General features: G+C 51.1%; 44 protein-coding genes and 1 pseudogene (1 of these 45 running past the window's edge). 17 read left to right on the top strand and 28 right to left on the bottom strand.

The window, feature by feature from the left end; translation table 11 throughout:
- On the top strand, positions 1-887 hold the 3' portion of the coding sequence (locus NXT09_RS10665) for an NADH:flavin oxidoreductase/NADH oxidase (protein WP_109412233.1). 202 nt of this gene lie to the left of the window's left edge; only the last 887 of its 1,089 coding nucleotides appear in the window; its start codon lies beyond the left edge, outside the window; the stop codon is at positions 885-887.
- Positions 888-1,282: 395 nt separating this feature from the next.
- Here NXT09_RS10665 and NXT09_RS10660 read toward each other — a convergent pair whose 3' ends face one another.
- Positions 1,283-1,885 (bottom strand): helix-turn-helix domain-containing protein, encoded by a 603-nt coding sequence (locus tag NXT09_RS10660; protein WP_268579666.1) that lies wholly within the window; start codon positions 1,883-1,885, stop codon positions 1,283-1,285.
- A 43-nt stretch (positions 1,886-1,928) separates the two neighbouring features.
- Between NXT09_RS10660 and NXT09_RS10655 the strand changes: the two genes are divergently transcribed.
- The 3 genes from NXT09_RS10655 to NXT09_RS10645 all read left to right on the top strand — a co-directional run bounded on the left by NXT09_RS10655 (position 1,929) and on the right by NXT09_RS10645 (position 4,540).
- Entirely contained in the window at positions 1,929-2,624 is a 696-nt protein-coding gene (locus NXT09_RS10655) for a B3/B4 domain-containing protein (protein ID WP_268579665.1), read from the top strand.
- A gap of 20 nt (positions 2,625-2,644) precedes the next feature.
- Positions 2,645-3,538 carry a dihydrodipicolinate synthase family protein gene (locus tag NXT09_RS10650; protein ID WP_268579664.1) on the top strand — a complete coding sequence of 298 codons (894 nt, stop codon included), beginning with the start codon at positions 2,645-2,647 and terminating at the stop codon, positions 3,536-3,538.
- A gap of 582 nt (positions 3,539-4,120) precedes the next feature.
- Positions 4,121-4,540, top strand: coding sequence for a hypothetical protein (locus NXT09_RS10645; protein ID WP_205536943.1), 420 nt, complete (start codon positions 4,121-4,123; stop codon positions 4,538-4,540).
- 426 nt (positions 4,541-4,966) lie between these two features.
- Here the strand turns inward: NXT09_RS10645 and NXT09_RS10640 are convergent, their stop codons facing one another.
- Entirely contained in the window at positions 4,967-5,803 is an 837-nt protein-coding gene (locus NXT09_RS10640; RefSeq protein WP_268579663.1) for an arylamine N-acetyltransferase family protein, read from the bottom strand.
- A 608-nt stretch (positions 5,804-6,411) separates the two neighbouring features.
- Here NXT09_RS10640 and NXT09_RS10635 point away from each other — a divergent pair.
- From NXT09_RS10635 to NXT09_RS10625, 3 genes and pseudogenes are all read left to right on the top strand, one after another.
- Positions 6,412-6,981: a TetR/AcrR family transcriptional regulator gene (locus tag NXT09_RS10635; RefSeq protein WP_268579662.1), complete on the top strand. Its 570-nt coding sequence runs from the start codon at positions 6,412-6,414 to the stop codon at positions 6,979-6,981.
- Between the two features lie 60 nt (positions 6,982-7,041).
- Positions 7,042-7,518: a nuclear transport factor 2 family protein gene (locus NXT09_RS10630; RefSeq protein ID WP_095700008.1), complete on the top strand. Its 477-nt coding sequence runs from the start codon at positions 7,042-7,044 to the stop codon at positions 7,516-7,518.
- A 98-nt stretch (positions 7,519-7,616) separates the two neighbouring features.
- Positions 7,617-7,937: pseudogene (locus NXT09_RS10625) on the top strand (helix-turn-helix domain-containing protein); the annotation flags it as partial.
- A 449-nt stretch (positions 7,938-8,386) separates the two neighbouring features.
- On the opposite strand, the gene NXT09_RS10620 reads toward NXT09_RS10625, so the two are convergent.
- The 5 genes from NXT09_RS10620 to NXT09_RS10600 form a co-directional block, all read right to left on the bottom strand.
- Positions 8,387-8,968: an SLATT domain-containing protein gene (locus tag NXT09_RS10620; protein ID WP_268579661.1), complete on the bottom strand. Its 582-nt coding sequence runs from the start codon at positions 8,966-8,968 to the stop codon at positions 8,387-8,389.
- A 5-nt stretch (positions 8,969-8,973) separates the two neighbouring features.
- A complete protein-coding gene (locus NXT09_RS10615; protein WP_268579660.1) occupies positions 8,974-10,335 on the bottom strand; it encodes a nucleotide-binding domain-containing protein in 1,362 nt (453 codons plus the stop codon).
- 466 nt (positions 10,336-10,801) lie between these two features.
- Entirely contained in the window at positions 10,802-11,383 is a 582-nt protein-coding gene (locus tag NXT09_RS10610; protein WP_268579659.1) for an SLATT domain-containing protein, read from the bottom strand.
- Complete coding sequence (locus NXT09_RS10605) at positions 11,361-12,299, bottom strand: SMODS domain-containing nucleotidyltransferase (protein ID WP_268579658.1); 939 nt, start codon at positions 12,297-12,299, stop codon at positions 11,361-11,363. The genes NXT09_RS10610 and NXT09_RS10605 overlap by 23 nt, the downstream gene beginning before the upstream one ends.
- 408 nt (positions 12,300-12,707) lie before the next feature.
- The gene (locus tag NXT09_RS10600) at positions 12,708-12,959 is read right to left on the bottom strand and encodes a toxin-antitoxin system YwqK family antitoxin (protein ID WP_268579657.1); all 252 of its coding nucleotides are present in this window, start codon (positions 12,957-12,959) and stop codon (positions 12,708-12,710) included.
- 96 nt (positions 12,960-13,055) lie between these two features.
- Here NXT09_RS10600 and NXT09_RS10595 point away from each other — a divergent pair, with 96 nt between their 5' ends.
- On the top strand, positions 13,056-13,502 hold the full coding sequence (locus NXT09_RS10595) for a hypothetical protein (RefSeq protein ID WP_268579656.1): 447 nt from the start codon (positions 13,056-13,058) through the stop codon (positions 13,500-13,502).
- 234 nt (positions 13,503-13,736) lie between these two features.
- On the opposite strand, the gene NXT09_RS10590 is transcribed toward NXT09_RS10595, so the two are convergent.
- From NXT09_RS10590 to NXT09_RS10560, 7 genes are all read right to left on the bottom strand, one after another.
- Positions 13,737-14,372: a DUF421 domain-containing protein gene (locus tag NXT09_RS10590; protein ID WP_268579655.1), complete on the bottom strand. Its 636-nt coding sequence runs from the start codon at positions 14,370-14,372 to the stop codon at positions 13,737-13,739.
- Between the two features lie 9 nt (positions 14,373-14,381).
- Positions 14,382-14,828: a DUF3290 domain-containing protein gene (locus NXT09_RS10585; protein WP_268579654.1), complete on the bottom strand. Its 447-nt coding sequence runs from the start codon at positions 14,826-14,828 to the stop codon at positions 14,382-14,384.
- A 455-nt stretch (positions 14,829-15,283) separates the two neighbouring features.
- The gene (locus tag NXT09_RS10580) at positions 15,284-17,338 is read right to left on the bottom strand and encodes a toxin-antitoxin system YwqK family antitoxin (RefSeq protein ID WP_268579653.1); all 2,055 of its coding nucleotides are present in this window, start codon (positions 17,336-17,338) and stop codon (positions 15,284-15,286) included.
- 218 nt (positions 17,339-17,556) lie between these two features.
- Positions 17,557-18,474, bottom strand: coding sequence for an aminotransferase class IV (locus tag NXT09_RS10575; RefSeq protein ID WP_268579652.1), 918 nt, complete (start codon positions 18,472-18,474; stop codon positions 17,557-17,559).
- Between the two features lie 28 nt (positions 18,475-18,502).
- Positions 18,503-19,333, bottom strand: coding sequence for an amino acid ABC transporter ATP-binding protein (locus NXT09_RS10570; protein ID WP_268579651.1), 831 nt, complete (start codon positions 19,331-19,333; stop codon positions 18,503-18,505).
- Between the two features lie 23 nt (positions 19,334-19,356).
- Positions 19,357-20,022 carry an amino acid ABC transporter permease gene (locus tag NXT09_RS10565; RefSeq protein WP_268579650.1) on the bottom strand — a complete coding sequence of 222 codons (666 nt, stop codon included), beginning with the start codon at positions 20,020-20,022 and terminating at the stop codon, positions 19,357-19,359.
- Between the two features lie 8 nt (positions 20,023-20,030).
- On the bottom strand, positions 20,031-20,708 hold the full coding sequence (locus NXT09_RS10560) for an amino acid ABC transporter permease (protein WP_268579649.1): 678 nt from the start codon (positions 20,706-20,708) through the stop codon (positions 20,031-20,033).
- Between the two features lie 151 nt (positions 20,709-20,859).
- On the opposite strand from NXT09_RS10560, the gene NXT09_RS10555 reads away from it, so the two are divergent.
- Positions 20,860-22,269: an MmgE/PrpD family protein gene (locus tag NXT09_RS10555; RefSeq protein ID WP_268579648.1), complete on the top strand. Its 1,410-nt coding sequence runs from the start codon at positions 20,860-20,862 to the stop codon at positions 22,267-22,269.
- A 35-nt stretch (positions 22,270-22,304) separates the two neighbouring features.
- Here NXT09_RS10555 and NXT09_RS10550 read toward each other — a convergent pair whose 3' ends face one another.
- The 3 genes from NXT09_RS10550 to NXT09_RS10540 all read right to left on the bottom strand — a co-directional run bounded on the left by NXT09_RS10550 (position 22,305) and on the right by NXT09_RS10540 (position 25,368).
- Entirely contained in the window at positions 22,305-23,138 is an 834-nt protein-coding gene (locus NXT09_RS10550) for a transporter substrate-binding domain-containing protein (RefSeq protein WP_120358042.1), read from the bottom strand.
- A 317-nt stretch (positions 23,139-23,455) separates the two neighbouring features.
- On the bottom strand, positions 23,456-24,670 hold the full coding sequence (locus NXT09_RS10545) for a sensor histidine kinase (RefSeq protein ID WP_268579647.1): 1,215 nt from the start codon (positions 24,668-24,670) through the stop codon (positions 23,456-23,458).
- Between the two features lie 8 nt (positions 24,671-24,678).
- Positions 24,679-25,368, bottom strand: a complete 690-nt coding sequence (locus NXT09_RS10540; protein ID WP_095994978.1) for a response regulator transcription factor — start codon at positions 25,366-25,368, stop codon at positions 24,679-24,681.
- 153 nt (positions 25,369-25,521) lie between these two features.
- Between NXT09_RS10540 and NXT09_RS10535 the strand changes: the two genes are divergently transcribed.
- From NXT09_RS10535 to NXT09_RS10525, 3 genes are read left to right on the top strand one after another with little or no spacing between them, the layout of a single operon-like run.
- The gene (locus tag NXT09_RS10535; RefSeq protein WP_268579646.1) at positions 25,522-26,337 is read left to right on the top strand and encodes a MipA/OmpV family protein; all 816 of its coding nucleotides are present in this window, start codon (positions 25,522-25,524) and stop codon (positions 26,335-26,337) included.
- Positions 26,338-26,363: 26 nt separating this feature from the next.
- The gene (locus NXT09_RS10530) at positions 26,364-27,446 is read left to right on the top strand and encodes an efflux RND transporter periplasmic adaptor subunit (protein ID WP_268579645.1); all 1,083 of its coding nucleotides are present in this window, start codon (positions 26,364-26,366) and stop codon (positions 27,444-27,446) included.
- Positions 27,446-30,523: an efflux RND transporter permease subunit gene (locus NXT09_RS10525; RefSeq protein WP_268579644.1), complete on the top strand. Its 3,078-nt coding sequence runs from the start codon at positions 27,446-27,448 to the stop codon at positions 30,521-30,523. The genes NXT09_RS10530 and NXT09_RS10525 overlap by 1 nt, the downstream gene beginning before the upstream one ends.
- A 58-nt stretch (positions 30,524-30,581) precedes the next feature.
- Here NXT09_RS10525 and NXT09_RS10520 read toward each other — a convergent pair whose 3' ends face one another.
- The 4 genes from NXT09_RS10520 to NXT09_RS10505 form a co-directional block, all read right to left on the bottom strand.
- A complete protein-coding gene (locus NXT09_RS10520; RefSeq protein WP_205566248.1) occupies positions 30,582-31,763 on the bottom strand; it encodes a mandelate racemase/muconate lactonizing enzyme family protein in 1,182 nt (393 codons plus the stop codon).
- A 108-nt stretch (positions 31,764-31,871) separates the two neighbouring features.
- A complete protein-coding gene (locus NXT09_RS10515) occupies positions 31,872-33,371 on the bottom strand; it encodes a SulP family inorganic anion transporter (protein ID WP_268579643.1) in 1,500 nt (499 codons plus the stop codon).
- Positions 33,372-33,553: 182 nt separating this feature from the next.
- Positions 33,554-35,353, bottom strand: coding sequence for a translation elongation factor 4 (lepA, locus tag NXT09_RS10510; RefSeq protein ID WP_240583331.1), 1,800 nt, complete (start codon positions 35,351-35,353; stop codon positions 33,554-33,556).
- Between the two features lie 312 nt (positions 35,354-35,665).
- Positions 35,666-35,992: an EthD family reductase gene (locus NXT09_RS10505; protein ID WP_240583330.1), complete on the bottom strand. Its 327-nt coding sequence runs from the start codon at positions 35,990-35,992 to the stop codon at positions 35,666-35,668.
- A gap of 308 nt (positions 35,993-36,300) precedes the next feature.
- Here NXT09_RS10505 and NXT09_RS10500 point away from each other — a divergent pair, with 308 nt between their 5' ends.
- Positions 36,301-37,212: a LysR family transcriptional regulator gene (locus tag NXT09_RS10500; protein WP_268579642.1), complete on the top strand. Its 912-nt coding sequence runs from the start codon at positions 36,301-36,303 to the stop codon at positions 37,210-37,212.
- On the opposite strand, the gene NXT09_RS10495 is transcribed toward NXT09_RS10500, so the two are convergent.
- From NXT09_RS10495 to NXT09_RS10485, 3 genes are all read right to left on the bottom strand, one after another.
- Complete coding sequence (locus tag NXT09_RS10495; RefSeq protein WP_268579641.1) at positions 37,213-38,331, bottom strand: alkene reductase; 1,119 nt, start codon at positions 38,329-38,331, stop codon at positions 37,213-37,215.
- Between the two features lie 110 nt (positions 38,332-38,441).
- Complete coding sequence (locus tag NXT09_RS10490) at positions 38,442-39,746, bottom strand: lytic murein transglycosylase (RefSeq protein ID WP_268579640.1); 1,305 nt, start codon at positions 39,744-39,746, stop codon at positions 38,442-38,444.
- A 319-nt stretch (positions 39,747-40,065) separates the two neighbouring features.
- Entirely contained in the window at positions 40,066-41,538 is a 1,473-nt protein-coding gene (locus NXT09_RS10485; RefSeq protein ID WP_268579639.1) for an efflux transporter outer membrane subunit, read from the bottom strand.
- An 86-nt stretch (positions 41,539-41,624) separates the two neighbouring features.
- Here NXT09_RS10485 and NXT09_RS10480 point away from each other — a divergent pair, with 86 nt between their 5' ends.
- The 4 genes from NXT09_RS10480 to NXT09_RS10465 all read left to right on the top strand — a co-directional run bounded on the left by NXT09_RS10480 (position 41,625) and on the right by NXT09_RS10465 (position 47,886).
- Positions 41,625-42,239, top strand: a complete 615-nt coding sequence (locus NXT09_RS10480) for a TetR/AcrR family transcriptional regulator (RefSeq protein ID WP_226301486.1) — start codon at positions 41,625-41,627, stop codon at positions 42,237-42,239.
- Positions 42,240-42,331: 92 nt separating this feature from the next.
- Complete coding sequence (locus NXT09_RS10475) at positions 42,332-43,441, top strand: efflux RND transporter periplasmic adaptor subunit (RefSeq protein WP_268579638.1); 1,110 nt, start codon at positions 42,332-42,334, stop codon at positions 43,439-43,441.
- A complete protein-coding gene (locus tag NXT09_RS10470) occupies positions 43,438-46,527 on the top strand; it encodes an efflux RND transporter permease subunit (RefSeq protein ID WP_268579637.1) in 3,090 nt (1,029 codons plus the stop codon). The genes NXT09_RS10475 and NXT09_RS10470 overlap by 4 nt, the downstream gene beginning before the upstream one ends.
- Before the next feature lie 111 nt (positions 46,528-46,638).
- Positions 46,639-47,886: a multidrug effflux MFS transporter gene (locus tag NXT09_RS10465; protein ID WP_268579831.1), complete on the top strand. Its 1,248-nt coding sequence runs from the start codon at positions 46,639-46,641 to the stop codon at positions 47,884-47,886.
- A 70-nt stretch (positions 47,887-47,956) separates the two neighbouring features.
- Here the strand turns inward: NXT09_RS10465 and NXT09_RS10460 are convergent, their stop codons facing one another.
- The 4 genes from NXT09_RS10460 to avs3a form a co-directional block, all read right to left on the bottom strand.
- The gene (locus NXT09_RS10460; protein ID WP_268579636.1) at positions 47,957-49,144 is read right to left on the bottom strand and encodes a CocE/NonD family hydrolase; all 1,188 of its coding nucleotides are present in this window, start codon (positions 49,142-49,144) and stop codon (positions 47,957-47,959) included.
- A gap of 547 nt (positions 49,145-49,691) precedes the next feature.
- Positions 49,692-50,372 (bottom strand): DUF1889 family protein, encoded by a 681-nt coding sequence (locus NXT09_RS10455; protein ID WP_268579635.1) that lies wholly within the window; start codon positions 50,370-50,372, stop codon positions 49,692-49,694.
- A gap of 98 nt (positions 50,373-50,470) precedes the next feature.
- Complete coding sequence (avs3b, locus tag NXT09_RS10450) at positions 50,471-51,142, bottom strand: AVAST type 3 anti-phage protein Avs3b (RefSeq protein WP_268579634.1); 672 nt, start codon at positions 51,140-51,142, stop codon at positions 50,471-50,473.
- The gene (avs3a, locus tag NXT09_RS10445; RefSeq protein ID WP_268579633.1) at positions 51,135-57,413 is read right to left on the bottom strand and encodes an AVAST type 3 anti-phage nuclease/ATPase Avs3a; all 6,279 of its coding nucleotides are present in this window, start codon (positions 57,411-57,413) and stop codon (positions 51,135-51,137) included. Before avs3a ends, avs3b begins: the two co-directional genes overlap by 8 nt.
- Between the last annotated feature and the right edge of the window lie 258 nt (positions 57,414-57,671).

Genomic DNA, 57,671 nt, shown 5'->3' with positions numbered 1-57,671 from the left:
CGCACTGCGCGGGTATCTGGAACGATGAGCAGGCGCAGGCGTTTGCCAAGGTCGCTAAATCCATTAAGGACGCAGGCTCCGTGCCGGGAATTCAGATTGCACACGCTGGACGCAAAGCCAGCGCCAATATTCCCTGGGAAGGCGACGATCATATCCCCGCTGGCGACTCACGCGGCTGGCAAACCATCGCCCCTTCTGCAGAAGCTTTCGGCGCGAATCTGTCAAAGCAGCCGCAGGAAATGACGCTGGAAGATATCGCCCGCGTTCGTGATGATTTTGTTGCTGCGGCTCGCCGCGCGCTGGAAGCTGGGTTTGAATGGCTGGAGCTGCATTTTGCTCACGGCTATCTGGCACAGAGTTTCTTCTCCGTTCATTCCAACAAACGTAACGACCAGTACGGCGGCAGTTTTGATAACCGCAGTCGTTTTCTGCTGGAAACGCTGGCTGCCGTTCGTGACGTGTGGCCGCAACACCTGCCGCTGACCGCTCGTTTCGGTGTGATTGAATTTGACGGTCGTGATGAAGAAACCTTGCAGGAATCCATTGAGTTGACGCGTCGCTTTAAAGCTGCAGGGCTGGATATGCTGAGCGTCAGCATCGGTTTCTCTACGCCGGAAGCGAATGTTCCGTGGGCACCCGCCTTTATGGGGCCGATTGCTAAACAGGTACGTGAGCAGGCCGATCTTCCTGTCTCTTCCGCCTGGGGCTTCGGCACGCCGGAACTGGCTGAACAGGCTGTGGCATCGGGTCAGTTGGATCTGGTGATGGTGGGTAAAGCGCATCTGGCGAACCCGCACTGGAGCTATCAGGCCGCACGCGAACTGGGCGTTGAACGCGCTTCGTGGACGCTGCCCGCGCCTTACGCTCACTGGCTGGAGCGCTATTAATCCCTGTCATTGCGGATCAATATCTCTGTGACAGTTAGACACATTCCAATATAAGAAATAGTCGGGTTTCGTGGTGATAAACAGAGCCATTTTTCAGTAGCACTGATGCCACGCCCGACTGAGGGCGCCTAATTGCTGGCGCCCATATCCGCTTTCATTTCTCTGAATCATTCCTAATCCGACAGACTACTTTTGCCAGAAGCAGACATTGATGATAACGGCCCAAATTAATGTCGCTGAGCAGGCCGATGTCCATTACCCGCATTATCCGCCTGAGGTGTGACATTACGAAAGATACTCACGTATGGCGGCAATCTGGAAAAGCGAAGGGTCTGTTGTCACCGTAAAGCGGCCCTTTTTAACAGTCAGATATGGGGCGTTCACAACTCATGCCCTCAGGACGCTTTTTCGTTAACAGTCATGATGAATTTAAGGGGGCTTTCACCCTGGTTTTCATAGAAGTGAGGAACATCCGTTCTGGCCGTTGCGGAGTAGCCGGTGATCACCTGGAAAATGCTCTCTTTCACACCCAGCGTGAGCGTTCCAGATTGTACATACAGCAACTCCAGCGTTCCCGAAGGGTGTCCTGGTGAAGAAAACTTCTCCCCTGGCTGCATTTCCCACATCCAGAGTTCTGTCATATCAGGACCGCCTGAGCCAGCAAGAAGCCTCGCGCTTCCTCCTTTTTCTCCTTTCCAGAGTTCAGGGATCTCAGTATCCGCAATGATGTGAACGTCAGGTTTTGTGCTGACATCGACAAAATCCGCAACGGATACCCCCATTGCTGCGGCAAGACGGCACAACAGCGCAATGCTGGGGTTGGCCTTACATCCTTCAATCTCTACCAACATGCCTTTGCTGACATTTGCTCGTCGGGACAGCTCATCAAGAGATAATTTTTTTTGCTTGCGGTACTGCTTAATCCGGTGTGAGACAGCTTCGTTCACCGTACTGACATCTGCACCGGCATCGGTCACTAAATTGACTTTTTTGGTCATTGGTCGATATTATGAAATAAATTGGTCATTACAGGATTATCTCGTGTTCACTGTCTCTCCGTCAATTGCCCCTGAGGTTTATGGCATCGCGCCCGGTTTCCGGGCTCTCAGCATCACCGTGCAGGCTGCAGCTGTATGCAATCCTCATGTTGGGGAAACGGCTCTGAAAGAGGCCTGTGCTGCCGTGCTGGCAGGTACCCCCGACTGGGCTGAAGCGCATCTCGCTGCCTGGGCAGAAGCGTTTCAGGCATTTGGTGCCAAGCCAAAACGTACTCCTTGTTCAGCCGATGCGTTGCGTAAGCGCGTACTTCGCGACGGCATCATGCCAGCTCTCGATCCGGTCGTGGATCTTTATAACGCTGTCAGCCTGCAATATGCCGTCCCGGTTGGCGGAGAAAATATTGCTGCCTATCAGGGATCACCGTGTTTGGTTGTGGCAAAAGGCACTGAATCCTTTGATACCGTAAAAGAAGGCGAAACTGCAGTTGAATATCCTTCACAAGGTGAGGTTATCTGGTGCGATGATGTCGGCGTGACCTGCCGCCGTTGGAACTGGCGACAGGGGATCAGAACCCGCTTAGACGTGGAAGCTCAGCAAATGTGGTTCATTCTGGAAAGTCTGCCGCAGATGCCGCTGGAGAAGCTTCACGAAGCCGGGAAGATGCTGACCGACGGCCTTGAAAAAATGATGCCCGGTCTGTGGTTTGATGTGGCTCTCATCGAAGAGCAATGCCAGTAATATTATTCAGGAGAAACACAATGTTCACCGGCTTGTCTGCTTTCCCGTTAACCCCGATCACTACCAGAGGCGTGGACGAACAGGGGTTCAGTAAGATTCTGGCCCGCCTGACGGCGGCCCGTGTTGATTCTATGGGCATTCTGGGTTCAACCGGAAGCTATGCGTATCTGACCCGGGAGCAGCGCAATCGCATTGCTACTCTGGCAAAACAGCTTGCCGGAGATATCCCTGTGATGGTGTGTGTGGGGGCGGTCAGTACCGATGCCATCCTGCATTTGGCAGACGATGCGCAGGCGGCAGGCGCGGATGCCCTGTTGCTTCCGGCGGTCAGCTACCAGTCACTCCGTGATGAAGAGGTCTTCGCACTTTTTGAGACGGTGACCCGGTACGCGTCTGTCCCGGTTTGTGTCTATGATAATCCGGGCACCACGCATTTTACCTTTACGGATGAACTACACGGTCTCCTGTCATCCCTGGAGGGGGTTCGTTCGGTTAAGATCCCGGGCGTCCCTGACAGCCTAGCATCAGCCACTGAGCGGGTGAGTGCGCTACGCAGACATCTTCGCCCGGGAGTGACAATCGGTATCAGTGGCGATGCTTATGCCGGACTGGGATTAAATGCAGGCTGTGAGGTCTGGTACTCTGTGTGCGGCGGTCTGTTCCCGGAAACAGCAAAACAGATCACGGAGGCAGCAGCAGCACAGGATCATGCCCGCGTCACGGCACTGACTGCCCGGCTGGAACCGTTGTGGGCGATGTTCCGTAAACATGGCGGAAGTATTCGCGTTATTGCCGCTGCCGCAGGCGTGCTTGGGCTTACCGATACGGATTGCCTGCCTCGTCCTCTGCTGCCTTTGTCAGCAGGTGATATCACGGATATTGCTCGTGTGATAACCGCGCTGGAGCTGAAGTAACCCATCCACAGGACCGGCAGCCTGCTGGTCCTTCTGTTGTTGTCACTATCTCAGCCTGATCTTCTGAGGGATTCACCCGCCCTTGAGTCGATAACCATCGTCACTTAGCGTCGGATCCTCGCTCATAACTGTCTGATAGTGTTGTAGCAGGCAGCTTCGTGCTAGAAGCAGACATCTATCAGAGCAATAATATTTGCTCGAATACAGGTTAATTTAGCTGATATCTCTCTTGAGAAAGTTAAGGACAACTTGCGTACCGGCTGTGTGAATTTTGGCGGCACCACGGTTATTGATTTGAGAAAAAATTGTTGAATTAGAGGTGCTTCGGCGTTAGTTTGGTCTGAGATAAAATCGTGAACGACGACGTGAGGACTTTTGATTTACGGATAAACCCTCTCAATCAATCAATTAATTATTCGCTCCCACGCACCGCCATTTTCTATAAACATAGTTTACGGAGAAAAACGTTATGAAAGTAAAAGTTGAAGTCCTCGACCAAGGGGATGAAGCAACAGGTCTTTATGAAGAAAAGAACGCTATCGAGAAAAAAACTGGGGAGCTTGAAAATATTCACGCTAGCTTATGATGAGAAATAATGATGAAGCAAAAGGAGTGTCAATAGGTTGCAATTACGCTCTAAAGTTAATGAGAGAGGCGGAGCTAATTCCTGAAGGTATTTCAAGGCTAGAAGCTGCTATTGAGCACATTGTGAATAATCCGGTCCAAACATATTCGTTTAATCAAGTTGAAGCGTTAATGAATGCTTCTTTCTATTTAGGCGCAGATAGCGGATTGCATAGGGCCTTTGAACGCATACGTGATAGGACCTTTATAGTAAATCATAGATCAAAAAATCCTCGTATAATGAGAAACGATGCAATAACAACCACACAGTTTTCATTTACGGAGAACTATTCAGGAGTAAAACTTAATTGCCGTATTCATCTTCCAGATACTTCATTCGACGGATTTACAACTGATTATCGTCAATGGAATAAATAGCTAACAAGCACAGTCAAAGCGGAAGCATACTCGCTGGCAGATTTTTTGCTAATAGCTTTGCGGTAAAACATCCGTTAAGCATTCGCCGTTGCTGTCCGCTCTTCGCTCTCAACTGACATTGATGTGATATCAATCACCTGTGCCAAAAGCAGAAGTAGCAATCCACCTCAGGTCCGAAGCCAGATACCACATCGACAGATTGCTCAGCGCTTATGATAGGTCTACTAAGCAAATGTCGACAACGGCGTTGAAGAATGCCGCTACCGGCCACCTGTGGCCGACCACATCGTCGCTCACAGGTGGAACGCACCAACGTCTTAGCACTTCAGCTTTCCGCCGGATGCAATACCGATTCAGGGTGTTAACGTATCAGGTTCAACGAACAGATTACGGCTTTACCCCTTATCACGGGACTGAAGCCATTCCTCATGGATCTTCTGTACTCTGGACACACAATGTTTTGAGTGATTCATCGGAAACATGGTCAAAAGTCAGGCCAAATTCTTCCCTCAGCACGTCCAGCCATTCCGGTAGAGACGCGGAAGTATGCGTGGTCACGACGTTGCCGTCAGTTTTGGTAAGAACACAACCCCGCATTACCGTTTTACCGTTAGGCTGTCGAAGTTGCGCAGTGACAACTTTGGCATAACCAGACTCTGGCGAAAACACATTAAAGTGATGGCGGTCTGATAAATTCCCCATATCAGTAGGCTCATCAGCCATACTTACACCTGCAATCCAGCAAGATGGATCGGCAGTGAGATGCCAGTCACCTACACCATCCTCGCCAACGGCCTCCATTCCAAACTTCATTAATCCCTGGTGGACGGCTGTATTTATAAGAGGCATTTGTTCATGCAGCGCGTCGCCGAGACCGATATCAACCCACCATCGGCCATTGGGATTGCTTTCACACGGCATCCCCTCTGCGATAATGGCGACATGATTTTCCAGCTTAATCCGTTCAGGGCCTTCAACACCATGGACGTTTGCAGGGTTGAGACTCACACGATAACCAAGCTGGGTGAGTAATGTGTATAAGCCGCCATTCAACTGAAAACAGTAACCACCTCGCCGCGTGGTCGCTGCTCTTCTGAAACTTTCAAGTGGATCAATTCCCCATCCCTCTTTGAGGTGGATCCAGAAGGTTTCGTAAGGTATCCGTTCAACATGGGCTCGATGAATTCGGGTCAGTGCCTGCATGGACGGTGTCTCGGCATCAAGGCCAAGGCGATTCAGGTAAGCTGTTACTAATTGATTCATTCTAGATAAATTTCCTGTTCAGACTAAAAGTGCTTGCGAGTCAGCTGGCTCGGATAAACCGTCAGTTCCAGGGGAAGCTGCGCCAGCGCCTGCCATGCTGGCAGGATTTATTGTGCAAAGCCTTCCGGACTGGTACTTGGGCGAGATGTTGTGATTCTTCATTCAATTTCGCGTCACTATCAGCTGGTACAACAATCACAACGTAAACCCTTTCACATTTGGTAATGAATTTGAAAAGATTCTGTGTAGGTTTTCAAAAGGATATTAACGCCATAAACAATGGTAACTTATTGTATTTATGTTATTTACATAACAATAAGTCCGTTATTTATTGAAAGAGGTTATATTCTAACTTCCTGTTATGGCTTGGTGTAGAGCCTAAAATGGAAGTGGTATTTCCATTTTTGAGAGGGATTGGCATCACCTTTATGTAATAGATATTTTTTCCTTCCAGGGATAGCTCTGCCAGACGAGGACGTTCTCATGTCACTGCCTATCTATTTAGAGGGGCAGGGCGCTCTCCCGTACGGACTTCGCTTCTTCACTTTCTGAATAATGTTTTCAGGCTGACGCTTGACTGGGTAGAACGATCGTTCTACCATTAATTCATGAACAAAAAGCCGAACGATACCCGAGAAAAAATTCTTGCGACCGCCGAGCAACTTATCTATCAGAACGGCATTCATGCCACAGGCATGGACCTTCTGGTCAAGACTTCTGGCGTCGCAAGGAAAAGTATTTATCGCTATTTCGCGACCAAGGATGACGTGGCAGCCGCCGCGTTGAATGCACGTGATGAACGCTGGATGCACTGGTTCAGAACTGAATGTGATAAAGGCACTACCCCTCAGGAGCGCATCCTGAATATGTTCACTGTACTCAAAGGCTGGTTTGAGTCAGATGGCTTCCGTGGTTGTGCCTTTATTAACACGGCTGGAGAAGTGGGTGACCCTGCCGATCCCGTTCGCCAGATCGCAAAGCTTCATAAACAAAAATTACTGGATTACACGCTGGAACTCACCGGGCAATTAAATATCAAGCAACCGTCAGCCTTGGCCAAACAGTTGCTGATTCTGATGGAGGGCGCTATCACCATGTCACACGTGATGGGCGATGACAGCGCGGCCGATAGCGCAAGAGAAGTGGCGCAACTGTTGCTGAAGCAGGCCTCTCACTAGGGTCTGAGTTTTAAAAAACCTCGTTCTACTGATATATCCAAATTTTCTGGAGGCTCTACCATGTCCGATAAACAGACTCGCCCGCCACTTCCTCCTTTTACTCGCGAAACGGCGATTGAGAAGGTGCGACTCGCTGAAGATGGCTGGAACAGCCGAGATGCCGAAAAGGTATCACTGGCCTACACGCTGGACACCAAATGGCGTAATCGCGCCGAGTTTGCAACCAATCGTGAAGAAGCCAAAGGTTTCCTCACGCGGAAGTGGAAAAAAGAACTTGAGTATCGTCTGATTAAAGAGCTATGGGCGTTTACTGACAACCGCATCGCCGTGCGGTACGCCTATGAATGGCATGATGATTCGGGTAACTGGTTCCGCTCTTATGGCAATGAAAACTGGGAATTTGAAGCAGATGGCCTGATGCACCGCCGCTTTGCCTGTATCAACGACATGCCGATTAAAGAGAGTGAACGCAAGTTCCACTGGCCGCTGGGTCGTCGTCCGGATGATCACCCAGGTCTGTCGGAGCTGGGCCTGTAAAGTTCTACATTTTCTTCCGCTAAGCCCCGACGACTGTCTCAGCCGGTGGCTTTTTCTCAACCTAAAAGTGACGGCATATATTTATCGCACTAATGATGCCATCTGTGCCTGCGGAACTCCCTATGCCGCGTGATGAACGTTTATTTCGTGCAGCAAGAGCACTGATGCTCAGCCATCGGTGGGAAGCGGCCTTAATTGACATGGCGGATATTGCGAATATGTCGGAACGTACTTTTTCCCGCCATTTTTTACGAGACACAGGTTTCAGCTTCAGAATGTGGAAACAGAGAGCCAGGATATATACACCATTAGATCTTCTATCTAATGGTGTATCTGTTAAACAGATCGCCTACCAACTCGGCTTTTCCTTTTCTGCTGCATTTCGTTCAGTGATGGGCACAACCCCAAGCGAGTTCTAATCTGGCTTTGACGGTTTCTGCTTAATAAATTTACTCACTGGGGATATAAGTTTTCGCCTTTGCTCTTAACTGACGGAGCGGTCCTTTTACCCGACTGCTAAGTGCCAGATGCGGAAGTTGAAAACGTACAGTATATTACCCGATGCGGGCAAAGAGAACCAGTAACCCCCTAGAAAAACCGGTGTGTCTATAAGTGGAATTTTCTCGTAATCTGAACCGGGGGGAAAGCATCATGAGTAATAAGGTCTCGAAAAAACAAATCAAATGTTAGCTCTCAACAGTGGGATTAATGTCAAATCGATATTCGATAAATAGCCGTAGTCTATTTATCGACATGCATAAGGACATCCGTATTGTCATGATGAATGGCCAACCTACCAACACCTTACATATTGAAGAAACATACATTCTAAAAATGATAGAGGAGTGCAACTCCTCTATCACGACAATCAATTAAACCTATAAATTATCGAAAGCAAAATGACGCAGAAAACCATCAGAATGAAAAGTTTCAATGTGTTAGGAAATTTATCCTTCCAGAAAGTCAATGACAACTGATCTTCAATCCACCTTTTTTCCATTTCACTAAAGAATTTATAATGAGCATACCAATTGCTCCCACAAATTTGTTTGGTGATAGTGGTTTCATCAAATTCTTGCATCAGAATGTCAAGTTGTCCAATATATTTAACAGAATCCGGTTCGTTTTCTGATTTCGCATCGTAATACAATCTTTCAATTTTTCTGAAGATTGCTGTTTGCTTCTTGCCTGCTTCTTCATATTTACTTTTATCACCATCATAAAAATTGATGTACAAACTGCCAATACTCAAAATGATAAAAATGGCTGCAATATGCTTAGAACTCATTTCGTCCATGTAAAGTCCTAAAATAGAGACTGCTAGTGATATGATACCAATCCAGCCAGGAATTTTGCTGACAATATCAAATGTAGCAAAAGTTTTCTTAGCACCAAATCCAACATTATATCCAGCAGAAGCAATATGAGATAATAGGTCATTTTTTTGCATAATAACTACTCGATTGGTATGTCGATAACGTTTTGGGCAATTACTATATGGTTCTTAACTATGTAACACCAAACCTTGTGAGCACCTCTAAATTTTGTATGTTCAGTATGAGTTACTTGACCTAAAATTATTTGGCCTCGAACTTCATCACGCTGTTCAGCTTCTCGACCTCTATTCAAGACTTTCCAGTAAATATCATAAGGTTCGGGAATGAGATCCAAACTTGCCTGGTTGATCGAAAATGATAAAGTTCTATTCGGTGGTAACCAAGAACGAGCTATATCCGACAGATAAGCCCTAATCGAACGTTCCCTATACCCGTTTTCTTTGACAATGCAGCTAACTTCGAGGGGATATCTTATATCAACATCATCAAACTTTTCATCTGTAAACTCTTCCGTATTGAGCCATGTCTGAGCCGTATAGGACTCATTGATGAAATTAGCTGACTCTAACCCCTGAGAGTCGCGCATTTCTACAACTGCTTTAGGGAAAGTTAGCCCGAAAACTTCTCGCCAGTGTTCATGGCATTTCTTTGTTGAGCCATTCTCATAAGCTTCAATCGCTTGTGTACATAATTTAAAGGCTCGTTTTGCTTGCCGCTGAAAATTTCTATAGACCTTAACTCTCTGCCCACTTCCTATCGCTGCATAATGTTCATGGGCATCTTCTTGATGCAAAAAGTCAAAGAAGTCTCGACACATAAGCCCATAACTGACCATTCCGGTATTATCGTAATCATCTGTTTGTTTCAGAAATCTCCAGGCTAATGTGTCAATGAGAAGCCCCCCCATATCAACGGTGTTTCTATTTTTCCAAGCTCTTAACATGCGGCAAAGATTATGAAGATTACTACTTTTGTTATTACGGAAATTCCTCATTTCGGTAATTTCCATCCGAGGTTTAGTTACTCGCCACCCGCCATTACCATCGTTGGCCTTAGTATCAGGATATTTAAAATGCCCTTCATCAGTCTCAAAGACTGGTTGCACCTCTATATGGAAAGAGTCAAAAATGATCTGCACAACTAATCTATCAACCTTGATCTCTTGCTGGGTAAAGGATAGTTTTAATGCTTCTTTTACATCGCGAAGCAAACGGCGCTGTGGATTAATTCCGGATTGGTAATCTCCCCACAATCCCGCGGGCATAATATACAGCATATCCAAGTCTGATGTTTTACTAACCGCTGTTCGACGACCTGCTGAACCGACTTTCAATCGATTGTTGAATCCATTCGCTGACCCCCGGAACTCGATGTTAAGTCTTCTTGTGGCATTTTTATAATGTGTCGCAATTGCCTGCATACGTTCGTCTGAAATTTTCAAATTGTTCAAAAAAATTCGAAACATCTCTGCTGTTTGCATCTGACTATCCTTAACCTGTCCACGGATTACACAATCCACTGATAGTAATGATTAATCTTTGTTGTCTACGCCTGCTTCATCACTTTCGCCCAATCAGCCTTCTTGATGCCTCATTGGGCCAAGGCACACGGAGGTTAATTTTAATACGACAGGTATGTTTTTCATACTTTTTCATACGGTTATATGATCTGTACTAAAAAACTTTTTGATATCAACAATCCACAACTTCCTGATACCAGTTCATATCTAACGAACTGGTGTCATGATGTAGGTATCCCGGAAATCCGCACTATTCTCTTTTAGAAATCCACTGGCATATGGTCACCCTAAAAGCGACCGCACTTCGCGCATGACGGTCCCTGAGGGCCAGCAACCGGCCGGCTAAGGCCGGAACGGACAATAGGTAACACTGTGCTTTGGAAGGTAGAACAAAGAGTAGCGTAAGTTAATTCCTAACAGGACTTTATTAGCTTCTTTTTAGTTCTTTAGGCAGGAATGTATCTATTTCTTCGTCAGAAAATGTCAGGTCCTCTTTTGTTTTTAATGCATCTTGAGCTTTCTTATAAGCATCGAATGTTGTGCTGGGTGAACCTGAATAAACTGAGTGCAAATTCTCAAGTAAAGAATCTCGTTCTGATTGTAATTGCTCTATTGGCTTTTCCTCCATTGCTAAGTCTGTAAGTAGTGATAAATACCGTTCTCGGATTAACCAGATCTCATTTGCAGCGTGCTTGTGCTTCTGTGCTAGCTCACCAAGATCATAGTTTTTTGTATAAGAATTAAGTATAAGAAGCAGTGTTGAAACAATAATGCCAACACCTGTACCTATTTCACCTGCGCCGAAAAAAGTGGCCACAAAACCACCAGTAGTTAAGGCGGAAAGAATTATCTGCCATAACTTGATAGCCGATAGCCGCGAGAGAAGAATATCTGAACATTTTTCATGCGTTTTATGGGAGTAAACGACCCGCCCATAGCACTCTCTGAGCTGTCCTTCTAAAACCTTTCTTGATTCGGGAGTATCATTAGTCTGGGAATGTCGTTCCATAAATCTCTCGCCATCGTTGCTTGGCAGACCATTCACGTTTTGGGTTTGCCGTTTCATGTTCTATTGCTTCGAGTGATATGTTATAGCACCGTTTTGCCTTGTATTGGAAAAGTCCTTTTCCAAAAACATACTGACCACTTCCCGGCGCTTTCCAATACACCTTGTCGCTGTCTTGATCCGCCATCCATTTGAAGAAGTCACGACTCATGTAATCGTAGTACAAATAAGATTTATCTCTATAAGCCCAATTTTCAATAAATTGATATGCAAGAGTATCAATTAGTAAACCTCCAATAGGTACATCCCATTTCCGCTTCCAAGCTCTTGCCATTCTACAAAGTTGTACCAAATTTCTGTTGGTAACATCATTTCTTAACTTCATCGCGGAAATTTCCGGTTTTGGATTTGTAATCCTCCACCGTCCCCCGTCATTTGCATCGGGATATGTAAAACTATCATCTTTATTTATGAATGCTGGAATGACTTCAAATGTGATTCCATCGACAAATGGTACAAGGATTACTTGACCATCCCCTCTTATGCTCGTGGATGAATATGTTTTTTCAATAGATTTCTTTACCGATTGAAGCAATTCTGACTGCCCATTCCCTACGTAATTATTGTATCTTACGTACTCCGAATATGGCAGTTGAAATATCATATCCAAATCACTAAAGCCTTGCGTAGCGGTGTTTCGGCCGTATGACCCAACGTAAATGCTATGAGAGGTGTCAGAGGTGGTACTCCAATAATCCGTATTTAAACGCTTAGTTATATTTCTGCATCGCGTTGAAATTGTCCCATCATCTTTTACTATGAGATTGGAGCAAAATCCGCCGAACCACTCAGCTAAACCCATGCCTGATTCCTTTTCTTGAAGATAGTGATAATTCAAAATCGTATAATCCTGTGTCATATATAACTGCTTGTAGTGAATCAACTGTAATAACACGCAGTTGTTGACTGTCGTTCTAGGGGCCCCCGATACGCTATAGCTTGTTATAACGATCGTGTAAGGTCGGTTACCTTGCATTCTACTCTACCAGAATGTCCAACCTCCGCACCTCGACAAAGCAGACAACCCCGACGAGATCTTAAATCCGGGGAGAGTCGCTGAATAATACCGCGGAACGGCCTATAAACCCCGGCGACTCAATCTCCCCAAGCAGACGTTGGGACTTATCGTTATCCCGGTGAGTGAGTTATGGAAAGCAGCTGCCTCCATATAACCTCGCTCAATGCGGTGCCACTTTCGAAAAGATATGAATTACCCGCATACCCGCGCAGAATCATCGATTACTGAGCGTTTTTCCTGTGTGGGATATCAGCGTTCATACTCCCATTTTGGAATCGCGCAGCCTTTAGGGCCGGGGGCGGTCTGTTTTCCGTTCTCATCGAAACGGGTTTCACAGCCTGTGGTCAGTCTGCCGTCTTTCCAGACTCCGCAGCTTTTGATTTTGCCATCGTCATAATATTCGATTTCGCGGCCCTCCAGCTTGCCCATGACATAGTCAGCCTGATAAACCATTTTTCCGGCAGCGTTGAACTTCTGGTATAAACCGTCATCATCACTCATCTAATATAAACAAAAAGGGAATGTATGATTCATAATCATCTCAATGATGAAAAGTAGTGTAAACGTGCCATGTATCATGAGCTAGGGCATTGGTTGATGGGACGTAACGTTGGCTTCGATGTTGGAAGTATAACAATTGAGATATCTAACTTTGGTGTTTATGGCAACTCGGAGATTAATCTCTCACCTAAAACAAAAATAGATAGTACCAATGCCATATATGAACATTTGTTTAACCGGGTATGCATACTCAATGCCGGAGTGATTGCAGATATTCTTTGGCACAAAATATATGAACCGGAAATTGACAGTAAAAATGACACCTGCTTTTTTTACAATAATGGAGTAATGGATAAAACTGCTATAACAGACAAAGGAAAAATAGAAGAGCTGCTTCCCATTATGAACGGTATAGTTAACACTCCGGCTCAAGATGAAAAATTACTAAAGGAACAAATGGATGCAATACAAAAAAAGCTTGGGATACTTCTCTACGGTTTTTACAAAATAATAAAGATTTGGAATTCATGGGTAGCGAATTAATTAAGGAATTCGAAGAGTTGGGGAAGCAACAGTTCACAACTGAATATCTAATTAAGTTGCAAGAGAATTCAAGGGCAAGTGAAAGCCTCTAATGTCCGCACTTCGCTCTCAGCGGACCTTTAACTCAGCCAGTTCGTTCTCTCCGTGCCAGGATCGAACGTTGATGTCAGTGTTCTCAGGCAGAGGCACACCTGAAATGGCTGCCTCCTGATAAAAGGGCGTTAATTTTGGATGTTATTTTTCATATCCGTATAAATTAATCCTACCCGATAAGTACTCGCCTAAATATACTTCACTTATTTTATTGAAGCCTTTCTTTGTAACTTCATTTTCTAACCATTCATTGTCTTTATTAAGGATTTCTAGCAGATCATGGTTGGCTAAACCGTCAACTATAATTGGGTAACGTATATTTTCATCGCCACTTTGTATAATGGTTAATTGCCCATTTTGTTCGAGAACGACGCGTTTTAGTTGTTCTATTTCATAAATACCATTTGCTCTTAATTTGAACATTAGGTCATTTGCAGAAACACCGTTACGTAAACACTCCTTAACATTAATGCTGCCATTGTGTACTAAAGTAATCGGTTTTCCATCAATTATTCTTTTAACTAATCGATTGTTTTCTTTCAAGAACTTAAGAACAAAGACCAAAAGAGTCCATATAATTAGGACCAGAATAAATTGAAGTACTGTTATAGATTCGTTGTAAATTACGCCTCCTATAATTCCCCCCAGTACATAGTTTTGAACCTGGTCCATTGCAGATGAGGGGGCCAGATTTCCTTTCCCCATAAGATTTATTTGAACAATTAAACACAGTATCCCCAGGCCCAACTTTATAATGATAGGTAAATAAATTATCATTTCCACACCTCAGTTTTTTATGATTTCTATTTCTGGGTTTACTAACGAAACCTCTACTAAATTGTATGTTTTTTGATCCGGGCTTAAATTGACGCGATAAAAAACATCACTAATTTTAACGATAATGCCATCAGAGAGTTGTACGGAACTGGAAAATATAGCATTTACATTCACATCTTTTTTTTGTGATAGGAGCCTAACAAAATTAACCATTTGTGAGGATTGGGAATGTATATTTTGACTATCAGTATAATCAGCATACTGAACACCAGAAATGAAGAGCAAAAACAAGAAAAATATGATTGTTAAGTCACGATATTTAGTTTTCAGGCGATGACGCATATACAGACTAAAAACAACGATCAAGATAAATAAAGTACTAAATATAACGATGTATTTTAAATAATCATTGATATTAGACTGCATTTGTAAATAATCTATGCTATAAAATCTCATATAAGTTTAATCCCTAACCCCTCAAAACCACATTTTTATTATAGTAAAAAACTGCCATTATCCGTTATGGTGTTACTTAGCAGCTAATTATTAGTTATCAGCTGAAATTTGTCATTATCCTTAAGCCAACTATAGTAACTTGCTTGTTATGACTCAAGGCATCTCAATGTTAGTAGCATTCAGAACTTCTGCTCTTCGCTCAAAGCAGACAACCCCGACGAGATCTTAAATCCGGGGAGAGTCGCTGAATAATACCTCTGAACGGCCTATAAACCCCGGCGACTCAATCTCCCTGAGCAGACGTTGGGACTTATCGTTATCCCATTGAGTGAGTCATGGAAAGCAACTTCCTCCATATAACCTCACTCAATGCGGAGCCACTTTCGAAAGGATATGAATCACCCGCACACCCGTGCAGAATCATCGATTACTGAGCGTTTCTCCTGTGGGGGATATCAGCGTTCATACTCCCATTTCGGAATCACGCAGCCTTTAGGGCCGGGGGCGGTCTGTTTTCCGTTCTCATCGAAACGGGTTTCACAGCCTGTGGTCAGCCTGCCGTCTTTCCAGACTCCGCTGCTTTTGACTTTGCCATCGGGGTAATAACAGGCGCTTTCGCCCTGGCGCAGCGCGCCCTGATAATCTTTGTACTCTTTACCATCGACCACCAACGGTTTGAAACCCTGCGCGCGACTAATGCATTGCATCTGGCCGTTAGGGTAGTAGCTGATTTGGGTGTAGCTGTCATCGGTGCCGATACGCGTTTCATCCTGACGCTGACCGTTCGCATACCAGGTATTATTGGTTTGCTGGCGGTTGAACAGATAATCGGCTTCGGTGAGCGGCGTGCCGTCAGGGTTGAAGGTTTGCTGTTTACCGCAGTAGCCGCGACCACTCATCGACAGAGGGCAGTAATTGCGCTCGGTAATTTTGACGCCAGTGGCGGTAAATTCCTGCATCAGTCCGACTTCATAACCGTGGTCATAGGTCGATACGGACTTCGGTTTTCCGTCAGGGAAATTATAGATATACAGGCCGTCGAGTTCACCATTGCGGTAGCCGCGATCGGCGCGCAGAGTGGTGCCATCGTCATAATATTCGATTTCACGGCCCTCCAGTTTGCCCATGACATAGTCAGCCTGATAAACCATTTTTCCGGCAGCGTTGAACTTCTGGTACAAACCGTGGGGAAGATTATCTTTATAATGAATGATTTGTGTCAGACGGCCTTTCTCATCACTCCAGCGCAGTTCTCCCTGCTTTACGCCAGCGATCAGTTCGACCTGCTGGATCTCGCCGTCAGCCGTCTTTAGTTTCCACATACCGTTAGCCACGCCTTTCACAAACGGGCCCTCGCCGTTTTCGGTGATCCACATGCCTTCAGGCTGGTCATCAACATAATCGCCCTTCGAGCGCAGCACACCCGCCAGACGGCGCTCGCTTGGGCCATGACGCTGGCCATTGAGGTAGGTATCGAAGCCACCCAGCTCTGGTGTATTGCCATCCATGCCGTCGGTGATCTCCCAGCGGCCTTCACGCTCATCGTTTTTCATCAATCCCGTTGCCGTTTCTTGCCCATCGCTGATGGTCCACTGGCCTTGCTGTTGTCCCGCTATATAGCTACCTGAACTGGCGAAGTTCTCGCCGACGGTGGTCCATTTTCCGTCAGGAACGCCATGCAGGAAAAAACCTTTTACTAAGCCATATTGCGCCGAGTAATAGACATAAGGCCCATTCTCGCTGCCGCTGAATTTAGCCGGATCAGCTTGCCAACTGATGGCTGTCGCGCGAAATCCGGGTGTTGCGCTGTCTTCCACGCGACGGAAAGTTACGGTGAGAAATAAACCGCCTTTTTCCGCGAAGGTTTTTTTATAGGCGTAGACGTTGTCTGCTGGCTGTTTCGCGGCATGAGAAGGTGTGCCATCGTCAAGATACCAGCCGACAACGTTGCCCTGAGTAAAGTCGATGTTATCGAAATCGTGATTATCGAACTTAGGGTACTGCGCGCTGTAGTCATAAGGAGGGAGCTTGCCGAGGGCGCGTTTCACCAGCGTTGAATTGAGATCCTTATTCTCGCGAACCAGCTTGTCCAGAACCGGCTGTAAACTTAGCACCGGAATATAGCTGCCGTCTTCAATGTAACGCCAACCGCGCAGGGCGAACTTGCCCTTGCTTTTACTCAACACCAGCGTGATTTGACCAGCCTGATCCACGTCGGCATAAAACACGGATTCGATGGTGGAATCGGGGAAGGTACCGAGCAGGTGGGGAAGGTGATCGACACTGTCATCCTCTTCACTACAGAAGCAATAATAGCCTTTGACCACCTGGTTTTCCTGAATGAAAACCAGAAGGGCGCTGCTTTCACGTGCGCCCGAAATGATCGGATGCGCCAGCGTTTTACCCGCGTAAAAAGGGTGTTCGGTGTCGTCCGGGGCGGCGATAGCCGTGCTGACCCCTATGACCATATTCAGTAGTAGGATGCCAAACAGTAACTTTACGGCTTTCATTCCCTGACCTGCTCTTTTGAAAAAGTGGCGCTTAGGTTACATGAAATGTTTCTGACGGTTAATATTTCGTTGAATCAATTCGTTGCTGAACTTAGCGCATTAAACCGCCGCAGTGGTCACCCACGTTTACGTCGAAGGCATTCAGCAGGTAGAACAGGGGTATAGTGAGGTTCTGGGGTTCTTCTGGGAACGCCTTGCTTCACGACGATGCACCGTTATCACTGCGCATACAAATACGCCTCATACCAGCGGCTGAGCTGTTCGGTAACCGGGCGGTGTTCGGGGTTAAACGGGCGGCCATCCAGCGCTTTTACCGGGGTGATGCCCGCCAGCGTGCCGGTGACAAAGGCTTCGTCGGCAGTGAGTGCTTCTGCCAGCGTAAAATCCTGAGCCTTGACCTTCAGCCCGTTGGCCTCTGCAAGGTTGATAATGGTCTGACGGGTAATGCCGTTGAAGCAGTAGCGTCCCGACGACGTCCACAGTTCACCGCGGCGGACGATAAAAAAGTTGGTGGAGTTACAACTGGCGACAAAGCCGTGCGGATCCAGCATCAGCGCCTCATCGGCACCGGCTTGCAACGCCTGTAGCAGCGCCTGAATAAGATTGAGCCGACTGTGCGAATTCAGCCGCAGATCGAAGACGTCTGGCGTACTGGTGCGATAGGTAGAGGTAAACAGCGTCAGCCCGCGTTTTTTCGCCGCCGTATCGACGATCTTATACTCCGCCACGCACACGACCGTTGCACCGCCGATAATAAAGCGGGGATCCTGATTCGGCGTATGCTTTTTCCCTCGGGTAATCATCAGACGAATATGCGCGCCATCGGTCATGCCGTTGATGGCGAGCGTTTGATAGAGAATATCGGTCAGTGCTTCCCGGCTATGGCCGATATCCAACTGGATCGCGGCGGCACCGTCGAACAGACGATCCAGATGGGCATCCAGCGCAATCAGGCGGCCGTTAACCAAACGCAGGCCTTCCCATACGCCGTCACCGCACACGTAGCCGGAATCAAAAATCGACACCACCGCGTTATCGCGATGAACAAATTCCCCATTCACATACACCTGTACGTCGCTGTTACGCGGATCCTGCAAATAGGCCTGACTGCTCTGGCTGGATAATGTGGGTTGCATCGTGCTGTTCCTGAATGTGAATGATGAGTTAAAAGGAGCGCTCGGCAAAGCGGGCAAGAAAGGCCTGGGTTCGCGGCTGCTGCGGGTTTTTGAGTACCTGTTCGGCGCTGCCCATTTCATGGATCACGCCGTTCTCGATAAACACGACGCGATCTGCGAAGTGATAGGCAAACCCCAGTTCATGAGTGACCAGCAGAAGGGTGCGGCCTTCCTCCGCTAATGCTCGGATGGTGTGCAGCACTTCGCCCACCAGTTCCGGGTCCAGTGATGATGTGGGTTCATCGAACAACATGACTTCTGGCGACATCGCCAGCGCGCGCGCAATCGCCACCCGCTGCTGCTGACCGCCGGACAGGCTGCCGGGGCGCGCGTCTTGTTTGTTGCCCAGCCCGACCTTTTCCAACTGTGCTTTGGCGATGATATCCGCGTCATGCCGTGGCATTTTCTTCACCGACAGCAGCGCTTCACGCACATTCTCCAGCACGGTCATATGGGGAAACAGGTTGAATTGCTGAAACACCATGCCTACGCGTTCCCGCACGGCGCACAACTGCTTTTCTGGGTAGTCGCGCTGGCCTTGCGCATTGGTTTTTCCCAGTACCACGCCATCCAGTTCGATGGTGCCGGCGCTGGGGATCTCCATAAAATTCAGGCAGCGCAGCAGGGTGCTTTTTCCCGATCCGCTGCCGCCGATGATGGCAATTTTTTCGCCGCGCCGTACATCCAGATCGATCCCTTTCAATACCTCAACGGCACCGAAGCGTTTCTGGAGTCCGCGAATGCGCAGGACGATATCGTCATTCAGAGCTTCATTTCCACTCAACGTATTATTTTTACTTAAACTAATAGCTTCACGCATAGCAATCCTGTGGTGCTGTCAGACTAGGTGGTTGAACGGAAACGACGTTCAAGTCGTGCGGCAAGGTAGCTCCCCGGCCAGATCAAAATGAAATAGAGCAGTGCGACCACCGTCAGGATTTCCAGCGGACGATAATAGGTGCTGCTCAGCAGCCGTCCCTGATACATCAGTTCATTGACGGCCAGTATCGAGGCCAGCGAGGTTACCTTGGCCAGTTCGATCATCCGGTTGGTGAGGGCGGGCAGCATGTTGCGTAACACCTGCGGCAGAACCACGCGCCGCAGGATCACCGCCTGCCGCATGCCCAGCGCTTTTGCGCCTTCCCACTGTCCGTGGTCGATGGATTGCAGGCCAGCGCGGAAAATTTCCGTACAGTACGCGGCGCTATACAGCGTCAAAGCCAGTGCCGCGGCGGCAAAGGTACTGAACTGCACGCCGACCAGAACCGGGAAAGCGTAATAAAACCAGATCAGTTGGATCAGAACGGGCGTATTACGGAAGATTTCGACAAAGCATCTGGCGGGCAGCGACAGCCAGCGTTTGCCAAATACGCGAAACAGACCGAGAACCAGCCCCAGCGCGGTGCCCAGCACACCGGCCAGCAGCCAGAGTTCGAGCGTGACGCCAAGGCCTTTCAGCAGCACGGGAAGGTTGTGCCAGACCAGCGAGAAATCCCATTGATAGTGCATGATGTTCCTTACGCGAGCCGGCGATCTGCCAGCGACAGCCGTTTCTCAATATGTTGACTGAACAGGCTAATCAGCAGCAGCAGAGTGAAATACATCACCGCCACCAGACTGTAGACTTCCAGCGGTCGATAGGTCTGGCTGTTGATCTGCATCGCCTGATAAAGCAGCTCGCTATAGGCCAGAGATGACGCCAGCGACGTGGATTTGATGAGTTCAAACGAGCGTTCAATAAACGGCGGGATCATCCGGCGTAACGCCTGCGGGAGAATGACCCGACGCAGCGCGGTCGATTTTGGCATGCCCAGCGCTTTAGCCCCTTCCCATTGCCCCGCGTGAATTGAGGAAATCGCACCACGATAAACTTCGGCATAAAAGGCACCGGACTGGGCGGACAGCGCGATCACGGCGGCGGTAAAAGGCGAAAACGTTAACGGCGTAATGACGGGCAGGGCGTAGTAAATCCAGAAAAAATGCACCAGCGCGGGTGTATTACGATAAAAGCCAATCAACATCGCGGCGGGCAGGCGCAAGAGCCGCCGGGGCGACATTTTCATGGCGGCGAGCACCATGCCAGCCAGCATCCCGATCAGGATGCTGGTGGCACCGATCTTTATCGTTCCCCATAGCCCCTCCAGCAGCAGTTGGTGATAGGGCCAGATGGCGGAAAAATCCCACTGATACGACATAAATATAGTGCCCCTGAAAAGTGCATAATTAGGAAATACGTTTCTTATTTTGTTAGAACCGATGCATCTTAGCAGGTCGAAAAAATGATAAATAAATAATAAAACGTGGTGCTAATATTCCTTTTATTTATAAAAGAATGGCGGAATGCCGATGTCTCACGCTGCTGAACTCCCTCTGACGTTGCGTCTCGCGACCTTTGCCCATCGATTGACGATTCAGGACATTCCCGCCGCGTTAAGGCGAAAAATCGTGCTGCATTTTATCGACAGTCTGGGCTGCGGCATTGCCGGTGCGAGTAGCCAGGTGGTGCGGGACTGCGCGCGTGTCACCCGCCTGCACTACGCGGCGGGCAACAACCCAGTATTGGATGGCGGCGCACCGCTGGCGGCCATCGGCGCGGCGTTTTTGAATGCGGCGGCGATCAATGCGCTGGATTACGATGATGGTTATGAGGTTGCCGGACGCGGTATGGGGCACCCCGGTGCCACGCTGGTTGCCGCTGCGCTGGCGGCACTCGGATCGCGTCCGATTGACGGCGAAGCGCTGATCTGTGCGCTGGCCGCGGCGTATGAAATTAATGGCCGGATCATTCAGTCTCAGCAGCCGAGTCAGTCACGTTTTCAGCAGGTTTATGGCGTGTGTCAGCACGAGTCTATCGGGGCGGCGGTGGCCTACGGATTGCTAACGGGATGTGATGCTGAAGGACTAGAGAACGCCATCGGTCTGGCGGCGTCGCTGACGCCGTTGCCCAGCTTGCACAAATACAACTGGCAGCAGCGTCCGCTGGTGTCTTTCAAGGATTACAACGCCCCCGCGGCGGAGTCGGGCGTCCGTGCGGTTGAGCTACATCGCGGCGGGATTATCGGCCCAAGAGATGTGCTGTCCGGCGAGCAGGGATTCTGGCGCATGATGGGATCTGACCGCTTTGATGAAGCGGCATTGCTGGATGGATTAGGAGAGACGTGGGCAATCCAGCACGCCAGTTTCAAAGCGTATCCTGCCTGTCGCTGGATACATACTGCACTGGAATCCTTCGAACGCGTACAGCACGAGTTGGCGCTGTCGCCGCAGGCTATTGACCTGATTCGGGTCAAAGGAAGCCAGAGGCTGGCCGCTGATTTTATGGATGCACGGCCGCAAAATGCGACGGATGCGCAGTTCAGCCTGCCGTTTGCGCTGGCGTGTCTGGCCTACCGTATTCCGCGCCATCGCTGGAGTGCGGACGATACCTTAACCAACCCAGAACTTCTGGCGTTGGCCGATAAGGTACAGGTTGAGGTTTCTCCCGAACTCGACCAACTGATGGCGCAGGCGCGTCGGCCGGTGTTGCAGGTTGATGTCGTGACGCGGGGAACGGTGGTGAGCGGTGAGCGTATTGCGTTTCCGCTGGGATGCGCAGAACACCCGCTGGCGGAAAGCCGCATCATGGCGAAATTTGCGGAGAATCTCTCGTCCCGATTTGCCCCAGCAATGGTGGCGGAGGCAACGGCGGCGTTATCCGAACTGGAACAATGTCAGGATGTCGCCGCGCTGCTGACCCCGCTAATGCAGATGTCCTGACTCCGTTTAGGACTGTCGCGTTAACCGTTTCTGAGTTATTTCCAATCTTCTTTAATGACCGATGGCACTTTGCTGACGTCCACGCCGCGCAGTTTGAGCGCCTGTTCATAGTAGTGCTGCGTCTTGCCGGATTGATACAGCTTGGCAAACTCGTCATTCAGGAAGTTATGGAAGGTCTGATCGGCTTCTTTACGGATTGCCCCGCTGGTGCTGACCTCAATAATCGGCTTCGGCAGAATCAAATTGCCCTTGCCGACTTTAGCCTGTTGCAGCGCCAGCGCAGGGTGGAAATAGGACAGCGCATCGACCCGACCTGCGTAGAACGCCGCCACGCCTTCATCCATATTCGGGAAACGTACCAGCTGCGCTTTTGGCAGGCGTTTGGTCAGAATCAGGTCCGGGCTGGAACCCAGCGTGACGCCGATTTTAACATCTTCCCGATTGAGGTCGTCCCAGTTGGTGACCGTAATGCCATCGCGAATCAACACGCCTTGCGCATACCAAAAGAAAGGCTGCTCAGGAAAATCGACCGCTTTTTTCCTCTCTTCCGTCGGGTCGAGCACCAGCATGGTATCGATCTGACCGGTTTGTAAGGCGGCGATGGCGTTGCCCCATGTGGTTTCCACCGTCACCAGTTTTACCCCGAGGTCTTTTGCCAGCTCTTTACCGATGTTATAGCCGATGCCGTCCCATTCTCCGGTCGAGGGATTTTTAAAATACCAGGGCTCGCCCTGTGCCACGCCGATGCGTAACTCACCGGTTTGTTTGATATGTTGCCACGTCGAGGTTTGTGTTTCGGCGGCGTGGCTGAAAAAGGAGGCGCTAATCAGCGTTATCGCCATGAATGCCTGGTGAAGTGAACGTTTCATTATAGTTACCTTGATGATTGAGTTTTAATCGAGGCGATATATTTCGCTCATGCAGAGTAGCGAAATACTTATAGCGAAATTAGTTCTTTTCGCCTTATCTCATTCCAGATAAATATAAGAATAAAGTGGGATAAAAATCGCGGCGGCGCGCGGTCTGCCTCGCGGTAGGGCGCGGCGTCTGGGGTTGTTCCGTTTATTGCGTCATGTAGCCGATGAGGATTGCCGCTATTTACCGTGTTTTCCTCCGGCGGCAGGGCATAGCAATAATTTCGCTATGCTTTTTAATAATCGGCAATTACCCCGCGGCATGCGGTGTATTAGATGCTACGTGGCAGCGTCATCACGATGGTAAGACCGCCGTGATGACCGTGTTCTGGCGTATCGCTTTCTGCAGAAATCGTGCCGCCGTGTGCCGTGATAATGGCTGAGGCGATGGACAGCCCCAGCCCGCTGCCGCCGGAGTGTCTTCCGCGTGAATGCTCGGCGCGCCAGAAGCGGTCGAAAAGCAGGGGCAGCGATTCTGGCTCAATGCCCGGCCCGCGATCGGAGACGGTAATCTGCCAGCACAGTACGTTTTCACGCAGCACCGTTTCACACACCTCAATCGCCAGATAGCGACCATCGCTGGCGTAGCTTAAGGCGTTCTCGATCAAAATAGAGAACACCTGTCCTAACCGTTCGCGGTCGGCAAGGCAGAAGTCGTGTTGTTCGATATGCGTCTGCGTCTGAAACCCGGCCTGTTCTAACTGTGGCCGATACCAGGTCAGTCGCTCGGTGATAAGTTCGTCGAAGTAGAAAGGGGTCTGGACTAACTGCAGCTGTCCGGCTCTGGCGAGCGACAGAAAATGCAGATCCTGAATCACGTGATTGAGCTGTTCGAGCTGTTTGATGACCATCGTCATCTGGGCTTTATCCCGCGGGAAGACATCATCAAGCATGCCCTGGACGCGGCCCATCGCCGCATTTAACGGGGTACGCAGTTCATGAGCCAGCGCCGCGCTGGATTCGCGCAGTTCTCGCTCGTAGCGCTCCAGCTGTGCGGTCATGTTGTTAAAGTCGTCTGCCAGCGTCACCAGCTCCATTGGTGCCTGCTCGACCAGCTGCGTGCGGGTATCGAATTTCCCTTGAGCGACATCGCGAGCGGCGCTGGCGATGTTGGAAAATTGCTGTGACAGCGGCCGCGCGCGCCACAGCACCACAACCACCATGGTGGGCAAGGCGATCAGCACCATAATGGCGAGCACCAGCCAGTCGCTGCTGGCAATATTCGGCACAAAGAATTCCGGGCCGTAATACTGATTGATAATCTGTTGATAGCGCGGGTTGGCGTAGTCTTTCTGTTCGCTTAATTGCTGAAATTCGGTCCGTATCTCGACCGGCATGTGCTGTTCGACGTAGATATTGTTGACGGCGAAACGCAGCCACATAAGACCCGCGATAATGACCACGGCGGCAAGCAGCAGAGAAATGATGCGAAAGCACAGCCAGCGCCACAGCGACATTTTTTCTGACAGAAAGATCGATTTTTTCATCGCAACACTTACCTGAATCGATAGCCGACGGAGCGGACGGTGACTAACACATTGATGATGTCGTACTGATTGAGTTTCTTCCTGAGGTTGTGAACGTGGGTATCCACCACACGCTCCAGCGCGTCGCTTTCCGGCAGGCTGGCTTCCAGCAACTCACCCCGGGTAAAGGCGCGGTTGGGCGCTTTGAGCAGCGTCACCAGAATGTTGAATTCGGTTGGCGTCAGATCGAGCACCACGGATTCTGATGGCGATACCGCGATGCTTGCCGTGACGGAAGTCGGGTCAACCGATAAATTTTCGAATGTCAGGACTGCATCTTCCCGGATCGCGTAGCCGGTACGTCGCAGTACGGCCTGCACCCGCGCCACCACTTCCTGTGGGTTATAGGGCTTGACGACATAATCATCCGCGCCGTAGCGCAGCGCGCCGATTCTTTCCGGTTCGTCGCCGATAGCCGTCACCATAATCACCGGAATATTACTGCGCTGCCGCAGGGCGGACAGCACCTCTGAGCCATTCATCTTCGGCAGCATCACGTCCAGCAAAATCAAATCGGGTTTACTGGTCAGCGCCATGTGCAGACCCCGTTGCCCATCCGACGCGATAGACACCTGATAGCCATCGCGCCGCAGATAGGCCTCAAGCACGCTGGCAGCATCCATATCGTCTTCAATAATCAACACCCGTTTTTCTGCCATCGCACCCTCTTGATGAAATCTTAAAAAACCACAAAGCGTTTCTTGACTAAACGTCAGCATAATCCGCCGCGACGCTGAAAAGCTAACACCAATCACGCTGTACCCGCCGGGGAAACGCCACGGTGCAAGATTACCGCGTAAAAGAGGGGATGTATGAACATAACAAAAATTATTTTATCCACCTGCCTGTCCGCTGCCGCGCTGTCCAGTGCGGCCGTTGCTGAAGCTGCAGAAGACGCTGCGCCTTCATTCTGGGGTGACCACACGGATGTTGTCGTGGGTGTCGCTGCCCAAAATGCGCCGCGCTACAGAGGGAGCAAAGATCGTCAAACCACTGCGCTGCCTGTGCTGACCATTCAACGCGGCGCACTTTATGTTGATTCTACGCACGGCATCGGCTGGCAATACCAGTCGCCCTCCGGTTTTTATCTCGACCATGCGTTCGGTTACGACCTGGGAAGGGATGACAAAAACAGCCAGTGGCGCGCGGGTTCAAACCGGCTGAAAGGGATGGGCAAGGTTAAAGGATCGGTAACGACCACGCTAACTGCGGGGTATCAGTTTGCGCCCTGGCTGGCGCTGGAAGCGAGTGGCGAATTTGCGCTGAGCGAAAGAGACCGGGGAAATCAATACCGCATCGGAGCAAAGAGCACGGTGTGGCAGTCCGCGACAAAAGACGATGTGCTGGCGCTGTCGGCGGACGTGTTGATGGGGGATGCCCGTTTTAATCAAACCTACTACGGCGTAACGCAGCAGCAGAGTATCCGCTCTGGGCTGGCGGCCTATCATGCCAGGAAAGGCGTTTACGGCTATGCGCTGGGCGCGAACTGGACGCATCAGTTTAGCCCCGCGTGGTCAACCAACGTCGGGGTGACCTCAACCTGGCTCACTGACAAAGTCGCGGACAGTCAGGTTGTGGAACGACGTAATGATACCGGCGCCACGCTGGCCGTTCTGTATGCGTTCTGAGGTTATCTGATGAGTGAGAGGACGTGATGATGGTCAGCCGTTTTGCTTTTTGTCTGCTGTCGGCCGTGTTGCTTAGCGGTTGTGACAGCGCTGATGATACGCCCGCGTCACCGCCCGTCAGGCCGGTAAAAACGCTGGTGGTTATGCCTGCGATGAACCGGGAACCGGTGACGTTGACGGGGGAAGTTCGTCCGCATGAAGAAACCGCGCTAGGTTTCCGGCTGGATGGTCGCATCCTGAATCGTCTGGTGGATGTCGGGGCGTCGGTGAAGCGCGGCGATGTAATTGCGACGCTCGATGCTCGCGACAGTGAAAACCAGCTGCGCAGCGCGCAGGCGGATTTAGCGAGCGCAGTCTCGGCGGAACGACTGGCGAAAAGCAACTTTTCCCGCATGAAGACGCTGGCACCGGGCGGCGCGATTGCGCGGGTGCAGCTTGATGAAGCGCAGGCAAATTGGGACGCAGCGGTTTCCCGCCGTGAAAGTGCGCAGGCAACGGTAAAAGGCGCACAGGAACGCTTCGGCTTTACGCAGCTCACGGCCGCGCAGGATGGGATTATCACGACGGTCAGCGCCAATCCTGGTCAGGTGGTAAGCGCCGGACAAGAGGTGGTGAAACTGGCTTCCCTCGGCGGGCGCGATGCGGTGTTTGATGTGCCGGAGCGGCTGGTCAATCAGTCACTTTCCTCGCGCGTTATCCGCGTTTCACTGCTGTCTGAGCCGAGCGTTCAGGCTGAGGGGCGCGTGCGGGATATCAGCCCGCAGGCCGATCCCGTTACGCGAACCTTCAGGGTGAGAGTCACGTTAACCTCGCCACCCATCGCGATGGTATTGGGTGCCAGCGTGAATGGCGCGATACAGCAGTCCGACGCGGCTGTTATTGAACTGCCAGCGTCTGCGCTCACGCGGCAGGGGGATCAACCTGCGGTCTACGTCGTAAATACCACAACCCAGACTGTACGCTTGCAGCCGGTTAGTGTGGCGCGCTACAGCGACACGGCGATCTTCATTGCCGGGGGATTGGAGCAGGGCGATCGCGTGGTGATCGCTGGCGTCAGTAAGCTACGACCGGATGAAAAAATTCGGCTGGATGAAGAGGAGCGTCGCTGATGGCACAAGAACCGCAATCGACCGCACGCTTTAATCTGTCCGCCTGGGCACTGGCGCATCAGCAACTGGTCGCGTTTATGATGCTGGTGATTATGGCGGCAGGCGTGATGAGCTATCAACGTTTGCCACGTAACGAAGATCCGGCGTTTACCATCAAGTCTGCCGTAGTGTCTGCCGCCTGGCCGGGGGCGACGGTGAGCGATACCGTCAATTTCGTCACCGATAAGCTGGAGAAAAAATTACAGGAAACGCCATACCTCGATTATGTCGAGAGCTACACCCGAGCCGGAGAGGCGGTGGTTTTCGTTAACCTGCGTGATGACACGCCGCCGTCTGCCGTGCCGAATATCTGGTATACGGTGCGTAAGAAAATGACGGACATCGCTAGCTCACTTCCCGATGGCGTCAGCCCGCCCGCCGTTAATGACGAGTTTGATGATACGTTCGGGACGATTTATGGCTTTACCGCCGACGGCTTTTCGCCGCGGGAACTGCGCGATCGCGTCGAGGATATTCGTTCGGCGCTATTGAGCGTGCCGGATGTTGGTAAGGTCGACATGCTGGGCGTGGAAGAAGAACAGATTGTGGTGACGTTTTCTCCCCGACGTCTCGCTGGGCTGGGGTTAGATCCGCAGCAGGTTATCGATTCACTGAAAGCGCAGAATGCGGTCACGCCCGCCGGTATTATTCGCACCGAGGACGATAAGATTGCCGTGCGCGTCAGTGGGGCGTTTACCTCCGAGCAAAGCCTGCGTCAGATTACGTTGCGCATTGGCGGCAAGTTTGTCCCGCTGGTCGATATCGCCATGATTAACCGTGAAACGGCAGATCCGCCGTCGCCGACGTTTCGGGTGAATGGCGAGAAAGCCATTGGATTGGCGATCTCGATGGCGCCCACTGGCAATATGCTCAATTTCGGTCAGGCGATTCGTGAAAAAATGAACACGCTCTCTGCGCAACTGCCGCATGGGATCGAAATGACGCGCGTGGCCGATCAGGCCGAGGTGGTGAAAGGCGCAGTCGGCGGCTTCGTGAAAGTGCTGCTGGAAGCGGTGGCGATTGTGCTGGCGGTGTCGTTTGTCTCCCTCGGCAGCCGAGCCGGACTGGTGGTGGCCGCTTCTATCCCGATTGTGCTGGCGATGACCTTTATTGGCATGGAAATCACCGGTATCGGGCTACAGCGCATTTCGCTGGGGGCACTGATTATCGCACTAGGGCTGCTGGTCGATGATGCCATGATTACGGTGGAAGCGATGGTATCGCGGCTGGAACAAGGCTGGGATCGCAAACGGGCGGCGGCCTGGGCCTATGAAAGCACGGCGTTTCCAATGCTAACGGGGACGCTGGTGATGATCGCTGGGTTTATTCCGGTGGGGTTTGCCGCATCCAGCGCGGGCGAATACTGCTTTTCGCTCTTTGTCGTGGTTCTGATTTCGCTCCTGAGTTCCTGGATCGTCGCGATTCTCTTTTCGCCGTTGCTCGGTGTCTGGCTGTTGCCAAAAACGTTTAGCCACCATCACGACGAACTGGGGCGGTTGGGACGACTCTATCGTCAGTGGCTACAGCGCGCACTGGCAAACCAGGGAATGACGCTGGTGATCACCCTCATCCTGCTGGTTACTTCACTGTTTGGCGCCACCCGACTGGAAGGCGAGTTCTTTCCGGCTTCCGACAGGCCGGAGCTGCTGGTCAGCCTGACGCTACCGGCGAATGCCTCACAGGCGGCGACGGAAACGCAGGCGAAACGGCTGGAAGCTATCCTGAAAAACGATCCTGATGTTGACCATTTTTCCACCTATGTGGGCTCGGGTGCGGTGCGATTTTATCTCCCGATGGATGTGTTGCTGAGCCATGAAAATATCGCGCAGCTGGTGGTGGTGGCAAAAAATCTGGAGGCGCGGGACGCGTTGGCAGCACGGTTAAATCAGGTGCTTGAGCGGGATTTCAGTAACATTGTCGCGCGGGTGTCTACACTGGAGCTGGGGCCACCGGTCGGCTGGCCGCTGAAATATCGGGTGGCGGGGCCAGATAGTCATCGTGTCCGCGATATCGCACAAGGGCTGGCGAGCCTGGTGGGGAAACAGGCTGATGTGCGTGAGGTGAATCTGACGGCAGGTGAACCTGAGCGTACGGTGAACGTGGTGCTGAATCAGACCGAAGCGCGCGCCGTTGGCATCAGTTCGCAGGATGTGGCCAGTATGCTGGCGGCGATATTTTCCGGTTCGACGCTGACGTCGGTACGCGATGGCAATCGGCTGGTGGACGTGGTGATTCGCGGCACGCCGCAGGAGCGCAGAGACGTCGCGACGATCGCCAATCTGCAAATCCCGATTGCGGAGGGGCGTTCCGTCCCACTGGGGCAGATCGCGACCGTGGCGTATGGTGTTGAGGATCCGATTATTTGGCGGCGCCAGCGCGAGCCGTTTATTACGGTGCAAATGGATGTCGCGCCGGGCGTGCGGGCACCTGCGCTGTCTGAAAAGCTGGCACCCGAGATTGAACGCTATCGCGCCGCGTTACCGGCGGGCTATCACATCACGGAAGGCGGCGTGGCGGCGGAGTCCGACAAGGGCAATGGTTCCGTGTACGCGGTGCTGCCGGTGACGCTGTTGGTGATGCTGGTGCTATTGATGATTCAGCTACAGCGTATTTCCCGCATGGCGCTGGCATTCCTGACCGCACCGTTCGGCCTGATCGGTATTGTCGCGGCCATGCTGCCGACAGGCACGCCGATGGGGTTTGTGGCGCTGCTGGGGGTGATTGCGCTGGCGGGCATGATCATTCGTAACGCGGTTATTCTGATTGGCGAGGTCGATCTGAATGTGAAAAACGGACAGCCCGCGACAGAGGCGATTGTGAATGCGGCCAGTCATCGTTCACGCCCGATTATACTGACGGCGCTGGCGGCGATTCTCGGCATGATCCCGATTGCACATCAGGTATTTTGGGGGCCGATGGCGTACGCGATTATCGGCGGGTTGATGGTGGCAACGCTGCTGACACTGCTTGCACTGCCCGCGGCGCTGAGCCTGCTCATGCAGTGGGAAGGGCGGAAAACGGCAAATCCTACGGTGTAGGTGAAACGTCGGCAGGTCGTGGCGCGACGAGTGGTCGCCACAACCTGCCGACACGCCGTTACTGATCGACGACGGAACCGTCGACGTGCAGTCGGGTTTTCAGGCCACGACGGCGATAAGGGAAGCGGTTCTCCAGATCGTCCGCCAGCTCGATGCCGATGCCGGACTGCGTTGGTATCTCCATAAATCCGTCCACGCATTTGAAGGTGTTCTTCACCACGTCTTTCTTACGTACGCCATTCTCTACGCCTGTCGCGCCAAATTTTTCCGACAGTGCCGGCTGGTCATCCCCCGGATATTCCAGCAGCGCAAAATTCGGAATGCTGACGGCGATCTGCAAGCAGGCCGCAGTAGACACCGGGCTGAGTGGGTTGTGTGGCACCACCATCAAATCGTTGGCTTCTGCCAGCGCGGCCACTTTTTTCGCACCGGTAATGCCGCCGCACATGCAGACGTCAGGGCGCACATAGGCGACGGCGTTGCGGCGAATCAGCATCGCGAACTCCTGCGGGTTATTCAGGCGTTCACCGGTGGCGATAGGAATATTGATTTTGTCGGCTACTTCCGCCATCGAATCGAAGTTATCTGCACCGATAGGGTCTTCAATAAAATAGGGATAAAACGGCTCAATGCCGCGAGCGAACACCACGGCATCGGCGGGTTTCAGACGGCGGTGAACTTCGATACACAGGTCGACATCGTTACCGACCGCTTCCCGATAGAGGCCGATGCGTTCAATGGCTTCACCGATCTCTTTGGCGTGGGTGGTGAAGTAGGGCGCGTCGCGCGACTCATCCAAAAAAGGCGTGAGGTGACCAATCGCGGTAAAACCGTCAGCCTTGGCTTTTTTCAGGTTGGCGATGGTTTCTTCTGTGGTGCGACCGCCTGCATGCGCATAAACACGCGCTTTGTCGCGGCAGCGTCCGCCCAGCAGGTTATAAACCGGTGTATCGTAATACTTGCCCGCGATATCCCACAGGGCGATATCGATGGCGCTGATGGCACCCATGATCGCGGCACCGCGGAAATGCCAGCAGCGATACATATACTGCCAGTGGTGTTCAATTCGCAGCGGATCTTGCCCAATCAGATACGTGCGCAGTGCCTCGACGGCACCTTTGGAGGCATCGAGAAAGCCCCAGGCACCGGATTCGCCAATGCCCGTCAGCCCCTCGTCAGTGGTGACCTCAACAAACATATATCGATTCGCGAGAATCACGCGCACGTCGGTAATTTTCATCAATGCTTTCCTTAAGTTAGCCTGCTTAGCATTGAGTCTAATCACAAAGGCGTGCGGGTTGTCAACGCTGGCGTCCGCGACGGTAGCCGTCTTCGAACGCCGGATGACTTAGAGGTGCCCCGACAGGCGCTGGTGGATTTTGGTGCTATGGGTATCCAGCCCGACGATCGTGACCTTCGCATCGTAGCGATGATAGCGGGTTTCGATCGCGTCGAGTGCCGCCACGCTGGAGGCATCCCAGATTTGGGCGTGCGTCAGATCGATGGTGACGTTTTGCGGGTCTTGCGCATAGAGAAAGTGCTCGAAGAGATCGTTGCTGCTGCCGAAGAAGAGCGGCCCGCGTACCGTGTAGTGCACCGACTGCCCGTCGTCGCTCACCTGACGCTCTGCGTGAATGACGTGCGCCACGCGGCGGGCAAACAGCAGGATGGCAAAGATCACGCCACCCGCCACACCGATAGCGAGATTCCCTGTCGAGACAGTCGCGACAACCGTCACGATGACCACCAGCGTTTCCGACAGCGGCATCCGCTTTAGCGTCGTCGGGTGCAGGCTATGCCAGTTCATCGTTTTCAGCGCGACGATCATCATAATGCCGGCCAGCACCACCATCGGAATCTTCGCCATGATTTCGCTCAGCCCCGTCACCAGCAGCAACAGCACCAGCGCAGCGGCGAGGGTGGAAATGCGCGTGCGCGCTTTGCCTAACTCCACGTTGACCACGGTCTGCCCGATCATCGCACACCCGGCAATACCGCCATAAAACCCGGAGAAAATATTGGAAATGCCCAGCCCCCAGCATTCGCGACGCTTGCTGGACGGCGTATCCGTGATGTCGTCGACCAGTTTGGCGGTTAACAGCGACTCCATCAGCCCGACAAAGGCGATACTCAGCGCGGTCGGCCAGATGATGTGCAGCGTTTCAAGATTGAACGGCACCAGCCACTGGGTGAAACCTGGCAATCCCGGCTGCATAGGGCCGGCATCGCCGACGTTAGGCACCGTGATACCGGTAAACATGGCAATCGCGGTCACCGTCACAATGGCCACCAGCGGCGCGGGAATGCTTTTCACCACATAAGGCAGCAGCAGAACAATCGCGAGCGTCAACGCAAACAGCAGCCAGACAAGCGAGGATTGCCCGTAAATATGCGGCACCTGTGCGGCAAAAATCAGGATGCCCAGCGCATTCACGAAACCGATCATCACCGAACGTGGGATGTAGCGCATCATCCTCGCCAGTCCGGCCAATCCAAACAGGATCTGGATGATCCCGGCCATGATCACCGCCGGCAGAATATAGGCTACGCCGTGCGCGTGTACCATCGGGCCGATGACCAGCGCCACGGCACCTGCCGCCGCCGTCACCATCGCTGGTCGGCCGCCGAGAAAGGACATGGTGAAGCACAGCACGATGGAGGCGAACAGGCTGACTTTGGGGTCAACTCCCGCAATGATGGAAAAGGAAATCACCTCTGGGATAAGCGCCAGTGCGGTGATGGTGCCCGCCAAAACCTCGCGCATCAGCAGCGAGGGCGAGCGTAATACAGCAAGCGTTGACGTGGCAGAAGGCGCTGGCGTCGGCGTGGCGTCGGGTGATGAGATCATAGGTGCAGGCTCTTACTTTTTCTTATTTATCGGTCGATGACGAAAGGCGGAAGAGGATAAATTATCGGCAGTATAAAAGATACTGTCCGTCATCGGCCGGCAAGGAAAAGTTAGTAGGAAAACGAAGGAGCGGATAGCGCGTCGTTCTATCCGCCCGCTCGTTGTGTTTTCTCCGTCAGTAATTAGGCGTCAATCGCCAGAATGGCCATAAACGCGTCGCGTGGAATGTCTCGTTTTGAGAACCCAACGTTGTGCTTTTTATTTTCTCGTTGTTTACGGATCAGTCGCTGTTTCTGCGACAGGCTGCCCTGAAAACCTTGTGCCAATGCGCTTTTACGCAGCGGGGGAATGTCTTCGCGTGCGATAACGCGATTACCGATTTTTGCCTGAGCAGGAACGGGATACAGCTTACGCGGAATCACGTACTTCAACGCTTTCACGATCTCGGTTGCCCGCGCCCATGCCTTATGACGGGCGATAATGAAGGAAAAGGCATCGATCAGCTGGCTATCGAGGTAGATATCGCAGCGCACTAAATCGGAACGTCGGTAGCTACCAGGTTCATAATCCAGCGTGGCATAACCTTGTGTGAGCGATTTCAGTGCATCAAAAAAACCGAAGATCATCTCATTGAGCGGCAAATCCCAGTGTAATGTCACGCTACCGTTATCGAGATATTGCATGTCGATAAACTCTCCACGGCGCGAGGTGCAGTACTCCATCAACGTGCCGACATAGGCGTTCGGCGTGTTAATGGTGCAGATAACATAGGGTTCTTCGACGAAGTGCAACACGTCCTCTCCGGGGAAATGGGCCGGATTATCGATAGTCAGGCATTGGCCGTTATGTAACGTGACGCGGTATTCCACGCTGGGCGCGGTGGCAATCACGGAGATACCGTATTCACGCTTGAGCCGTTCACGAACAATATCCATATGTAACATCCCAAGAAAACCACAGCGGAAGCCTGCACCCAGTGAGGCGGAAACATCGGGAACCCAGTGCAACGCCGCATCGTTAAGTGACAGCTTATTCATGGCGTTACGCAAGCCTTTCAGATCGTCGTCCGCATCGGGATAGAGCCCAGAAAACACCATCGGCTTCATGTCCTGATAGCGAGCAACCGGTTCTGTCGCGGGGTGTTCGGCTAGCGTCAGCGTATCGCCCACTCGGATGGCGGCGGCGTCTTTCAACCCAGCAGCGAGATAACCGACTTCACCGTTTCCCAACGCGGCGCAAGATTGACGATGGGGGAAAAAAGCGCCGGTTTCGGTGACCTCAAAACGTGTTCCTGATGACATAAAATGTAGCGTTGAACCAGCCTGAATACCGCCATCCACCACGCGCACATGCATGATGGCCCCCTGATAGGGATCGTAATGTGAATCAAACACCAGCGCGCGTAGCGGGGCATCGGCGAGCCCTGTTGGTGCCGGAAAATGGTGGGCAATCGCGTTCAGTACCTCGGCCACACCCTCACCCGTTTTGGCAGAGACACTCAGCACGGTGCTGATATCCAACGAGGGAATCGCCGCCAACTGCTGCATCACCTGCGGCACGTTAGCCTGTGGGCTGTCGATTTTGTTCAGAACGGGCAGAATAGTCAGCCCTTGCTGTCGGGCGAGATTGAGGTTGGCGATCGTCTGTGCCTGAACGCCCTGTGTGGCGTCGATCAGAAGAATCGCACCGTCGCAGGCGGCGAGACTGCGGGAGACTTCTGCAGAAAAATCGACGTGCCCCGGTGTATCCACCAGATTGAACTGATACCGCTGACCCTTCTCATCCCAATAACTCATTCGAACGGTTTGCAATTTGATGGTGATGCCACGTTCCCGTTCTATCTCCATCGAGTCCAACAGCAGTTCACGCATGTCACGTTGGGCGACGGTTGCAGTCAGTTCGATAAAGCGGTCGGCGAGGGTGGATTTGCCATGATCGACATGGGCAATAATGCAGAAATTACGAATTTGAGGTGTACACATAGAAAGGGCCTTTCACATCATGATGTCTGGCTCGGTATCGCGTGCGACGTTGAGAACAGACATAGAAATTCGCGCTGAAAAAATTCAGCGAAGATGAAAATCAAAAGATGTAAAAGTGAATAGCCGCGGTAATGATAACGCGTTTTATTTTAGCGCAGCAACAGATGATTATTGCTATGAGTGGCTCCCCGAGAACGAAATACGCAGATCGCGGTATGCGATATCTATTCCAGAGGGCTGCTCACTGAGTTGGGTTTCCCTATGCCGCCGAGGTTCTGACATCCACGTTCTCAGAGGGAACCCCAGAGTCTCTCAGCGCTTTCTTATTTCCGTGATGTACGTGACGGCAACGTGGTCAGCAAAATTGGGAACATCCTCAAAGGCTTCTTTACCCGTTGGCGAGTTGAAGGCGGTAATCGCGTCTTCGATGGAGTCAAACCACAGTTCAGAGAAGCCATCCACCGGGGAGTCTGGGTATTGTTCCCGATCGATAGGATTCAGAACGTATCCCTTTAAGCCCGGCAGGCGCAGGGCGATTTCGGTATGCACCTCATTCCAGTGTTTCACAAACTCGTCAAAGCTCTGACCCTGCTTACGAGTAATAAAACCCACGTGTTTAAAGCCTGCTACTGCTGCCATAACGTTCTCCGGTGTCGATGCCTTCTGGGTTATTCCCGCGATAACTGAGGCTGTCGTGCTCGTGCCGTTGCCTCACGGTTTTTTGCTTTGAGGCATCGCGGTAAATTCGGGCATCACTATGATTGTTTTTTATTTCATGATAAACCGGCTTTCATTCGCCTCTATGTAGACATAAATTCAACAATCACGGCAGGAAGTAAACGGTATCGTGATGTGAAATGCAGTCTGGAGCCCGCGACGTCCGCAGGACGTTATCTTTCAAATCAGGCATGCGGGCTGGGCCTGATACGCTTAATGGACCATTGAGTATGCGTACAACCGATCATCTGGGCGGCATCAACGCCTTTGTTACCACGGCACAGTTGGGCAGCTTTACCGCTGCGGCCGAGCGGCTGGGCCTGACGAAATCTGCGGTAGGGAAGAGCGTCGGCCGGCTTGAGGCGCGGCTCGGACTAAAGCTGTTTCAGCGATCTACGCGTCGTCTCAGCCTCACGCCGGACGGTGAGCGCTTTCTGATCAGCTGTCAGAGCGCCATGGATATTCTTGAGCAGGCAGAAGCCGAGCTGACGTCTCACATCTGCCAGCCTGCGGGGCGGCTCAGGGTGGATTTGCCTGCGGCATTCGGCAGGCAGCGCATTCTTCCGGTTCTGCTGAACATCACCCGCAGCTATCCTGAATTGGCGTTAACCGTGACCTTCAGCGAACGGTTTGTTGACCCGATTGAAGACGGAATTGATCTTGTTATTCGCATCGGTGAACTGGCCGACAGCAGCGGTCTGGTGGCGAGGCGGCTGACAACTCAGAAGCTGGTCATTTGCGCTGCACCGGACTACTTGCTGCATCACGGCGAACCGATGTCGGTGGATGAATTGAGCCAACATCACTGTGTGGTGGGTTTTCGCCGGAATCAGCCTATCACATGGCTTCTGAAGGATGATAGCGGGCAGACGACGCGTTATACGCCACCGCCCACGCATGAATTTGCTGACGGTGATGCGATGTTGGCCGCCACGCTTGCTGGGTGTGGCCTGTCTCAACTGCCACGGTGGCTGGTCGGTCAATATCTTGAACGTGGCGAGCTGAAAGAGGTGCTTGCCCGCCACGCCGGTGGTGAAATGCCGATCAGCGCGCTATGGCCTAAAAGCCGCCAACTGCTGCCCAAGATACGCCACGTGGTGGATACGCTGATTAAGGCTGCAGAAGACGGCCAGTTGGACTGATTATTTTTTGTCGTCGGCAGCGTCTGAATAGAACGGATAATCGGTATAGCCTTCCTCCGTGCCGCCGTACATGGTGGCTCGATTGACGTCATTCAACGGCCAGTCGTGTGCCATGCGCTCGGCGAGGTCAGGGTTGGCAATGTATGGCCGACCAAACGCAATCAGGTCAGCTTTTCCTTCTTGCAGATAGGCTTCGGCGCTTTGCTTATCGAAGCCGCCTGCGATAACCAGCGTGCCGTCATAGGCTGCCCGGAATTTCTCGACGAACCCGTCAGGAATAGCCTGTTGGCCGAGCGTTTTCTGATCGCTGAGATGGACATACGCGAGCGCACGTTCACTGAGTTTGGCCGCCAGCTGTAGCCATGTTTCTTCTTCTCCCTCAAAGGCGTGCATATCGAAGAGACGTCCGAAGGGGGCCAGCCGGATCCCCGTTTTCTCTGAGCCGATAGCGCGTGACACCGCATCAGTCACTTCCAACACGAAACGCAGGCGGTTCTCAATAAGCGCGCCGCCGTATTCATCATCACGGATATTCAGTCCACCATTGATGAATTGTTCCAGCAGATAGCCATTGGCCGCATGGATTTCAACGCCGTCAAACCCTGCGCGGATAGCATTCTCTGCGGCGGTGACGTAATCCTGTACCACGGATGCAATCTCAGTTTTTGTCAGCGCGCGGGGAGTCGTGACCGGTACGGGCCCAGGTTGACCGTTTTCATTCCAGGCGTAGCAGGTTGAATGCTGTGCTCTGACGGCAACGGAACTGACTGGCGCATTGCCATCATTCTGCAAGCTGGTATGAGAAATACGGCCGACGTGCCAGAGCTGAATGAAGATTTTGCCATTGCGCTCGTGAACGGCTCGCGTCGTTTTTTCCCAGCCTTTCACCTGCTCGTCGTTATAAATGCCCGGCGTAAAAAGATAGCCCTGACCCTGAACGGAGATCTGCGCACCTTCGGTAATAATCAGCCCGGCGGATGCACGCTGCTGGTAATACGTCGCCGTCAGTTCGTCAGCGGTGTCGCCCTGGCGTGCGCGAGAACGGGTCATCGGTGCCATCGCAATACGGTTAGTGAGTGCCGTATCGCCGACGATGAATGAGGTAAATAATTTGTCCATGTTTCGGTCCTTTTATTAAGTACCGACCATGATGGGGAAAGGAAGGGGAGGAGGGAACACCTGTCTGTTCCGAACAGATGTTCCATAAATTCTACCTGTCTTCACGGTGTTTACTGGCAGCGCAGCCTGTCAAGCAAGGCATGGTCGGGGTAGCCATCCGGCGGTAACCCTTCCTGTTGCTGGTAGGTGCGGACTGCCTGCGTGGTACCGCGGCCAATGTTGCCGTCAATTGCGCCCTGATAGAGCTGCTTTTCCTGTAGCAGAATTTGCAGCGCCTCGCGTTCTTTGCGTGTTAACGGCGTTTCCTGACGCGGCCAGGGTTTGCGTACTGGCGTATCGTGCTGGTAGTTATCCGACAGCAAGCCGACAGTCAGCGCATAGGACACGTCATTGTTATACCGCAGAATGGCGCGGAAATTTCCCGTCACCAGAAACGCCGGGCCATTCTTCCCGACCGGCAGCAATATCGAGGCTTTCTCCGAAGACAGCGATGTTAGATCTCTGGGCTCCGCGGTTTTTACCCCGAGCGCCTGCCAGTCAGCGACGGTTTTCTGGTTATCCATACCGGAAAGGGAATAATCAAAACCGCTGGGCAGATTCACTTCAACCCCCCAGGGAACGCCCGCCTTCCATTTAGCCTGCTGCATATAGTTTGCCACCGACGCCAGCGTGTCTGGGAAAGAAGTCCAGATATCAGGGTGGCGATCGCCATCAAAATCAACGGCGTATTGCAAGTAAGAGGTCGGTATAAACTGAGGCATCCCCATGGCGCCGGCCCAGGATCCTTTTATCTGCTCTGGCCGTGCATTGCCGTTTTGAATCATACGCAGCGCCGCAATCAGGTTCTGCCGGTTAAACGCCCTCCGATAATTGTAGTAATCCAGCGTGGCCAGTGAGCGGATGACCGCTTTGTTACCGGTATTGGCACCATAATGACTTTCAATGGAGAGGAAGGCGAACAGCAGTGGCGGATCCACCTGATAGCGCTGATTGATGCGCGTAACGACGTCCGCGTATTGCTTAAGCAGCGTTTTCCCCTGCGTAATATTTTCCGGCGTGACCCGCTGTTCAAGATAGGTCCACACGGGGGTGACCAACTCAGGCTGTTTTTGCGTGGCCGCCACCACGTCGCTGTCCGGTGTCAGGCCGGCAAACGCCTTATCAAAGGTCTCCGCCGTGATTCCCTGAGAAAGCGCCGCCTGGCGCAGCTCCGCTTTCCATTGCTCCGTGCTTTTGTCGGGCGTGGGAAGACCCGTGGACGTGTCAGTGACGCCGTGCGATTGTAGTAACCCGCTAATATCCTTGCATTCATGAGGCGTGTGAGCGCATGCACTCAACACACCGGAACCGATCATCAACACCATGACTCTCGACATCACCAGCATGGATGATGCCTGCGTTCTGTTATTGACCATGTGACTGTTCCATAAGAGAGATACCCATCACACCGCAACGCGAGTGATGTAGGGTACAGATGCGTGTCGAAAGCAGGCCCGTAACGTCACTACCGAATCACCGTTGTCGGGCACCACCATGAAATCGTGCAACCTCTCTTAAAGTAATAGTGCAGCAACACGTCAGAATATACAGACAACCATTGATACAAGTGTCACTAACCACACTCATCCGTAAGTATTACTTCTGTTTTCGTAACGGCGTATTGCCGCTGGCTTTGCTCCCCGCCGCGACACTCGGTTTGGTCTTGCGGCGTCCACCTTCAGGTTCGTGCGTATCTTATTGCGCTTTCGCTGTGGTTTCTGGAGGCTGCCAACCGCCGCCGAGCGCCTTGAATGTGGCAACGGCCGCTCGTGCTGATTCGGTTTGCGCCTGAGCTCTGGCATCGGAGGTTTGTAGCAGGGTTTCATCGGCGTGAAGGACGTCAATCAGGCTGCTCGTTCCTTTCTGATAGGCGATGAAAGATGACTGCCGCGCGCTGGCTAACGCGGTCTCACCGGCGGTTAATGTTGCGGCCTGCGTCTCGCGATTGACCAAAGCCGAGAAGGCGTTCTCAACATCTTCGGTCGCACGGAGTACCGACAGGCGGTAAGCCGCCAGCGCTTCGGCTTCTTGTCCCTTCGCCTGATCGATCTGAGCGTTAATGCGGCCGAAGTCGAAGAGTCGCCAGCGCAGTCCCAACACGCCCGCCGATTGGCTGGCACCGTTGGAGAACAGATTGCCGCTCGACACCGACGTTGCACTACCGAGCAAGGCGCTGAGCGAGAATTTAGGATAGTACTCGCTGATGGCTACTCCGATGCGGGCGTTGGATGCCGCGAGATGGCGTTCGGCCACGATAATATCGGGTCTGCGGCGCAGCAAATCGGCGGGTGTCCCTGTTGCGATGAGCGTCGGAGGCTGTGGAATGGCCTGTGAGGTGGACAGCTGGGCTCGATGGGTGCCGGGAGGTGTGCCGAGCATAACGTCTAATGCGTTCATCGCGGTATCAAGCCCTGTCTGGAGAACTGGCACGGTGGCCTGAACCTGCGCCAATTCCCCTTCGGTCTGGCGTACCTGATACTCTGGAGCCAGTCCTTTGCTGTGAAGTAACTGTACTTTATCCAGCAGTTCTTGCTGCGTATTGACCTGTCTAGTGGCGATCGCCAGACGCGTTTGTAAGCCGCGCAGAGTGATATAGATATCAGCAGTCTGAGCGGCGACGGCCAGACGTGTGGCCGCGACGCCTGCCTCGGAAGCCTGATAGTCAGCCAGTGCCGCCTGACGGCCGCGTCTCAGGCCACCGAATACATCAAGCTCCCAACTGGCGTTAAGGTCGGCTTCATAGGCATTGCCGTAGCGATTATAGCCAGGAACCGCGTTAAGCAACCGGCCCTGTGGCGTTTCAATCGACTGATAGGCGCGGGCGCCTTGTCCGCTGATATTGCCAGATGGCAGCAAAGCCGCCGTTGCTGCGCCAAGCCCAGCTTGTGCCTGACTCATGCGTGCGGACGCCTGGGCTAAATCAAGATTCTGTGCGAGCGCACTTGAAACTAACTCGCTCAGTAAGGGATCATTGAAACTTTCCCACCAGACCGCCACGTCGGCAGCCTGAGTCGCGTTCCCTGCCTTTGTGACAGATCGTTCTGCGGCGGATTGCGTTTGATAACGCGCCGATAGCGGCGCATCTGGGCGGTGATAATCCGGCCCAACGGCGCAACCTGCCATTAAGCTCGTAGTCACAACCAAGGAAAGGGTACGAAGGGATAACATAGGAATTCCTTGAGTCAAAAAGTGGTGACCATATTACCAATTGGTCACTTGTTGTCAATCAGGGCTCGGTGAGCTAAGCTTCAAAAATGACTAAACATACGAATACACATCCCCCACGCGGGCCGTTGGACCATAGCGTTCGAGATCAGGTTGTGGAAGCGGCCAAAGCGCATTTCGGACACTTTGGATATGAAAAGACAACCGTGTCCGATTTAGCCAAAGCGATTGGTTTTTCTAAGGCATATATCTACAAATTTTTTGATTCCAAGCAGGCGATTGGCGAAGTGATCTGTGCCAGCCGGCTGGCGATGATTATGGATATTGTCAACTCAGCGATTGCCGAGGCACCAACGGCGTCAGAAAAACTAAGACGCCTGTTTAGATCCTTGACGGAAGCGGGGAGTGACTTATTTTTTCACGATCGTAAGCTATACGATATTGCTGCGGTCGCCAGCCGCGATCGGTGGCCTTCGGCGGCGGCACATGAAGAAAGACTACGCCAGCTTATTCAGCAAATTCTTCTGGAGGGACGGCAGTCTGGGGAGTTTGAGCGCAAGACGCCACTGGATGAGGCGGCGGATGCCGTCTATCTGGTCATGCGCCCTTACATCGTTCCCGCTCAACTGCAATACAACCTGGATGAGGCGGCGTCTGCTGCGGTGTTACTGTCGTCGTTGATATTGCGTAGCCTGTCACCTTAAGGCGTTTGGCATCTTAAAAAAGTGACCATTGACAATATTGGTCACTAGTTGGAGAATGCGGTTTCTGTCCTGCTCATTTAAGAAGGGAACCCATGCTTCGGCTCAAATCCACCACTCTTGCTGTTTGCCTGTTGCCTCTCGCCCTGGTGGCGTGCGGCGACGCTACCAATATTGACGATCCACGCAATCAGCCTCCTTTGGTGAGAACGGCTACCGTGTTGAGTGCCGCCGAGACGTCGCGCTCGTTTACTGGCGTCGTTGTCGCCCGCATTCAAAGCGACCTTGGTTTTCGGGTGCAAGGCAAAATACTTGAACGCCTGGTCGATACCGGCGAAAGCGTCAAACGTGGTCAGCCTTTGATGCGTTTGGACCCCGTCGATCTCAGTTTACAAGCACAAGCCCAACAGCAGGCGGTTACCGCTGCGCGGGCTCGTGCCAAGCAGGCTACCGATGATGAAGCACGCTATCGAGGTCTGGTTGCCGCAGGTGCCATCTCCGCGTCAGCGTACGATCAGATCAAGGCGGCGGCCGAGACGGCGAAAGCGGAGCTGAGCGCCGCGCAGGCTCAGGCCGATGTGGCACGCAATGCCACGGGGTATGCCGTTTTGATGGCCGACGCCGATGGCGTGGTGGTCGACACGCTGGCGGAACCTGGGCAGGTGGTTAGTGCTGGGCAGCCTGTTATCCGGCTGGCGCGTGCGGGGCAACGGGAGGCCGTCGTACATTTGCCTGAGACGCTACGCCCCGTGGCCGGGAGCGAAGCCATGGCGATGCGATACGGCTCTGGTAATCCTGCCATTCCCGCGAAACTGCGGCTGCTGTCCGATGCTGCCGATCCTCAGACCCGCACGTTTGAAGCACGTTATGTCCTTGAAGGCGCGCTGGCGAACGCGCCGCTCGGTTCCACCGTCACACTCAATATTGCAGAAGATAAGCTATCTGAGCAGGTTCTTCAGGTACCTATTGCCGCGCTTTATGATGCGGGGAAAGGGCCGGGTGTGTGGAATATATCTGGTGAGCCCATGAAGGTGTCGTGGCATCCCGTCAGCGTGCTTGGGTTGGGTGATGACACGGCAAGAGTCACTGGCGGCCTACAGCCTGGTGAACAGATTGTGGCTTTGGGCGCGCATCTGCTGCATGAAGGCGAAGAGATCCGCATGGCAGAATCGCGTGCTGCCGACACGGCGGGGAACCGACCATGAGTGAGCCACGCTTCAACCTTTCGGCGCTCGCGGTACGCGAACGCGCCATCACGCTCTTCCTTATTATCCTGATTACCGTGGCCGGTATTCTCTCGTTCTTCGAACTGGGGCGGGCAGAAGATCCACCGTTCACCGTCAAACAGATGACTATTATCTCCGCATGGCCAGGGGCGACCGCTCAGGAAATGCAGGATCAGGTGGCCGAACCGTTAGAAAAGCGGATGCAGGAACTGAAGTGGTATGACCGCTCAGAAACCTACACGCGTCCGGGACTCTCCTTCACTATGCTGTCGCTGCTCGATAGTACGCCTCCTTCACAGGTACAGGAGGAGTTCTATCAGGCGCGTAAAAAGCTCGGCGATGAAGCTAAAAACCTGCCGGCGGGCGTTATTGGGCCGATGGTCAACGATGAGTTCTCGGATGTGACGTTTGCGCTCTTTGCACTGAAGGCGAAAGGCGAGCCCCAGCGTGTGCTGGTTCGTGATGCCGAATCGTTGCGTCAGCGTCTGTTGCATGTGCCGGGCGTGAAGAAGGTCAATATTATCGGGGAGCAGTCTGAACGGATCTTTGTATCGTTCTCGCATGACCGACTGGCGACGCTGGGGATTTCTCCTCAGGACATTTTCTCTGCGCTGAACAACCAAAACGTACTGACGCCAGCCGGTTCGATTGAAACAGACGGCCCGCAGGTCTTTCTTCGTTTGGACGGCGCCTTCGACACGCTGGAGAAAATTCGCAACACGCCGATTGTCGCACAGGGCAGAACACTGAAACTGTCGGATGTGGCGACGGTCAGCCGTGGCTATGAAGATCCCGCGACCTTTTTAGTCCGTAATCAAGGCGAGCCAGCGCTGTTGTTGGGCGTGGTGATGCGTGAAGGGTGGAACGGTTTAACGTTGGGGAAAGCGCTGGATGAGGAGACCACCAAGATCAATGAAGGCATGCCGCTGGGGATGACGCTGTCGAAGGTTACCGATCAATCGGTGAATATCAGCTCGTCCGTTGATGAATTCATGATCAAATTCTTCGTCGCATTGCTGGTGGTGATGGCGGTGTGTTTCGTCAGCATGGGCTGGCGTGTGGGGGTTGTTGTCGCAGCCGCGGTGCCACTGACGCTGGCGATTGTTTTTGTCGTGATGGAAGCGTCCGGTAAGAATTTCGATCGCATTACGTTAGGATCGCTGATTCTGGCGCTGGGACTGTTGGTGGATGACGCCATTATTGCCATCGAGATGATGGTGGTGAAAATGGAGGAGGGCTATGGCCGAATAAAAGCCTCAGCCTATGCCTGGAGCCATACGGCTGCCCCGATGCTAGCCGGTACGCTGGTAACCGCCGTGGGGTTCATGCCTAACGGTTTCGCGCAGTCCACCGCCGGTGAGTACACCAGCAACATGTTCTGGATAGTCGGCATTGCCCTTATAGCCTCCTGGGTGGTTGCTGTGGTCTTTACACCTTATTTAGGGGTGAAGATGCTGCCGGAAATCAAAACCGTGGAGGGGGGACATGCCGCCATCTACGATACCCGCCATTACAACCAATTTCGCCGCTTATTGACGAGTGTTATCGCGCGGAAATGGGTGGTTGCCAGCACCGTTATCGTCTTGTTTGTTGTGGCTATTCTCGGGATGGGGGTGGTCAAGAAACAATTCTTCCCAACGTCCGATCGTCCTGAAGTACTGGTGGAGGTGCAGATGCCTTATGGCACGTCCATTGAACAGACCAGTATCACGACGGCGAAGATCGAAGACTGGCTGAAACAACAGGACGAAGCAAAAATCGTCACGTCCTATATCGGGCAGGGCTCACCGCGTTTTTATTTGGCGATGGCACCTGAGTTACCCGACCCGTCGTTTGCGAAGATTGTCGTGCTGACGGACAGTCAGGAAGCGCGTGAGGCACTTAAATTCCGTATCCGTGAAGCCGCGGCTGGCGGGCTAGCGCCCGAAGCGCGTGTCCGCGTGACGCAACTGGTGTTTGGCCCATATTCACCTTTTCCTGTTGCCTACCGCGTCATGGGGCCGGATCCTGCCACATTGCGTGAGATTGCCGATAAAGTGAAAGCGGTGATGCAGGCTAGCCCGATGATGAGGACGGTCAACACCGACTGGGGCCCGCGGGTGCCGACGCTGCATTTCACGTTGGATCAGGATCGGCTGCAATCGGTAGGGCTGACATCAAGCGCGGCTGCTCAGCAACTCCAGTTCCTGCTCTCTGGCGTCCCGATTACGTCTGTGCGTGAAGACATTCGTTCTGTGCAGGTCGTGGGGCGCGCCGCGGGGGATATTCGCCGCGATCCCGCAAAAATAGAAGGCTTTACGTTAGTTGGAGCGGCTGGCCAACGTATTCCTTTGTCGCAGATCGGTGAGGTCGAGGTACGAATGGAAGATCCTGTGCTTCGGCGTCGGGACCGCACACCGACGATTACCGTTCGTGGTGACATCGCCGAAACATTGCAGCCACCGGATGTGTCCGCGGCTATTGTGAAATCACTGCAGCCCATCATTGATACGCTGCCCGCCGGATACCGTATTGAGCAGGCAGGCTCGATCGAAGAATCGGAAAAAGCGACCAAAGCAATGGCACCGCTGTTTCCTATCATGATTGCTATCACGCTGTTGATCATCATCTTACAGGTGCGCTCAATGTCGGCGATGGTGATGGTCTTCCTCACCGCACCGCTGGGGCTGATTGGCGTGGTGCCAACGCTGCTGCTCTTCAACCAGCCGTTTGGTATTAATGCGCTTGTCGGACTGATCGCACTATCGGGGATCCTGATGCGTAACACGCTGATACTGATCGGACAAATCCACCATAACGAGAAGGAAGGCCTCGATCCGTTCCATGCGGTGGTGGAAGCAACGGTGCAGCGAGCCCGGCCCGTATTGCTGACGGCGATGGCGGCGATTCTGGCGTTTATTCCGCTTACCCATTCCGTCTTCTGGGGCACGCTGGCGTACACGCTGATTGGCGGCACGTTGGGGGGAACCATCATGACGCTGGTCTTCCTGCCAGCAATGTACGCCATCTGGTTCAAAATACGGCCCGATAATCAGACGCATGTCGATAAACCCGTATCGGTATAAACCGCAATCCGTGTGACAAGCCCTCGCCACACCACACACCGTGTGGCGAGAGCCATCCAGCCTGCTGGCGCGGAGCGTATTCCTACGCCAGTCACCGCCGTTGAGGTAATCATGAGTACTGAAAGTACATCCACTGGAATGATGGCAAAACCCCATTCCTGCGGAGGCCCGCGATTAACCGGAAAAATTGTCGCGCTATTGGCTGGCCTTTCGGCTATTAGCATACTGTCTACCAATATCATTCTTCCGGCATTTCCCGATATTGGCGAGCAGCTTGGGGCGTCGGCACGTGAACTGGGGTTGACGCTTTCCAGCTTTTTTATCACCTTCTCGTTGGCTCAACTGGTCGTCGGGCCGTTGTCGGACCGTTATGGACGCAAGAAACTGGTATTGGGCGGTCTCTCGCTATTCATCGTGGGTACGGTAGTCGGTGGCCTGGCTGGTTCATTTGAAACGCTGATCATTGGAAGAGTGATTCAGGCGCTGGGCATCTGCGCGGCGGCAGTGTTAGCACGCGCAATTGCACGCGATCTGTTTGACGGTGAAACGCTGGCGCGGGCGCTATCGTTGACGATGATCGCGACCGCGGCGGCCCCTGGATTTTCACCGCTGGTGGGGAGCGTATTGACTATCACATTGGGGTGGCGAGCGATCTTTATACTGGTGGGGCTGGCCGCTTTTGTCATCGCCGTCTTCTATGCTAACGGGTTGGGGGAAACGCATCCCGCTGAGCGTCGCACACCGAGCTCCCTTTCGAGCGTCATCGTGGCGTACGGCAAGCTGGTTGTGGATGGGAAATTTATCCTTCCGGCACTGTCGATGAGTCTGTTGATGAGCGGCCTGTTTGCCTCTTTCGGTGCTGCACCTGCGATTCTGATGAGTGGAATCGGTCTATCCTCACTACAAGCTGGGCTCTATTTTGCCTCCACCGTGTTCGTGGTCTTTGGTGCTGGAATGGCCGCGCCGCGACTGGCTCGCCGTTATGGCCCGAGAAGGATTGCGTCGGTGGGGCTCGCTACCGCGTTAGCCGGTGGGGGCTTGCTCCTGCTTGGGCCGGAAGCGCCAAGCCTGAGCGGGTATACCTTGTCGATGATCGTCTTCCTCTGGGGAATGGGCTTAGCCAATCCACTGGGAACGGCCATTACGATGGGACCTTTCGGGAAAGAAGCTGGCTTGGCATCCGCGCTGCTTGGTTTTTTGACGATGGGAATGGCGGCGATAACAACCTGGCTGGGCTCGGTACTGACGTTTCCCGCGGTCACAACGCTGGGCGGTATACAGGCGACGGCCTGTCTGATAGCACTAATATTGTTTCTCAGTGGCTCACTGACGAGAGCGAATACGCGCTCAAAGGCGTAATGCTGTAAAAATACCTGCTTGATTAACCCGATGCGGAACCCCCGAAGGGGTTCCCGATGCCATGACAGATCTACTTTGCGACAACCTCATCATTGATGGCATAGACCGTGCAACTGGTTGCCCCTTTGCGCTGGAATGTTTCACAGCTCTTGATGGCTGCATTAGCGGCCTCACGACCGGTTCGCGCCCAGTATGCTGTTCCCCATGCCCCGTCCTTGCCTGTCGCAAACGCTTTTTCATAAAGCCGCGCCGCTTCGTATTTTTTGAACGCCTTTTTGCCTGCGCTGTTATTAAGGTTTGCGGGGGAAGCAAGGTGCGTTACTGGTAGGGTGACAACTTCCTCGTATGGCAAGTGTTGCTGTGCAAGGAATCCAGCCACGGTTTTCCACCAGAAACTTTCTGGAGCGGTATCCATAAAGACGTGTCCATTTTTGCCAAAAGCAGGCATTTCAATAAATTCCGCTTTACCTCCACCGCTGCGATAGGCCTCAGAAAAGGCTCTGCCCATTTCTGGGGTGAACGATTGGTCATTGCTGGAATAGAGCCACAGAGAAGGGATGCGTGCCGTGAGGCCATATGTGGTGAATGCGTTAATCAAACCGGGTCTATCACAAAGTGACTTGCCGTCGATGGAACCCCGACCTCCGTCAAAATTGATGATAGCCTGGACGCCGGGTGGGTTAACCGCACTGGTTGCCAGCACGGCAAAGCCACCTGCGGACATACCGGCCAGCACCGCTTTGTCCTGAGAGGCCCAGGGCTGGCGTCTTATTGCCGCAAGCGCCGCCAGCATATCTCGGGTGTCTTTTTCTCCTGCCAGCTTATGCAGCGGCTGCTTACAGGAACCGCCTAAATACTCAGCTCCGCCGCTTGAATAACCGTATCCCTCCCGCAGAACGGTAACCGCAGCATAACCGTGGCTTGCAAAGGCAAGCGCGGTCGACGATGCGCGGTTTGGGTTCATTTCCCAGCGATCAAATTCGGCAGTACCCACGGTCCCATTTGTGATTATCACCACAGGGAGTGTTGTCTGGCTGACTGGCCGCGTGACAAATGCATCGAGTATGGCGGGCTTACCGTTATCCAGCGTGACCTGCAATGAAAGCGGCTCTCTGATCAGGCCGTCGAATTGCTGGTGTTGTAGTGAAGCATGTTGTAGCGAAACATTCGGTGGTGCGGCGATGGAAGAAAAGGTGAGACCAAACAATGCAGTAATGACGGTTACTCTGGTAAAGCTGGCTATAGAGTGATGTCGCATTTTTGTTACCTTGGCTGGTGTTTGATGAGGTCTTTTCATTCAAAACTGTCGGATGAATATCAGGTATTCACTCCGGCCTCAACGGCAACAGAAGGTCTATTGAGCAGTGGTTTAAATTAAAGGCATAGGCCGTGTGAGTCGGGTAGTTTTAAGGGGTTATCAGAAGGTTTGAGGGGCGTGGGGTTTCGCGTTGTTATGAGACAGTTGTTACGAGAAAGTCGTTAAGAGATCTTTGGGGGTCACTCCGTCATCGAACCAACGTGAACCCGAATCTGACCACCAGATTCTCCCGATGCAGAGGGAAAACGAAATGTGCGTCGGGAAGACTTTTTACGTGAAGGCATTGAATAAAATGATAAAAACAAAAATCCCGCTCAAGTTTCCTTAAGCGGGATTTTCTAAATTTGGCTCCTCTGACTGGGATCGCCTTTGCCAGTAACTGGCTAATAAGTAAGCTAAACCTGAATTTACTTTCTGTCAAGACCACCAGAATGACCACCAATTTAGCTCGGATTGAACATACAACGAGTTAGCTTTTTAATCTTTACTACCCTATATATTTCTTTGCAAAACTAGCTAGCTCTTTCGCTCTAACGGGTTCCCAGCCGTTATTGACTGCGAACTGCCTGATCTCTTCTTCTGTTGCTCTGAATCCTTGCTTTTTTAGGCTGGTGAAAATTCGTTTTGCCATGTCTTTATCCGATGGATGACTAAGTCCTGTTGACATGTTGATGCAACGACCTAGGCGTAGAATTTCGTCCCCAACGGGGGGTAATAGCTGTGCTTTTTGCACTTTCCAGGTCGATGGGCCGACTATCTCAGGTGCCCATGTGGATAACCAGCGTTTACCTTCGACCTCTGACCAGGGTAAGAAAACGATGCTATCGACGTTTCGAGCACTATCAACAATATCCATGTCTTTATCAGTTAGATATGTCGCTAACACAATGTCATGGTTGCCATGTACAGAAAAGTTTTTAGGAATATTAAAATCCAACAGAATGTTGTTACCCAAATCGACCTTTTGGTTTTTTAGTAAAGCCTTTGCTGCTTGCTCGCCGAGAAATGTTGCAATATCAGAGTGAGAAAATGTTCCCTTTGCAGGGAACAACAATGTGATTCGCTGCAGTCCTGCATCTTTGCATAGATGATAGGTTTTGCTTATGGCGAGCTTTATATTGTTCTGATTTGAACCGTTGTTCTCTATCAAAAATCTGGATACTGACATGAAAACTCCTTTTACTAAATGTCAAGGGGGACCTCGACATTTTGGGCTAGAGCGTAATATGTTTATTTAATTGTAATGAATACTAAAAATGTGTCATCTTAAACATCGTCACCGTCTTTTTCTGGCTCATCTTCAATTGCTGGTAGGGCCTCAAGTTGTGATTTGAGTTGTTCGTCTAACTGAGTGGCCAATGAAAGAAATGCGGCAAGATTTTTTTGTCGTTTTTCCAGAACTCGCCGTTGCGAACTGCTGGGATGAGTTGTGTTTGCTGGGTTACCACGTAATTGAAAAATACGAAATTCAATTAGATCAATGTCGTCTAATCCAGCTTTTTGTGCCAGTTCCACCCATTCTTGAGATTTATCAATAGAATTTTCTGCGGCTAAAGAGAGGCAATAATCAATCAGGATTTTTGAAGACGAATCGATATTTTCGGCCACTTTTAACCATTTCTGAGTTTCCGTAGATTCCTTTTCTCTATTCGTTAGCCCTAGGTTGGGAAAGAAATATCTCGGCTGTTGGTTTTCAGGATCAAGACTTTCTAAAGCCCTTAGGATGGGTTCTAGCTCTTTAAATGGCTTATTGCCAAATGGTAATTCGTAGCGGTTAGCCCAGAAGGCCCAAACAGAGTCCCTGATCTCAAACTGTTTCGCGATGCGCATAGTTTCATTCGTGGTATTTTCTGCGTCGTAAATCAGTTCTGCAATATGGTGAGCCATCCAACGGCCTAACGTATCAACAGAATTGTTTAACTCAAGTTCTTCAACCAACTTTTTCCCCAGTTGTATAATTGCCGTGTAGCGTTCGGAAGGTTCCGTCATGTTTAACGAGGAAGATTCTGGTACTTGAGGGGATATTCTCGAGCTCATTTTCATTACTCCGCCCATATCTGTCACTCCGCGAGTAGCGATTTACATCAACCTCTATAATGAGATCCATGTTTAATGTAGTTAACACGTTTTTGATAAAATCTACAGAGGCGCAAAGTTTATGACCACTTGGTTTTTCGTCTTCATTTTTTTCTGCTAGGTTACCCCAGATACTGGAGATCATTTCTGGTTCGGTGCTATGAGTGGTATGCCATACTCGCTGGTCTTTATCCGTAGTTAATTTCATGGTTTCAACGATAAACGGCGCTGGCTTAGGTAACGGGAATGTCACATCACCAGCCCATGGGTCGTGTTTATCAATGCCTTTATATTCACTGATGTCTTTAATCCATCCCTTTAATTGATAGGACATATGATCAATTTCCATATCCTCACCAGCACAGGGAATTTTATAGTCATATACATTTTCGGCAGTTTGTAGTGCCCGGAGTAAAGAGAATGATCTTTCAGGTGAAATTAAGGCCGTATAAACGGAAACTGATTCTCTTCGATCGGTACGATTCTCTGACCAGTGCCCCCATACGGTCAGCAATCCAGCTGCGGGATTTAATGCTTTGTCAAAAATGTTTTCTGAAATTGATCCCAGCCATTCATTGAGATTACCAGAAGTATCATTAATCCAGCTTGGTCTGATCTCGGGTTGCGGATCTCGCCGATCAGCGAGCCAACGGCCATCGCGGCGTGAAATATCATGTCTTTTGAGCCAGTCCTGAAAAACATCTTCTACTTCGTCGTAACGACTATCAACCAGAGGTTTGGTCGCTAGTAGCTTTCCAGCGCACATGAACATTGCATGATAGGAGAGATAAAAATGGTAATCATCAACACGTGGATAGGAACCATGGCTGTGATGATTACCTCTGTCTTGATAGTAGCGTCGTTTATTACGCTCATCTTCTTTCCAGTTACGGCTTCCTTTGAAACCAAAGTCATTGCGAATAATACGTAACATTTCAGGTTCAAGCTGTTTTTGAGATACTCCAAAACAGCGGCCTAAAGGTTTCAACCAATATGGGCCAAAATCGATACCAAAAGTGTACGAATCTTCGCCTATTAGGCTTTCAGATTGGCTCACTGTAGAGTCATATGTTGACTGGTTTATGTTGCAAAGTTTGTCCCTTTCTTGATTGGTTATAGATATCAACCTGGCTTCACTAAGTGCGAGCAGGGTTCTGGCGGCAAAAAGACGGATTAATACATGTGGCTGTTCACTTTTGGCATAGCGATAAAAATAATCGGTGTAGGGTATCAATGCTTTTCCGTCATCTTGTGCAGCACGTGCAACAGCAATTAATAACCATAATTGAGCGTGAAGGGTATAGAAGGGAAGATTGCGATCGCAAAAAGGCTGCGTCGAGCAATTTTCTGCATATTGAAATATTCCTTGAAGCACTTCGGAACGTTCTAGTCGACAAAGCATAAGAACTGCATGGGCGGCTTCCCAGCGAACGGTTGATTCTGGCGACGCTAGCCTGGCCCATATATACCCCGCAAGAGAATCCTCTATCTGAGTTGGGGGAATTAATGTAGGTCCCCATGGGCCATCACCATCTTCCTCTTTCAATACTTCATTGAATAAGTCCAGTCCATAAGACAGAACATTTAATGCTTCTTCTGGGGTCAATCTATTAACCAATAGCCCGACAAGGCTAAACAACTGTCGTGAATCTGATGGTTCTGGTGATTCAGATGTCGCATTTAGAACAATACTGATTAACTCATCTTCATTGAGCCCGGAAAGTTTGCTGGCAACCTTAAAAGGGAACACTTCGTAGTAGCGATCCTTTCTAATAAGCATGCAGAAACGCTGGCAGTAACTTTTGGTTACTGAAGCAATAGCTGTTTTTATGCTTAACCGGGTTGTCCATTCCTCAGGGATGGATTCAAGAAAAGTCCCGAAGCTATAAAGGCTGATCTCAGATAAGTTACCAAAAGCGTTAATAAAGTCTTTTTCTTTGCCAAAACTAATACGAGTTATCGCCTCTTGAATAAATAACCCGGTTGAATAGAGATCAGGTTCATGACGGAAGTTTTGGTATGCGATAGAAATCCCTTCGGATGTGGATAAATCACACATGTTAAAAACTCTTTGCCATGCTGCTTTAGCTTTTTCGTCAGTTTCAGTGGTGTGGTCGCTTGTTGATTCCAAATCTGATCTGGACTGATCTTCAACTGAAATGTTTATATTAAGATCAGTGATATTTATTCCGATGGACAAAGCTATGGTTTTAATTCGTGTTAATTTTTCTGAACGAGGTGAGGTGAATTGGATGTAATTATAAACCCATTGAAAAAGCGTTTGTTTGTCCTGATCATTTTTACATAAAGGCAAAGCAGCTATCAACAACTTATCTTCGTCCCACGCTTCCCGGAAAGGGATTAATGCTGTTGCATCAAGTGGATTTATTTTATTTTTCTTTACTAGTTGTTCTATCGTTATCGCCAGTATATTTCGGTGATCGCCAAACGTACGATCTCGCCAACGGCTAATGATGGTCAGAGTGGAAGATGGGCATAATTCAGACAACGCTTTTATCGTATCATTCCATGCAAAATGTTTATCACGATCAACATATTCTCGAGTTACTTCGGCACAGCGTGAAAATTTATAGGCAATTTCTGGCGATGCTATGTTTTTGTCGGCAATGTATTCCGCCAGATCAAGTAATGCTCCCCATCGTTCCAGATTTTCATCACCGAGTTTATTGGTGACCTCAATAGCGAGGTTAAAATATTCTTGAGCTTCTGACTTATCGAGTAAAATAAGCGATCTAGCTATATCGATATAGTTCTCAGCTTTGGTTTGTGCGTCAGTGTGGTCATCCTTCCACAAAGATAGTGCCTGTTGCGCGAAGATAAATGAAAATTTTTCAAGCCCAGTTATCTGCGAGCAAAGACGGGAAAATCTGTGCAATGTCGGTGTAAAGACCCGATTGTCTTTATGCTGATACCATGCAATGATTTCTTCGATATCAGCACAGCTAATATCTCCGACTTCAGATAAAATATCGAACCAGATATTAGCAATTTCATCACTACTAGAGGAATGTTCCGAGTATGAATACCCTTTTATTTCCGCTGATAACTTTTTTGCATCAGCGAGTCGATTATCTAACTCAGCCTTGGATACTTTCCCTAAAAGAGCTTTAGCCCATAAGTTATACCAAGGAATTAACACACCACTATATTGCTTTAGTTTGCGAAGCTCCTGTGATTCACTATGCTTTCTTTCAGCGTTTATCTCTTCAATGACTTTTTCAGATGCAATATCACTCAAACTTAATGGCGAATTAGTTAATGTAGCGCGTAGCGCATACATTCGTATATATTGCACACGTTCTTTACTGTGTTCAGAGGACAGGGCATTCGGAGCGAATTGGGGTAAATAGCGGTTTAAAAGTGTTATAGCTTCGTTGTCATTACAGACATTAAGCTGTAGCGCCATTTCAACCATGCTGGTTATTGCTGCTATTGTCTGATTATCAAATGAGTATCTGATTTTTATTTTCAGATGAGAGCTAGCTAATAAACGGTAGCCTCTCTTTATAGATTGTTCAGATAATTGGTAATGGAATTGTCTGGCAATCAATATAATAGCCAAAATTAATCCAATATCATTTCCTGCCGCAATAGCTAACTGGTTCAGCTCTGTATAACGGCCATGATCCAGTAGTTTTTTGGCAATGATTATGCCGGCATCGAAAGATAATTCCCGAGGTCGCCATTGGCGAAGGCTTCTTGCCGCTTCATCTGCACCATGAATATTGAGATAGGCGATAGCCATAACAGCTATATCCTGAGCGGTGACGTTTTCTCTGCTGCGTTCATCATCATTTAGTGAACTCCAGTTATCTAACCATTCCAGAGCAATACGCAGTCGGCTACGGGCGTCACCAGAGAGCTCAGGAAATTCCGATAAAAGTGCAGAGTTGTAGACGTTTAGTGATCCAACCCAACCAGTATCAGAAAAGGCACGGCGTGAGATAAGCTCCTGGACACTGTGGTTGTCCATAAATTTTGCAGTCAGATCAAGATTATCCTGCAATAATTTTCGCTGCCTGCTGTCGCCAGCACTTTCTCCACCTGCTTTAAGCGCAAGTTTTGCAGCATCCTGATACTTCTCAAGGCGTAAGGCTGCTTTCAGGGCAAACTGCAGTCTTTGAAATTCAACATCACGACGTTCGATAGGACTCGTTTCTGGCAGCCCTTGTGATGTCATTGCCAGAGTGACGAGTTCCGAAAACTGCCCAGCCTCAAGCATTAACGGTGGTAATACTGACGCAGCGTAGGCACTGTTTTTTGTTAACGGCGTCAGTCGGGCAATAAACTGACGAAGCTCTTTTTCTTTAGGGCGATATCGTTCCTGAAACCAAGTTTCAGCGGGTTCATCAAAGAACTGGATAGTATCCCCATTGACGATTAACGGCCGCCCAAGATCCAACACAAAACTTTTTATTGCGGATTCATCAATTTCGGCGATGGCAGACAAAATAGCGATGGGAATGAGTGGGCGAAGTACAGCCAGTGCAGCACAAATAAAATCGATCTGCGTACGTTCTGTATGCCCAGTAGCATCTTTCAACTGGCCGATGGCGGCTTCGAGTACTTCTCCGATAGTATCTTCCACCGTTTTGGGATTAGGACCTAATAATCTCAATGTTTCTGGCAGTGATAAACGTCGCGAAAGTGACAACGCCTGAACTCTGGGGTTATGAGAGCTTAGTCTATGGAATTCATCCACATCCTGCTCATTTGCATCCGGGAATATTCCACGCAGGTGTGCGGCAGTTTCGTTACGGTCGAAAGGTTGTAACGTCAGGCTGGGCGTGCCGGGGCGTGGATCAAGCAGGCTCTGCCTATGTGGTCTGCATAGTGCAACAATACAAACTCCTGCAGGAATATTCTCTCTGAGTAGATCTCTTATAAATGAACGTGACTCGTTGATTTCGTCTGCAGCCATTTGTGCATTATCTGCGGCATCAACAATAATGCACAATATTGCCTCAGGATGTGACGCTCGAAGCGTGGAAATTCCCTGAGAAATACGATGCATAAATGCACGCATATAGTGAGAAATGTCAGTACTGGCATTCGGAATTAAAGGATGGCATAGGCCATGTGAGGCTATCTCATTGGCAATCTGCACTAATGCGGTTCGGTGGTGATGACGATAGGCCGAAGCATTACGATATTGTCCATTACCAAAGCAGTCATACAGAATACTGACTGACCCCTCAGGCAGGTGTTGATGAATGCGGGTTGAGAAAATTGATTTGCCGACACCTGCGTCGGCATGAACGATGATAGGTGAGTCCATAGACTCAACAATATTTTTGACCAGTGAAATCTCTTGTATTCGAGGTATCACATTTTCAATTTTCTCTATCAGGCAAGGTGCGGGGAACAGATCTGTTTCGTCTACCCCTAACGCACGTAAAACATCCATTCTGGTAATCGCTGGATCTGATGCACTTTCTGATAGCGCCTTCCGGGTAATAAGTTCTTTTAGATTCAGCGGGGCTTGGGTGTCAAGATCAGGGAGATATCCGTTAGATTCTCTCAGGAGAATATTTCGCTGTTCCCAGTAACCATCCTGTCGTTCTTCAATGTGAAGCATTTGGCAAAAGGACACCAACCTTTGATCTTCCAGACCTGTGAATTTTTTTAGTTTAGCAAGGTCGTCTGGATGGCGAGGAGGGCGTTGATTTGCCATATCTGTAATTGCTTCACTGAAACTCGTACTGACAGGGCGGTTAGTGACAAACCATAATTCAAGCTTAGTATGCAAGGATTCAGCAGGAAATCGCTGCAAAAGTTCTTTATACCGTTTAGCGAATCCTTCTATCGTTTTCTGTAATCCGCTGGGGGGCCATGCAGTTTCAGCATGTAATGTTGAATGCTTCAATTGCATATATCTGACAGTAGTAGCTTGCTCGAACTCATTACTGCCATAGTATTCGGCAATATCAATGATCTCTTCGCCTTCCTCCACCGATGGTTGTGATCCCATTTCCGCTGTCGAAGCACCTTCAATGGTAATTGCAGTTAAAGACGCTTTAGGGTCTAACAATCGGAGGGCTCGGCGGGCAGCCCAAAGATAGTGAAATTGATCTCCATCCCTACTGGCTCGAACAAGCAAGCTGTCTGACATTGAAATTGTCCTTAGATTCAGATAGGCCTTCTTGATTATAACCCCTTACATTTTAAGTGACTATCTGCACGATGGAGTTGATGTGAAATAGAGCTGAGCGGCGTAAACGCTCCCGTCTTAATCGGCACGGATGACCATTTATCTACGTTTATCACGAAGAACTAAAATCATTCGCCCAAACCCCAAACCCCAAACCCCAAACCCCAAACCCCAAACCCCAAACCCCAAACCCCAAACCCCAAACCCCAAACCCCAAAC

This window comes from Pectobacterium jejuense (assembly GCF_026800125.1).
GTDB classification, from domain to species: domain Bacteria; phylum Pseudomonadota; class Gammaproteobacteria; order Enterobacterales; family Enterobacteriaceae; genus Pectobacterium; species Pectobacterium jejuense.
The sequence above is the reverse complement of the archived record's forward strand: the minus strand, read 5'-3'. Positions and strand labels throughout refer to the sequence as shown.

Excerpts from the sequence above, each read along its gene's own strand:
- NXT09_RS10550 (WP_120358042.1), bottom strand. The coding sequence starts at position 23,138 with ATGAAACGTTCACTTCACCAGGCATTCATGGCGATAACGCTGATTAGC.
- NXT09_RS10455 (WP_268579635.1), bottom strand. The coding sequence starts at position 50,372 with ATGTCAGTATCCAGATTTTTGATAGAGAACAACGGTTCAAATCAGAAC.
- NXT09_RS10540 (WP_095994978.1), bottom strand. The coding sequence starts at position 25,368 with ATGGCAGAAAAACGGGTGTTGATTATTGAAGACGATATGGATGCTGCC.
- NXT09_RS10465 (WP_268579831.1), top strand. The coding sequence starts at position 46,639 with ATGAGTACTGAAAGTACATCCACTGGAATGATGGCAAAACCCCATTCC.
- NXT09_RS10475 (WP_268579638.1), top strand. The coding sequence starts at position 42,332 with ATGCTTCGGCTCAAATCCACCACTCTTGCTGTTTGCCTGTTGCCTCTC.
- NXT09_RS10470 (WP_268579637.1), top strand. The coding sequence starts at position 43,438 with ATGAGTGAGCCACGCTTCAACCTTTCGGCGCTCGCGGTACGCGAACGC.
- NXT09_RS10520 (WP_205566248.1), bottom strand. The coding sequence starts at position 31,763 with ATGAAAATTACCGACGTGCGCGTGATTCTCGCGAATCGATATATGTTT.
- NXT09_RS10505 (WP_240583330.1), bottom strand. The coding sequence starts at position 35,992 with ATGGCAGCAGTAGCAGGCTTTAAACACGTGGGTTTTATTACTCGTAAG.
- NXT09_RS10650 (WP_268579664.1), top strand. The coding sequence starts at position 2,645 with ATGTTCACCGGCTTGTCTGCTTTCCCGTTAACCCCGATCACTACCAGA.
- NXT09_RS10640 (WP_268579663.1), bottom strand. The coding sequence starts at position 5,803 with ATGAATCAATTAGTAACAGCTTACCTGAATCGCCTTGGCCTTGATGCC.
- NXT09_RS10600 (WP_268579657.1), bottom strand. The coding sequence starts at position 12,959 with ATGAGTGATGATGACGGTTTATACCAGAAGTTCAACGCTGCCGGAAAA.
- NXT09_RS10500 (WP_268579642.1), top strand. The coding sequence starts at position 36,301 with ATGCGTACAACCGATCATCTGGGCGGCATCAACGCCTTTGTTACCACG.
- NXT09_RS10530 (WP_268579645.1), top strand. The coding sequence starts at position 26,364 with ATGATGGTCAGCCGTTTTGCTTTTTGTCTGCTGTCGGCCGTGTTGCTT.
- NXT09_RS10460 (WP_268579636.1), bottom strand. The coding sequence starts at position 49,144 with ATGCGACATCACTCTATAGCCAGCTTTACCAGAGTAACCGTCATTACT.
- NXT09_RS10620 (WP_268579661.1), bottom strand. The coding sequence starts at position 8,968 with ATGCAAAAAAATGACCTATTATCTCATATTGCTTCTGCTGGATATAAT.
- NXT09_RS10610 (WP_268579659.1), bottom strand. The coding sequence starts at position 11,383 with ATGGAACGACATTCCCAGACTAATGATACTCCCGAATCAAGAAAGGTT.
- NXT09_RS10490 (WP_268579640.1), bottom strand. The coding sequence starts at position 39,746 with ATGGTCAATAACAGAACGCAGGCATCATCCATGCTGGTGATGTCGAGA.
- avs3a (WP_268579633.1), bottom strand. The coding sequence starts at position 57,413 with ATGTCAGACAGCTTGCTTGTTCGAGCCAGTAGGGATGGAGATCAATTT.
- NXT09_RS10535 (WP_268579646.1), top strand. The coding sequence starts at position 25,522 with ATGAACATAACAAAAATTATTTTATCCACCTGCCTGTCCGCTGCCGCG.
- NXT09_RS10630 (WP_095700008.1), top strand. The coding sequence starts at position 7,042 with ATGTCCGATAAACAGACTCGCCCGCCACTTCCTCCTTTTACTCGCGAA.
- NXT09_RS10555 (WP_268579648.1), top strand. The coding sequence starts at position 20,860 with ATGTCTCACGCTGCTGAACTCCCTCTGACGTTGCGTCTCGCGACCTTT.
- NXT09_RS10480 (WP_226301486.1), top strand. The coding sequence starts at position 41,625 with ATGACTAAACATACGAATACACATCCCCCACGCGGGCCGTTGGACCAT.
- NXT09_RS10585 (WP_268579654.1), bottom strand. The coding sequence starts at position 14,828 with ATGAGATTTTATAGCATAGATTATTTACAAATGCAGTCTAATATCAAT.
- lepA (WP_240583331.1), bottom strand. The coding sequence starts at position 35,353 with ATGTGTACACCTCAAATTCGTAATTTCTGCATTATTGCCCATGTCGAT.
- NXT09_RS10565 (WP_268579650.1), bottom strand. The coding sequence starts at position 20,022 with ATGCACTATCAATGGGATTTCTCGCTGGTCTGGCACAACCTTCCCGTG.
- NXT09_RS10590 (WP_268579655.1), bottom strand. The coding sequence starts at position 14,372 with ATGATAATTTATTTACCTATCATTATAAAGTTGGGCCTGGGGATACTG.
- NXT09_RS10495 (WP_268579641.1), bottom strand. The coding sequence starts at position 38,331 with ATGGACAAATTATTTACCTCATTCATCGTCGGCGATACGGCACTCACT.
- NXT09_RS10485 (WP_268579639.1), bottom strand. The coding sequence starts at position 41,538 with ATGTTATCCCTTCGTACCCTTTCCTTGGTTGTGACTACGAGCTTAATG.
- NXT09_RS10570 (WP_268579651.1), bottom strand. The coding sequence starts at position 19,333 with ATGCGTGAAGCTATTAGTTTAAGTAAAAATAATACGTTGAGTGGAAAT.
- NXT09_RS10580 (WP_268579653.1), bottom strand. The coding sequence starts at position 17,338 with ATGAAAGCCGTAAAGTTACTGTTTGGCATCCTACTACTGAATATGGTC.
- NXT09_RS10560 (WP_268579649.1), bottom strand. The coding sequence starts at position 20,708 with ATGTCGTATCAGTGGGATTTTTCCGCCATCTGGCCCTATCACCAACTG.
- NXT09_RS10595 (WP_268579656.1), top strand. The coding sequence starts at position 13,056 with ATGGGACGTAACGTTGGCTTCGATGTTGGAAGTATAACAATTGAGATA.
- NXT09_RS10635 (WP_268579662.1), top strand. The coding sequence starts at position 6,412 with ATGAACAAAAAGCCGAACGATACCCGAGAAAAAATTCTTGCGACCGCC.
- NXT09_RS10525 (WP_268579644.1), top strand. The coding sequence starts at position 27,446 with ATGGCACAAGAACCGCAATCGACCGCACGCTTTAATCTGTCCGCCTGG.
- NXT09_RS10575 (WP_268579652.1), bottom strand. The coding sequence starts at position 18,474 with ATGCAACCCACATTATCCAGCCAGAGCAGTCAGGCCTATTTGCAGGAT.
- NXT09_RS10545 (WP_268579647.1), bottom strand. The coding sequence starts at position 24,670 with ATGAAAAAATCGATCTTTCTGTCAGAAAAAATGTCGCTGTGGCGCTGG.
- NXT09_RS10660 (WP_268579666.1), bottom strand. The coding sequence starts at position 1,885 with ATGACCAAAAAAGTCAATTTAGTGACCGATGCCGGTGCAGATGTCAGT.
- NXT09_RS10605 (WP_268579658.1), bottom strand. The coding sequence starts at position 12,299 with ATGACACAGGATTATACGATTTTGAATTATCACTATCTTCAAGAAAAG.
- NXT09_RS10615 (WP_268579660.1), bottom strand. The coding sequence starts at position 10,335 with ATGCAAACAGCAGAGATGTTTCGAATTTTTTTGAACAATTTGAAAATT.
- NXT09_RS10515 (WP_268579643.1), bottom strand. The coding sequence starts at position 33,371 with ATGATCTCATCACCCGACGCCACGCCGACGCCAGCGCCTTCTGCCACG.
- NXT09_RS10645 (WP_205536943.1), top strand. The coding sequence starts at position 4,121 with ATGATGAGAAATAATGATGAAGCAAAAGGAGTGTCAATAGGTTGCAAT.